This is a genomic window from Thalassococcus sp., assembly GCF_982780845.1.
In genome coordinates, this window is record NZ_CEYADA010000013.1 from 1 (window position 1) to 56,469 (window position 56,469).

At 59.8% G+C, this 56,469-nt stretch carries 55 protein-coding genes and 1 other RNA gene (1 of these 56 only partly in view); 40 read left to right on the forward strand and 16 right to left on the reverse strand.

Going from position 1 to position 56,469, the window contains the following annotated elements; all coding sequences use genetic code 11:
* The 5 genes from AC4FIA_RS13900 to AC4FIA_RS13920 form a co-directional block, all read left to right on the forward strand.
* Nucleotides 1-841, forward strand: an 841-nt coding sequence (locus AC4FIA_RS13900; RefSeq protein ID WP_490366354.1) for a branched-chain amino acid ABC transporter permease, incomplete at its 5' end; no start/stop codon positions are given.
* Nucleotides 842-844: 3 nt separating this feature from the next.
* Entirely contained in the window at nt 845-1,756 is a 912-nt protein-coding gene (locus AC4FIA_RS13905; RefSeq protein ID WP_490366355.1) for a branched-chain amino acid ABC transporter permease, read from the forward strand.
* Nucleotides 1,753-2,481 (forward strand): ABC transporter ATP-binding protein, encoded by a 729-nt coding sequence (locus AC4FIA_RS13910; protein WP_490366356.1) that lies wholly within the window; start codon nt 1,753-1,755, stop codon nt 2,479-2,481. The genes AC4FIA_RS13905 and AC4FIA_RS13910 overlap by 4 nt, the downstream gene beginning before the upstream one ends.
* Nucleotides 2,474-3,187, forward strand: a complete 714-nt coding sequence (locus AC4FIA_RS13915; RefSeq protein ID WP_490366357.1) for an ABC transporter ATP-binding protein — start codon at nt 2,474-2,476, stop codon at nt 3,185-3,187. The genes AC4FIA_RS13910 and AC4FIA_RS13915 overlap by 8 nt, the downstream gene beginning before the upstream one ends.
* A gap of 22 nt (nt 3,188-3,209) precedes the next feature.
* Nucleotides 3,210-4,658, forward strand: coding sequence for an aldehyde dehydrogenase (locus tag AC4FIA_RS13920; protein WP_490366358.1), 1,449 nt, complete (start codon nt 3,210-3,212; stop codon nt 4,656-4,658).
* 5 nt (nt 4,659-4,663) lie between these two features.
* Here the strand turns inward: AC4FIA_RS13920 and AC4FIA_RS13925 are convergent, their stop codons facing one another.
* On the reverse strand, nt 4,664-5,581 hold the full coding sequence (locus tag AC4FIA_RS13925; protein WP_490366359.1) for a LysR family transcriptional regulator: 918 nt from the start codon (nt 5,579-5,581) through the stop codon (nt 4,664-4,666).
* 195 nt (nt 5,582-5,776) lie between these two features.
* On the opposite strand from AC4FIA_RS13925, the gene chvE reads away from it, so the two are divergent.
* From chvE to AC4FIA_RS13970, 9 genes are all read left to right on the forward strand, one after another.
* Nucleotides 5,777-6,823, forward strand: coding sequence for a multiple monosaccharide ABC transporter substrate-binding protein (chvE, locus tag AC4FIA_RS13930; RefSeq protein ID WP_103909004.1), 1,047 nt, complete (start codon nt 5,777-5,779; stop codon nt 6,821-6,823).
* A gap of 81 nt (nt 6,824-6,904) precedes the next feature.
* Nucleotides 6,905-8,425, forward strand: coding sequence for a multiple monosaccharide ABC transporter ATP-binding protein (mmsA, locus tag AC4FIA_RS13935; protein WP_287475535.1), 1,521 nt, complete (start codon nt 6,905-6,907; stop codon nt 8,423-8,425).
* Between the two features lie 14 nt (nt 8,426-8,439).
* On the forward strand, nt 8,440-9,675 hold the full coding sequence (gene mmsB / locus AC4FIA_RS13940) for a multiple monosaccharide ABC transporter permease (protein WP_490366360.1): 1,236 nt from the start codon (nt 8,440-8,442) through the stop codon (nt 9,673-9,675).
* 1 nt (nt 9,676) lies between these two features.
* Entirely contained in the window at nt 9,677-11,419 is a 1,743-nt protein-coding gene (araD, locus tag AC4FIA_RS13945; protein WP_490366361.1) for an L-arabinonate dehydratase, read from the forward strand.
* Nucleotides 11,419-12,345, forward strand: coding sequence for a Gfo/Idh/MocA family protein (locus AC4FIA_RS13950; protein ID WP_490366432.1), 927 nt, complete (start codon nt 11,419-11,421; stop codon nt 12,343-12,345). The genes araD and AC4FIA_RS13950 overlap by 1 nt, the downstream gene beginning before the upstream one ends.
* 12 nt (nt 12,346-12,357) lie before the next feature.
* Complete coding sequence (locus AC4FIA_RS13955; protein ID WP_490366433.1) at nt 12,358-13,275, forward strand: dihydrodipicolinate synthase family protein; 918 nt, start codon at nt 12,358-12,360, stop codon at nt 13,273-13,275.
* Nucleotides 13,276-13,287: 12 nt separating this feature from the next.
* The gene (locus AC4FIA_RS13960) at nt 13,288-14,790 is read left to right on the forward strand and encodes an aldehyde dehydrogenase (NADP(+)) (RefSeq protein WP_490366362.1); all 1,503 of its coding nucleotides are present in this window, start codon (nt 13,288-13,290) and stop codon (nt 14,788-14,790) included.
* Nucleotides 14,791-14,814: 24 nt separating this feature from the next.
* A complete protein-coding gene (locus AC4FIA_RS13965; protein WP_490366363.1) occupies nt 14,815-15,438 on the forward strand; it encodes a hypothetical protein in 624 nt (207 codons plus the stop codon).
* 91 nt (nt 15,439-15,529) lie between these two features.
* Nucleotides 15,530-15,991 carry an NUDIX hydrolase gene (locus tag AC4FIA_RS13970; RefSeq protein WP_490366364.1) on the forward strand — a complete coding sequence of 154 codons (462 nt, stop codon included), beginning with the start codon at nt 15,530-15,532 and terminating at the stop codon, nt 15,989-15,991.
* 3 nt (nt 15,992-15,994) lie between these two features.
* Here the strand turns inward: AC4FIA_RS13970 and AC4FIA_RS13975 are convergent, their stop codons facing one another.
* The gene (locus tag AC4FIA_RS13975) at nt 15,995-16,504 is read right to left on the reverse strand and encodes a flavin reductase family protein (RefSeq protein ID WP_488048675.1); all 510 of its coding nucleotides are present in this window, start codon (nt 16,502-16,504) and stop codon (nt 15,995-15,997) included.
* 435 nt (nt 16,505-16,939) lie between these two features.
* On the opposite strand from AC4FIA_RS13975, the gene AC4FIA_RS13980 reads away from it, so the two are divergent.
* The 16 genes from AC4FIA_RS13980 (at nt 16,940) to AC4FIA_RS14055 (ending at nt 35,496) form a co-directional block, all read left to right on the forward strand.
* Nucleotides 16,940-20,431, forward strand: a complete 3,492-nt coding sequence (locus AC4FIA_RS13980) for an Ig-like domain-containing protein (protein WP_490366365.1) — start codon at nt 16,940-16,942, stop codon at nt 20,429-20,431.
* Between the two features lie 101 nt (nt 20,432-20,532).
* On the forward strand, nt 20,533-21,819 hold the full coding sequence (locus AC4FIA_RS13985; protein WP_490366366.1) for a TolC family protein: 1,287 nt from the start codon (nt 20,533-20,535) through the stop codon (nt 21,817-21,819).
* Nucleotides 21,820-21,872: 53 nt separating this feature from the next.
* Nucleotides 21,873-24,032 carry an ATP-binding cassette domain-containing protein gene (locus AC4FIA_RS13990; RefSeq protein ID WP_490366434.1) on the forward strand — a complete coding sequence of 720 codons (2,160 nt, stop codon included), beginning with the start codon at nt 21,873-21,875 and terminating at the stop codon, nt 24,030-24,032.
* Nucleotides 24,033-24,037: 5 nt separating this feature from the next.
* Nucleotides 24,038-25,219: an HlyD family type I secretion periplasmic adaptor subunit gene (locus tag AC4FIA_RS13995; RefSeq protein ID WP_490366367.1), complete on the forward strand. Its 1,182-nt coding sequence runs from the start codon at nt 24,038-24,040 to the stop codon at nt 25,217-25,219.
* A gap of 41 nt (nt 25,220-25,260) precedes the next feature.
* Nucleotides 25,261-26,172, forward strand: a complete 912-nt coding sequence (locus AC4FIA_RS14000; RefSeq protein WP_490366368.1) for a pseudouridine synthase — start codon at nt 25,261-25,263, stop codon at nt 26,170-26,172.
* A gap of 72 nt (nt 26,173-26,244) precedes the next feature.
* Nucleotides 26,245-26,439: a hypothetical protein gene (locus tag AC4FIA_RS14005; RefSeq protein WP_490366369.1), complete on the forward strand. Its 195-nt coding sequence runs from the start codon at nt 26,245-26,247 to the stop codon at nt 26,437-26,439.
* Nucleotides 26,440-26,447: 8 nt separating this feature from the next.
* The gene (locus tag AC4FIA_RS14010; protein WP_490366370.1) at nt 26,448-27,275 is read left to right on the forward strand and encodes a hypothetical protein; all 828 of its coding nucleotides are present in this window, start codon (nt 26,448-26,450) and stop codon (nt 27,273-27,275) included.
* A gap of 230 nt (nt 27,276-27,505) precedes the next feature.
* The gene (locus tag AC4FIA_RS14015; protein WP_490366371.1) at nt 27,506-28,402 is read left to right on the forward strand and encodes a 5-bromo-4-chloroindolyl phosphate hydrolysis family protein; all 897 of its coding nucleotides are present in this window, start codon (nt 27,506-27,508) and stop codon (nt 28,400-28,402) included.
* A 16-nt stretch (nt 28,403-28,418) separates the two neighbouring features.
* Nucleotides 28,419-29,618, forward strand: a complete 1,200-nt coding sequence (locus AC4FIA_RS14020) for a toxic anion resistance protein (protein WP_490366372.1) — start codon at nt 28,419-28,421, stop codon at nt 29,616-29,618.
* A gap of 5 nt (nt 29,619-29,623) precedes the next feature.
* Nucleotides 29,624-30,610 carry a DUF2927 domain-containing protein gene (locus tag AC4FIA_RS14025; protein ID WP_490366373.1) on the forward strand — a complete coding sequence of 329 codons (987 nt, stop codon included), beginning with the start codon at nt 29,624-29,626 and terminating at the stop codon, nt 30,608-30,610.
* An 18-nt stretch (nt 30,611-30,628) separates the two neighbouring features.
* Complete coding sequence (locus AC4FIA_RS14030; RefSeq protein ID WP_488048667.1) at nt 30,629-31,756, forward strand: SPFH domain-containing protein; 1,128 nt, start codon at nt 30,629-30,631, stop codon at nt 31,754-31,756.
* Nucleotides 31,757-31,803: 47 nt separating this feature from the next.
* On the forward strand, nt 31,804-32,937 hold the full coding sequence (locus tag AC4FIA_RS14035) for a TFIIB-type zinc ribbon-containing protein (protein ID WP_490366374.1): 1,134 nt from the start codon (nt 31,804-31,806) through the stop codon (nt 32,935-32,937).
* A gap of 62 nt (nt 32,938-32,999) precedes the next feature.
* The gene (locus tag AC4FIA_RS14040; protein WP_490366375.1) at nt 33,000-33,902 is read left to right on the forward strand and encodes a carbohydrate kinase family protein; all 903 of its coding nucleotides are present in this window, start codon (nt 33,000-33,002) and stop codon (nt 33,900-33,902) included.
* Nucleotides 33,899-34,342 carry a D-aminoacyl-tRNA deacylase gene (gene dtd, locus AC4FIA_RS14045; protein WP_490366376.1) on the forward strand — a complete coding sequence of 148 codons (444 nt, stop codon included), beginning with the start codon at nt 33,899-33,901 and terminating at the stop codon, nt 34,340-34,342. The genes AC4FIA_RS14040 and dtd overlap by 4 nt, the downstream gene beginning before the upstream one ends.
* Nucleotides 34,343-34,384: 42 nt before the next feature.
* Nucleotides 34,385-34,846, forward strand: coding sequence for a nucleoside deaminase (locus AC4FIA_RS14050; RefSeq protein ID WP_490366377.1), 462 nt, complete (start codon nt 34,385-34,387; stop codon nt 34,844-34,846).
* Nucleotides 34,843-35,496, forward strand: a complete 654-nt coding sequence (locus AC4FIA_RS14055; protein ID WP_490366378.1) for a pseudouridine synthase — start codon at nt 34,843-34,845, stop codon at nt 35,494-35,496. Before AC4FIA_RS14050 ends, AC4FIA_RS14055 begins: the two co-directional genes overlap by 4 nt.
* Nucleotides 35,497-35,499: 3 nt before the next feature.
* Here the strand turns inward: AC4FIA_RS14055 and hemF are convergent, their stop codons facing one another.
* From hemF to clpS, 4 genes are all read right to left on the reverse strand, one after another.
* On the reverse strand, nt 35,500-36,393 hold the full coding sequence (gene hemF / locus AC4FIA_RS14060) for an oxygen-dependent coproporphyrinogen oxidase (protein WP_490366379.1): 894 nt from the start codon (nt 36,391-36,393) through the stop codon (nt 35,500-35,502).
* Between the two features lie 81 nt (nt 36,394-36,474).
* The gene (locus AC4FIA_RS14065; RefSeq protein ID WP_490366380.1) at nt 36,475-37,275 is read right to left on the reverse strand and encodes an SDR family NAD(P)-dependent oxidoreductase; all 801 of its coding nucleotides are present in this window, start codon (nt 37,273-37,275) and stop codon (nt 36,475-36,477) included.
* 38 nt (nt 37,276-37,313) lie between these two features.
* Complete coding sequence (locus AC4FIA_RS14070; protein WP_490366381.1) at nt 37,314-38,306, reverse strand: class I SAM-dependent methyltransferase; 993 nt, start codon at nt 38,304-38,306, stop codon at nt 37,314-37,316.
* Nucleotides 38,307-38,333: 27 nt separating this feature from the next.
* Nucleotides 38,334-38,693, reverse strand: a complete 360-nt coding sequence (gene clpS, locus AC4FIA_RS14075) for an ATP-dependent Clp protease adapter ClpS (RefSeq protein WP_103908980.1) — start codon at nt 38,691-38,693, stop codon at nt 38,334-38,336.
* 100 nt (nt 38,694-38,793) lie between these two features.
* On the opposite strand from clpS, the gene AC4FIA_RS14080 reads away from it, so the two are divergent.
* A complete protein-coding gene (locus AC4FIA_RS14080) occupies nt 38,794-39,489 on the forward strand; it encodes an HAD family hydrolase (protein WP_287475577.1) in 696 nt (231 codons plus the stop codon).
* Between the two features lie 306 nt (nt 39,490-39,795).
* Nucleotides 39,796-41,202 carry a D-alanyl-D-alanine carboxypeptidase family protein gene (locus AC4FIA_RS14085; RefSeq protein ID WP_287475591.1) on the forward strand — a complete coding sequence of 469 codons (1,407 nt, stop codon included), beginning with the start codon at nt 39,796-39,798 and terminating at the stop codon, nt 41,200-41,202.
* A 39-nt stretch (nt 41,203-41,241) separates the two neighbouring features.
* Here AC4FIA_RS14085 and AC4FIA_RS14090 read toward each other — a convergent pair whose 3' ends face one another.
* Nucleotides 41,242-42,120, reverse strand: a complete 879-nt coding sequence (locus AC4FIA_RS14090) for a LysR family transcriptional regulator (RefSeq protein ID WP_490366382.1) — start codon at nt 42,118-42,120, stop codon at nt 41,242-41,244.
* Between the two features lie 98 nt (nt 42,121-42,218).
* On the opposite strand from AC4FIA_RS14090, the gene AC4FIA_RS14095 reads away from it, so the two are divergent.
* Nucleotides 42,219-42,371 carry a hypothetical protein gene (locus AC4FIA_RS14095; RefSeq protein WP_490366383.1) on the forward strand — a complete coding sequence of 51 codons (153 nt, stop codon included), beginning with the start codon at nt 42,219-42,221 and terminating at the stop codon, nt 42,369-42,371.
* Nucleotides 42,372-42,374: 3 nt separating this feature from the next.
* Here the strand turns inward: AC4FIA_RS14095 and AC4FIA_RS14100 are convergent, their stop codons facing one another.
* The 5 genes from AC4FIA_RS14100 to AC4FIA_RS14120 all read right to left on the reverse strand — a co-directional run bounded on the left by AC4FIA_RS14100 (nt 42,375) and on the right by AC4FIA_RS14120 (nt 48,909).
* Nucleotides 42,375-43,976 (reverse strand): ABC transporter ATP-binding protein, encoded by a 1,602-nt coding sequence (locus AC4FIA_RS14100; RefSeq protein WP_490366384.1) that lies wholly within the window; start codon nt 43,974-43,976, stop codon nt 42,375-42,377.
* A complete protein-coding gene (locus AC4FIA_RS14105) occupies nt 43,973-45,121 on the reverse strand; it encodes an ABC transporter permease (protein ID WP_490366435.1) in 1,149 nt (382 codons plus the stop codon). Before AC4FIA_RS14105 ends, AC4FIA_RS14100 begins: the two co-directional genes overlap by 4 nt.
* Before the next feature lie 43 nt (nt 45,122-45,164).
* The gene (locus AC4FIA_RS14110) at nt 45,165-46,247 is read right to left on the reverse strand and encodes a microcin C ABC transporter permease YejB (RefSeq protein WP_103908975.1); all 1,083 of its coding nucleotides are present in this window, start codon (nt 46,245-46,247) and stop codon (nt 45,165-45,167) included.
* Nucleotides 46,248-46,265: 18 nt separating this feature from the next.
* Nucleotides 46,266-48,221, reverse strand: a complete 1,956-nt coding sequence (locus AC4FIA_RS14115) for an extracellular solute-binding protein (protein WP_490366385.1) — start codon at nt 48,219-48,221, stop codon at nt 46,266-46,268.
* A gap of 163 nt (nt 48,222-48,384) precedes the next feature.
* The gene (locus AC4FIA_RS14120; RefSeq protein WP_103908973.1) at nt 48,385-48,909 is read right to left on the reverse strand and encodes a c-type cytochrome; all 525 of its coding nucleotides are present in this window, start codon (nt 48,907-48,909) and stop codon (nt 48,385-48,387) included.
* 119 nt (nt 48,910-49,028) lie between these two features.
* On the opposite strand from AC4FIA_RS14120, the gene AC4FIA_RS14125 reads away from it, so the two are divergent.
* The 3 genes from AC4FIA_RS14125 to AC4FIA_RS14135 all read left to right on the forward strand — a co-directional run bounded on the left by AC4FIA_RS14125 (nt 49,029) and on the right by AC4FIA_RS14135 (nt 51,337).
* Complete coding sequence (locus AC4FIA_RS14125) at nt 49,029-49,868, forward strand: prephenate dehydratase (protein ID WP_103908972.1); 840 nt, start codon at nt 49,029-49,031, stop codon at nt 49,866-49,868.
* Nucleotides 49,869-49,980: 112 nt separating this feature from the next.
* A complete protein-coding gene (gene ypfJ / locus AC4FIA_RS14130) occupies nt 49,981-50,817 on the forward strand; it encodes a KPN_02809 family neutral zinc metallopeptidase (protein WP_287476895.1) in 837 nt (278 codons plus the stop codon).
* A 7-nt stretch (nt 50,818-50,824) separates the two neighbouring features.
* Nucleotides 50,825-51,337, forward strand: a complete 513-nt coding sequence (locus AC4FIA_RS14135; RefSeq protein ID WP_287476896.1) for a phosphatase domain-containing protein — start codon at nt 50,825-50,827, stop codon at nt 51,335-51,337.
* Between the two features lie 18 nt (nt 51,338-51,355).
* Here the strand turns inward: AC4FIA_RS14135 and ffs are convergent.
* Nucleotides 51,356-51,452, reverse strand: an RNA gene (gene ffs / locus AC4FIA_RS14140) — signal recognition particle sRNA small type.
* Nucleotides 51,453-51,612: 160 nt separating this feature from the next.
* Between ffs and nudC the strand changes: the two genes are divergently transcribed.
* The 4 genes from nudC (at nt 51,613) to AC4FIA_RS14160 (ending at nt 54,826) form a co-directional block, all read left to right on the forward strand.
* Nucleotides 51,613-52,575: an NAD(+) diphosphatase gene (gene nudC, locus AC4FIA_RS14145; RefSeq protein ID WP_490366386.1), complete on the forward strand. Its 963-nt coding sequence runs from the start codon at nt 51,613-51,615 to the stop codon at nt 52,573-52,575.
* A 41-nt stretch (nt 52,576-52,616) separates the two neighbouring features.
* Nucleotides 52,617-53,081 (forward strand): SRPBCC family protein, encoded by a 465-nt coding sequence (locus AC4FIA_RS14150; RefSeq protein ID WP_490366387.1) that lies wholly within the window; start codon nt 52,617-52,619, stop codon nt 53,079-53,081.
* Nucleotides 53,082-53,171: 90 nt separating this feature from the next.
* Nucleotides 53,172-54,017, forward strand: coding sequence for a fumarylacetoacetate hydrolase family protein (locus AC4FIA_RS14155; RefSeq protein ID WP_490366388.1), 846 nt, complete (start codon nt 53,172-53,174; stop codon nt 54,015-54,017).
* Between the two features lie 23 nt (nt 54,018-54,040).
* Nucleotides 54,041-54,826 carry a DUF4198 domain-containing protein gene (locus AC4FIA_RS14160; RefSeq protein WP_490366389.1) on the forward strand — a complete coding sequence of 262 codons (786 nt, stop codon included), beginning with the start codon at nt 54,041-54,043 and terminating at the stop codon, nt 54,824-54,826.
* A gap of 81 nt (nt 54,827-54,907) precedes the next feature.
* Here AC4FIA_RS14160 and AC4FIA_RS14165 read toward each other — a convergent pair whose 3' ends face one another.
* The 3 genes in view from AC4FIA_RS14165 to AC4FIA_RS14175 are tightly spaced (at most 10 nt apart) and all read right to left on the reverse strand, a layout consistent with a single transcriptional unit that may run on beyond the window.
* Nucleotides 54,908-55,204: an EthD family reductase gene (locus tag AC4FIA_RS14165; protein WP_103908966.1), complete on the reverse strand. Its 297-nt coding sequence runs from the start codon at nt 55,202-55,204 to the stop codon at nt 54,908-54,910.
* Nucleotides 55,205-55,214: 10 nt separating this feature from the next.
* On the reverse strand, nt 55,215-56,234 hold the full coding sequence (locus AC4FIA_RS14170) for a 2Fe-2S iron-sulfur cluster-binding protein (RefSeq protein WP_490366390.1): 1,020 nt from the start codon (nt 56,232-56,234) through the stop codon (nt 55,215-55,217).
* Between the two features lie 5 nt (nt 56,235-56,239).
* Nucleotides 56,240-56,469: the 3' portion of a cytochrome P450 gene (locus tag AC4FIA_RS14175; protein WP_490366391.1), read on the reverse strand. 1,003 nt of this gene lie beyond the right edge of the window; 230 of the gene's 1,233 nt are visible here — the last part of the coding sequence; the start codon falls outside the window, past its right edge — the gene reads right to left on this strand; its stop codon occupies nt 56,240-56,242.

Consider the following 56,469-nt stretch of genomic DNA (forward strand, 5'->3'; position numbering starts at 1 on the left):
CGGGCTTGTGCTCGGCGGGACGTATGCGCTGCTGGCGCTGGGGCTGACGCTGCAATACGGCATCGCCCGCATCATGAACCTTGCTTACGGCGAACTGACGCTGGCGGCGGCTTTTATCCTTGTGGCGCTGATGCAGGGCTTTGGCATCTCGCCCTTGCTGACAGTCGCGCTGATCGGGCCGGTTGGCTATGTGGTGGGCAGCCTGCTGTACACTGTGATGATGAAGCCGCTGGTGGCGCGGTCCAGCGGGGGTAAGCTGGACGTGGACTCGATTCTTGCGACCTTCGGGTTGCTGTTCCTGATCCAGGGCGTGCTGCTGTTGGTCTTTGGTCCGAACTTCACGTCGATTTCCTATCTGGATAAGGGCGTGACGATCTTTGGCGTGACCGTCGCGCTGAACCGCCTGATCGCCTTGGGCATCTGCGTGGTTGTTGGCGGCGCGCTTGTGATCGCGTTGGCAACGACACGCTGGGGGCTGGCGCTGCGGGCCGTGGCGCAAACGCCGACATCCGCGCCTTTGGTGGGCTTGGACGTGAACAAGGTCGCCCGTCAGGGCTTTGCTTTGGGCACAGCTTTGGCCGCGACGGCAGGGGCGACCGTGGCGATGTACCAGACATTTTCGGCAAGCGGTGGCGTGGTGTTCACGATGAAGGCACTGGTGATCGTGATCATGGGCGGCGTAGGCAACGTTGGCGGTGCGCTGGCGGCGGGACTGCTGCTGGGACTGGTTGAAACCTTTGTGGCCACCGCGATTGATCCGGGTCTGACGCTGGCTGCGACATTCGCGATCTTCCTGTTGGTTCTGCTGTTCCGGCCCCAAGGCCTGTTCGGAAAGGCCTGAGCCATGAAATACGTGATTTATCCTGTTGCTCTGGCGCTTTTGGCGGCGGTTCCCTTTGTGGCCTCGGACTATGCGCTGGGTCTTTTGATCGGCATGGTGACCTATGTCACGCTGGCCTCGGCCTGGGCGCTGTTTTCGGGCCCGACCCACTATGTATCGCTGGCCACCGTCGCGTTTTACGGGGCAGGCGCCTATGTCGTCGCCATGCTGAATGAGGTGATGGCCTATCCGATGATCCTGCTGATCACGGCAGGTGTGGGGGCCGCCATGGCGTTGGTTGTGGGGCTGTCGACGCTACGGCTTGCTGGCGTTTACTTTGTTATCTTTTCCTTCGGTCTGGCCGAACTGATCCGCCAGTTGATCACATGGTACGAGATCAACATCTACGGCACGCTGGGGCGCTATATCTTTGTCGATATCACCGCGCGTGGCATCTATTGGCAGATGCTGGCCTTGGCCGCGATCACCATTGGTCTGACCGCCTATATCAATCGCAGCCGTCTGGGTCTGGCCCTGCGCGTGATTGGCGATGATGAGGTTGTGGCGGCCCATTCCGGTATTCCGCTGGCACGGATGAAGCTGATGGCCTTTGTGCTGTCGGCCACGATCCTGACACTGGCCGGTGCCATCGCTTCGCCCCGTTGGGTCTATGTGGAACCCGCGATTGTTTTCAATCCGACCGTCAGCTTCCTGACCGTGATCATGGCGTTGTTCGGGGGGGCGAACCGGCTTTGGGGGCCTGCACTGGGCGCGATCCCGCTGTTTCTGGCCTTTGAATACCTGTCGGCGCATTTCCCTGACGTCTATCCGATCTTCCTTGGCGCGTTGTTCATCGGGGTGGTGTTCCTGTTCCCGAATGGTGTTCTGGCCGGGATCGAAGGCCTGCGTCGTGGTAAGAAGGAGGAGACAGCATGAGCCTTCTGACAATCGACAAAGCGACCAAGAAATTCGGTGGTCTGACAGCGGTGGATGGCGTGTCGTTTTCGCTGGAGCAGGGGGAGATCCTCGGGCTGCTGGGACCGAATGGATCGGGCAAGACAACGCTGATCAACCTGATCTCGGGTGCGTTGCCCATGACATCCGGTGATATCCGTCTGAACGGTGTTTCGTTGGCCGGCAAACGGGCGGATCAGATCGCCCATGCAGGGGTGGCGCGGACGTTCCAGTTGGTGCGCATTCTGCCGTCACTGTCTTTGATGGAAAACGTGATGATCACCGCGGTCTTCGGCGCGAAATCCCACTGGGGGCAGGCGGCGAAGGACACGGCGATGACAGCATTGAACCGCGTGGGGCTGGCCGACCGTGCCACGGCCAGCGCAGGATCGCTGACCTACATCGACCAGAAGCGCCTTGAACTGGCCCGCGCTTTGGCAGCCGAGCCGGAAGTTCTGTTGCTGGATGAATGGCTGGCGGGTCTGAACCCAACGGAACTGGCCCAAGGCATCGCACTGATCCGCGAACTCAGCCAAAGCGGCCTGACCATCCTGATGGTCGAACACATCATGGAGGCCGTGCGTGCCCTGTGCCCACGCGTGGTCGTCATGAACTCGGGCAGTTTGATCGCCGATGAAGCGACGCAATCGGCCCTGAACGACCCGCGCGTGATCGCGGCTTATCTGGGTGACAGTGAAGATGCTTAATGTTCGAAATCTGACCGTCAGCTATGGCCGCCACGTCGCGCTGGATGGCGTGTCGATAGAGGTGGCCGATCATGAAATGGTCGCGATCCTTGGCGCCAACGGGGCGGGCAAGTCTTCGCTTCTGAATGCCATCGGGGGTCGTGTGCGCATCGGGTCTGGGACGATGGATTATCACGGTATGGACCTGACCAAATGTCCGCCGCATGAACTCGTGGAAAACGGAATTGCCTTGGTTCCCGAAGGACGTGGCATCTTTCCGGGCCTGTCTGTGGCGGAAAACCTGTTGCTGGGGGCGAACCCGAAACGGGCGCGGGCCAAGGTAGACCAGTTGCAGGACGAGGTCTTTGACCTGTTCCCCAAACTGGCCGAACGTCAAGCCCAGATCGCGGGCACAATGTCAGGCGGCGAACAGCAGATGGTCGCCATTGGTCGTGCGTTGATGTCGTCGCCGGACCTGCTGTTGCTGGACGAGCCATCGCTCGGGCTGGCCCCGATTGTGGTGCAAGAGGTCTTCGCCGCCCTGAAAGGCATCCGCGACAAGGGCCTGACGATTGTCATCGTCGAACAAAACGCGCGTGCCACGCTGGCCTTGGCGGATCGCGCTTATCTGATCGAATCCGGTCGCATCATCGGGTCCGGCAAAGCCGAAGACCTGAAAAACGACCCTCAAGTTGTCCGCGCCTTTTTGGGCGGGGCTGTTTCCTAATCCAACGAAAGAACTGGGTAAAATGACTGATCTGAACCTTTATATTAATGGTGAATTCGTCCCGTCCGAGACCGGAAGACAGTTCAAACGGTCGAACCCGATTACAGGGGATGTTGTGACCCACGCGGCGGCGGCCAGCCTGAGCGATGTGGACCGCGCGGTGGATGCCGCGGCGCAGGCCTTTCCGGAATGGTCTGCGACCTCGCCGGGTGTGCGCCGCGAAAAGTTGCTGGCAGCGGCAGAAAACCTGAAAGCCCGCGCGGGCGACATTATTGCCGCGATGAAAGAAGAGCTTGGCGCGACCGAGGCTTGGGCCGGTTTCAACGTCAAACTGGCATCCGACATGCTGGTCGAGGCAGCGGCCATGACCACCCAGATCAAGGGCGAGATCATCCCGTCGAACCGCCCCGGTTCTTTGGCGATGGCGATCCGCCAGCCTGCAGGCGTCGTGCTGGCGATGGCGCCTTGGAACGCGCCGGTGATCCTTGGGGTGCGTTCGATCGCAACGCCCTTGGCCTGCGGCAACACCGTGGTGATGAAAACGTCTGAACTGTGCCCCCGCGTTCACGCGCTGGTGGTCGAGGCCGTGGCCGAGGCGGGCTTCCCTGCCGGTGTGCTGAACGCGATTTCCAACGATCCGAACGACGCACCGCAGATCGTTGAGGCTCTGGTTAAGAACCCCGCGATCCGCCGTGTGAACTTCACCGGTTCGACACGAGTGGGCAAGATCATCGGTGAGCTCTGTGGTCGTTACCTGAAGCCTGCACTACTGGAACTGGGCGGTAAGGCCCCAATGATCATTCTGGATGATGCAGATATCGACGCGGCCGTCGCAGCGGCGGGCTTTGGCGGGTACATGAACCAAGGCCAGATTTGCATGTCGACCGAACGCATCATCACCGTGGGTGACATTGGCGACAAGTTTGTCGAGGCCTACACGAAAAAGGTGGAATCCCTGCGCGCGGGTGATCCCCGTGACGGGACCGAGCCGTTGGGATCGCTGGTGAACCAAGGGGCGGCGGACCGTGTGCGCGATCTGGTCAAGGATGCGGTCGATAAGGGCGCTGTCATGATCGGTGGAGGTGGCGATCAGACCATAATGAACGCGGTCGCGCTGGATCATGTGACACCGGAAATGCGGATCTATACCGAAGAAGCATTCGGCCCCGTAACCTCGGTCATTCGTGCAGGGTCCGTGGACGAAGCCGTAGGCATCGCCAACAGCAGCGAATACGGGCTATCGGCGGCGGTCTTTGGTCAGGATGTGATGCGGGCAATGGCTGTGGCCAAACGGATCGAATCCGGCATCTGCCACGTCAACGCGCCCACCGTGCACGACGAAGCGCAAATGCCGTTCGGTGGCATAAAGGCATCGGGCTATGGCCGTTTTGGCGGTGTTTGGGGCGTGGCCGAGTTTACCGAACTGCGCTGGATCACCTTGCAGGACGGTCCAGTTCACTACCCGATCTGATAGGGTTACATCCGCTTCAGAACCTCGTGCAGAACCCGCTCTGCGGCGCGGGACAGTTTTCGGCGTGAATCCTGAATGACGAAGTAGGGGGCCACCACCACCGGTGCGCTGGTCTTCAACTCGGTCAGGTTCGCGCCGATTTCCTGCGAGGTCAGGAGCGTCATCACCTCTTTCGTCTGGGGCGAAATGGCCTGACCTTCGGCGACTTGCGACAGGGCGATGATCAGGGACGAGGTGTTCAAAACGCGGCTGGGGCCAGAGACGCCCTTGTTGTGAAAGGCGTTTTCGATCGCTTCGCGGATGGGAAAGCCTTCTTCCTGGATCACCCACGGATAGGCCGCCAGTTCGGCCAGATCGACTGGGTCTTGCCCCGCCAGCGGATGGGATTTGTGCACCATGAGCGACACAATTTCGGTGCGTCCGGGATGAAAGCGGAACTCGGTCCGTTTGTAGCCGGGGGTGGTGCGGCCCATGATGAAATCATAATGCGCCTCTTCCAGCTTGCGGAACAGCGTGGCGGAGGGGGCGACGTCCACCGAGATGCGCAGATCGGGATAGTCCTGCTGGATGCTTTGTACGGCGGGCATCAGGCACCCAACAGCGGGGCCGGTGACAGCGCCCACACGCACATCCCCCAAAGACCCCGAGCGCAGGTGGTTCAGTTCATCCCACATGGTGCCCAGTTCCGATACAACCACGCGTGCGTGCCGCAGCAGGATACGGCCCGCGGGCGTCGGCTCCATCCCCGCGGGGTGGCGGATGAACAGGTCACTGCCCAGTTGCGCCTCGAGATCCGCCAGAATGCGGGATGCGGCAGGCTGCGAAATGGCGACGGCCCGCGCCGCAAGTTGCAGCTGCTGGGTTTCGTCGATCTTCAGCATCAGTTCGAGATGCTTGGGTTTGATGCGGTTAAGGTTCTGCATGGGACGTCCTGAATTCTGCATAACGTTTATGATATGCGAAATGCCCGTTAGTCAATTTTACAGGTATGCAGTGTGCGGCGTAAATTGCCCGCCATGACGCGCAGCATCGCTGAGGTGGGCCGAGTCGCCCGCAACCCGAGGGAGGGACCAGCGATGCGGACAAGGCGTGATCATGGACTTGGGAGGAGAAACCAAATGAATTTGAAACTATTGCTCACCAGCTCGGCTCTGGCTCTGACAGGCTTTGCGGCTATGGCTGACACCGTTGGCATCGCGATGCCGACCCAATCCTCGTCGCGCTGGATTTCGGACGGCAACTCGATGGTCGAACAGTTCGAAGCAGCTGGCTACGACACCATCCTGCAATATGCCGAAGATGATATCCCGAACCAGCTGGCGCAGATCGAAAACATGATCACCAATGGCGTCGACGTTCTGGTGATTGCGGCGATTGACGGCACGACACTGTCCAACGCGTTGGAAAACGCGCATTTCGCAGGCATCAAAACCATCGCTTATGACCGCCTGATCCGCGACAGCGAATATGTCGACTACTACGCGACATTCGATAACTTCAAAGTAGGCGTTCAGCAGGCAAGCAGCCTTGTCGACGGTCTGAAAGAACGCTTTGGCGACGGTCCGTATAACGTCGAACTGTTCGGCGGCTCGCCTGACGATAACAACGCGTATTTCTTCTATGATGGCGCGATGTCTGTGCTTCAGCCGCTGATCGACAGTGGTGAGATCAACATCGTATCCGGCCAGATGGGCATGGACACTGTTGGCACCCTGCGCTGGGACGGTGCGGTTGCACAGGCACGCATGGATAACCTGCTGTCTGCACATTACACCGATGCCGAAGTACACGGCGTACTGGCGCCTTATGACGGTCTGTCCATTGGCATCATCTCGTCCCTGAAGGGTGTGGGCTATGGCTCTGGCGATCTGAAAATGCCGATCGTCACCGGTCAGGACGCCGAAGTCCGTTCGATCAAATCCATGCTGGCGGGTGAACAGTATTCGACCGTCTTCAAAGACACCCGCGAACTGGCGCGTGTGACTGTGGGTATGGTCGAGGCGCTGCTGAAAGGCGGCGAGCCGGAAATTAACGACACCTCGACGTACAACAACGGCGTCAAGATCGTGCCGTCCTACCTGCTTGAGCCGGTGTCGGTGGACATGTCGAACTGGGAAGAGGTCATCCTCGGCTCCGGTTACTACACCGCTGACCAGCTGAAGTAATCAAAACAGGTTTCTCCCCATGGTGCGTCCGGCCCCAACACCGGTCGTGCCCTGGGGGGTGATTGAAGGAAGGACAGCACTATGGCTGCGCTGCTGGAAATGCGCGGGATCACCAAGGAATTCCCGGGTGTCAAAGCCTTGGACCAGGTGGATCTGACCGTAGAACAGGGACAAATCCTTGCCCTTGTCGGGGAAAATGGCGCAGGCAAGTCGACGTTGATGAAGGTCCTGTCGGGGGTTTATCCCGCAGGCAGTTATGACGGCGAAATCCATTACGATGGCGCGCTGGCGCAATTCGCGGGCATCGCCGATAGCGAAGAGCGCGGCATCATCATTATCCATCAGGAACTGGCGCTGGTGCCCCTGCTGTCGATTGCCGAGAACATCTTTCTGGGCAACGAGCGCGCCAAGGGTGGCGTCATCAACTGGCGCGAAACCGACCGCCGGACGATGGAGTTGCTAAAGAAGGTGGGGCTTAGCGAAGCCCCCGGTACGCTGATCGACAAACTGGGCGTCGGCAAACAGCAATTGGTCGAGATCGCCAAGGCCCTGTCGAAAGAAGTGCGTCTGCTGATTTTGGACGAACCCACAGCGGCCCTGTCAGAATCCGACAGTCAGGCGCTTTTGGACCTGATGCTGGAACTGAAGGCGCAGGGCGTCACGCAGATCATCATCAGTCACAAGCTGAACGAAGTGCGCCGCGTGGCCGACAAGATCACCGTGATCCGCGATGGTACGACTGTATCTGATATGATCGCCGGTCAGGACGAAATCACTGAAGACCGGATCGTGCGCCACATGGTGGGCCGCGACATGGCACAGCGCTATCCGACGCGCGAACGTCGGGCGGGCGATGTGTTGATGCAGGTGAAGGACTGGAACGTTTTCCACCCGCTGCATGCCGACCGTCAGGTGATCCGCGACGTGAACCTGACCGTCCGCGCGGGCGAGGTTGTGGGCGTGGCAGGCCTGATGGGCGCGGGGCGCACCGAACTGGCCATGAGCCTGTTTGGCAAATCCTACGGGCAGAAGATTTCCGGTCAGGTCGAAATGAACGGCACGCCGGTCGATACCGGCACCGTCAGCCGCGCGATTGATGCGGGGCTGGCCTATGTGACCGAGGACCGCAAGGCGCTGGGCCTGCTGCTGGATGAAACGATCCAGCGCAATATCTCGCTGGCTAATTTACAGGGTGTGGCCACGGGTCAAATCCTGAACGAGGCCGAAGAAACCCGCGTGGCCGAACGGTACCGCGAAGCGCTGAACATCCGCACACCGGGTGTGTTCCAGCGGGTTGTGAACCTGTCGGGCGGCAACCAGCAGAAGGTCGTGCTGTCGAAATGGCTTTTTGCCCAGCCCGAGGTTCTGTTTCTGGACGAACCGACGCGCGGCATCGATGTGGGCGCGAAATTCGAAATTTACGGGATCATCAACGAACTGTCCGCGCAGGGCAAAGGCGTGCTGATGATTTCCTCTGAAATGCCCGAGCTCTTGGGCATGTGTGACAGAATTTACGTGATGAACGAAGGCGCATTCGTGGGCGAACTGACAGCCGAAGAGGCCAGTCAGGAAGCCATCATGTCGCTGATCGTAACGGACTAGGGAAGGGATCGGGGATGGAACTTGCGGATAGCAAAGCACAAGGATCAGAGGCGTCGGGGATCGGTGCCTATCTGGTGCGGCACCTTCGGGAATACGGGCTGTTGTTCGCGCTGATCGCGATCATGGCGTTCTTCCAGATCGTGACCAACGGCACCCTGTTGAAGCCGGTGAATGTGACGAACCTGCTGCTGCAGAACAGCTATATCGTCATCATGGCGCTGGGCATGCTGATCGTCATTGTGGCGGGGCATATCGACCTGTCTGTCGGATCTGTCATGGGGTTTGTCGGCGCTTTGGCGGCTGTGATGATCGTTCAATTCGAACAGTCCACGGGCGTGACGATGATCGTCTGTATCATCGCCGGTGGCTTGATCGGCGCGGCGCAAGGATATTGGGTCGCTTATTGGGGGATTCCGTCTTTCATCGTGACCTTGGCGGGGATGCTGGTGTTTCGCGGCGCGTCGCTGTGGTTGCTGGAAGGTCAGTCTTTGGGCCCGTTCCCGCGTGAATTCCAGATGATCGCGAACGGCTTTGTGCCCGATATCTTCCCTGCTGGGCTGGGCGAAACTGTCGCTGGCTTCCTGGGCGAACGCCGTGTGAATATGCTGGCGCTTGCGTCGGGTATTATCGCCGCTGCGCTGGTCGTGTACCTTGAGATGAAGAAGCGCGCACAGAACCGTGCCTACGGGATGGAGACCGAACCCAAGGCCTTCTTCTGGGCGCGTGTCGGCATCATCGCCTTTGCGCTGGTCTTTATCCTGTTCAAACTGTCGACCTTCCGTGGCCTGCCGAACGTGCTGCTGACCATGGGTGTTCTGACAATCGTTTATGCGTTCTTCACCGAACGCACCGTCACAGGCCGCCGCATCTATGCGCTGGGTGGCAATGTGAAGGCAGCCAAGCTGTCAGGTGTGAAAACCGAACGCCTGACGTTCCTTGCCTTTGTGAACATGGGCGTTCTGGCTGCGATTGCGGGCATGGTCTTTGCCGCGCGTCTGAACTCGGCCACGCCCAAGGCGGGCTTTGCGCTGGAACTCGACGTGATCGCGGCGGTGTTCATTGGTGGTGCGTCCATGTCCGGCGGTGTCGGTAAGATCGTCGGCGCGGTTGTGGGGGCCTTCCTGATGGGGGTTCTGAACAACGGTATGTCCATCCTCGGGATCGGTATCGACTATCAGCAGATGATCAAGGGTCTGGTGCTGTTGGCCGCTGTGATCTTCGACGTCTACAATAAATCCAAGCAGGCATAATATGGCATTTACACCAGCAAAATGGCCCCGTCGTCTGCGCAGTCAGGAATGGTACGGAGGCACGTCGCGGGACAGCATCTATCACCGTGGATGGATGCGGAACCAGGGCTACCCCGAGGACCTGTTCGACGGTCGCCCGATCATCGGCATCCTGAACACATGGTCCGAACTGACGCCCTGCAACGGCCACCTGAATGAATTGGCCGAAAAGGTGAAGGCAGGCATCTGGGAGGCCGGCGGCTTTCCCGTCGAGGTGCCGGTGTTCTCCGCCAGCGAAAACACCTTCCGCCCCACGGCGATGATGTTCCGCAATCTGGCCGCGATGAGCATCGAGGAACAGATCCGCGGACAGCCTATGGACGGCTGTGTGTTGATGGTGGGTTGTGACAAGACCACGCCAAGCCTGTTGATGGCTGCCGCGTCTGTCGATCTGCCGTCGATCGTGGTCACCGGTGGCCCGATGCTGAACGGTTGGTTCCAAGGCGAACGCGTTGGAGCGGGCACGCATCTTTGGCGGTTCTCCGAGGCCGTGAAGGCAGGCGAGATGACGCAGGAAGATTTCCTTGAGGCCGAGGCCGCCGTCACACGTTCCACAGGTACCTGCAACACTATGGGCACGGCATCGTCGATGGCGTCGATGACCGAAGCCTTGGGCATGGCGCTTTCGGGCAATGCCGCGATCCCTGCTGTCGACAGCCGCCGCCGCGTGATGGCGCAGATGTCGGGGCGGCGAATTGTGCAGATGGTGAAGGACGATCTGAAGCCGTCCGATATTTTGACGAAAGAGGCTTTTGAAAACGCCGTGCGCGTCAATGGCGCGATTGGCGGATCGACCAATGCGGTGGTGCACCTTCTGGCCATCGCAGGCCGGATCGAGGTGGATTTCACGCTTGACGATTGGGACCGCTGTGGGCGCAATGTGCCGACGATTGTAAACCTTCAGCCGTCGGGCGAATACCTGATGGAAGAGTTCTTTTATGCCGGTGGCCTGCCCGTGGTCCTGCGCCAGTTGGGTCAGGACGGATTGCTGCACAAAGATGCGCTGACCGTGTCTGGTGGTGCCATCTGGGAAGAGGTTAAAGACGCCAAGAACTGGAACGAAGACGTTATTCGCCCTGTTGAACGCGCGTTGACCGCGCAGGGGGGCATTGCGGTTCTGAAGGGCAACCTTGCGCCCAAAGGATCGATCCTGAAACCGTCTGCTGCGTCCGAACATCTGCTGGTCCATCGCGGCCCCGCTGTCGTGTTCGAAGATATCGACGACTACAAGGCGCGGATCAATGACGATGCTCTGGACGTGGATGAAAACAGCATTCTGGTGCTGAAGAACTGCGGGCCCAAGGGCTATCCCGGCATGGCTGAGGTCGGAAACATGGGCCTGCCGCCCAAGGTTCTGAAAAAGGGCGTGACGGATATGATCCGTATTTCGGATGCGCGGATGTCGGGCACGGCCTATGGCACCGTGATCCTGCACACCGCCCCCGAAGCCGCCGCAGGTGGCCCGTTGGCCGTAGTCAAAACCGGCGACATGATCGAGGTGGATGTACCCGCCCGCCGCCTGCATCTGGATATCCCTGATGGCGAACTGGCTGCACGTCTGGCCGATTGGGCACCGCACCATGAACGCGCGACGTCCGGCTATGCGTGGCTGCATCAGGAACATGTAGAAGGGGCCGATACCGGTGCCGATCTGACGTTCCTCAAGGGATGCCGCGGAAACGCCGTAGGAAAGGACAGCCATTGATCGATATCGCCCTTGTCGGGATCGGGAAGATCGCGCTGGACCAGCACGTGCCCGCCCTGAAATCGTCGGATGCGTGGAACCTTGCCGCCACCGTGTCGCGCAGTGGCAAAGTCGCGGGCGTGGAAAGCCATGCGGATTTCGATGCCTTCCTGAAGGCACGTCCCGATATCCGCGTCATCTCGCTCTGCCTGCCGCCGGTGCCGCGATTTGACTATGCCGAAGCCGCGTTGCGCGCTGGTCGTCATGTCATGCTTGAAAAGCCACCCGGCGCGACGCTGTCGGAATGCGAAAAGCTGGCGGAACTGGCGCAATCGCAACGCCTGACGCTCTACGCAACATGGCATTCCCGCGCAGCGGCCATGGTGCCTGCGGCCAAGGAATGGCTGGCAGACAAATCGCTGAAACGTTTGCAAGTGACGTGGAAAGAAGACGTGCGCCGCTGGCACCCCGGTCAGGACTGGATTTGGGAGCCGGGTGGTCTGGGCGTCTTTGATCCCGGTATCAACGCGCTGTCGATCCTGACGGAAATCCTGCCGGACAAGTTGCACCTGAAGAACGCGACGCTTGAGGTGCCGGAAAACAAACAAGGCCCGATCGCCGCTGCGCTGGACTTTGTGCATCCGAAAGGGGCCAAGGTCAGCGCCGATTTCGACTGGCGTCAGGAAGGCGGCCAGATCTGGCAGATTGAGGCTGTGACCGACGCGGGCACCTTGCTGCTGGACGAAGGCGGCGGCAGGATGTTCATTGACGGGCAGGAACACAGCGCCAGTGCTGCGGCGCTATCCGGTGAATACCCGCGCCTCTACGCCCGCATGGCTGAACTGTTGGCGACCGGCGCCTGCGACACCGATTTCGAACCGATGCGCCATGTGGCTGATGCCTTTCTGTTGGGCCACCGCAAAATCGTCGACCCATTTTACGACTAGGACCAAGACATGATCACTTCCCCCCTGACAGGCATCCTTCCCGTCGCGCCCACGCCGTTTCATGACGATGGCACCGTGGATCAGGACGGTATGCGCCGCGTTCTGGATTGCATCATCGATCAGGGCGTCGATGCGATCTGTATCCTTGCGAATTATTCCGAACAGTTCGTGCTGTCCGACGAAGAACGCGCGCTGCTGATGAGGATCAGTTTGGAACATGTCGCGGGGCGTGTTCCTGTGATCGTCACCATCAGCCATTTCCACACCGGCATCGTGGTCGAACGCGCGAAACAGGCGCAGGCGCTGGGGGCGTCGATGGTCATGATGATGCCCCCCTATCACGGCGTTGGTCTGGTTCCGGCCGAGGCGGGGATTTACGAGCATTTCCAAGCGGTCTCCGACGCCATCGACATCCCGATCATGGTGCAGGACGCGCCCCTGTCCGGTTGCCAGCTTTCGGTACCGTTGCTGACGCGCATGGCGAAAGAGCTTGAGCAGGTGCGGTACTTCAAAATGGAGATGCCCTTTGCCGCCGACAAACTTGCCGCATTGATCGAAGCGGGCGGCGATGCCATCGAAGGCCCGTTCGACGGGGAAGAGGCCGCGACGTTGCTGGCTGATCTGGATGCGGGCTGTACCGGCACCATGACATCGGGCCTGCAATGCGAACACATCGGCCAGATCATCCGCAGCTATCTTGCGGGCGACAAGGACGCAGCTTTGGCCCATTGGACGCGCTGTCTGCCGCTGATCAACCATGAAAACCGCCAGTGCGGGCTGCGTGCTTGCAAGGTGGTGATGAAAGAGGGTGGCGTGATCGGGTCTGACTACGTGCGCCATCCGTTGAAACCCATGTCCGCCCGCACGCGCGCACGTCTGCTGCAACTGGCCGGTGATATGGATCTGATTGCCCTGAAATGGGGAAAGTAAGGAGAGCGTCACATGACATTCACACCCCATGGCAAACATCTGATCGCGGGCAACTGGATTGCGGGCGAGGCGACCTTTACCTCGACGCCGGTCACAGGCGATGGGTTCACGTTTTTTGATGGCACGCCTGCGCTGGTCGATCATGCCTGTCAGGCCGCCGAAGACGCGTTCTGGAGCTATGGCGCGACCACCGCGCAGGAACGCGCTGATTTTCTGAACGCCATCGCGGATGAAATCGAAGCGCGGGCCGAGCAGATCACCGAAATCGGTTGCGCTGAAACGGGCCTGCCCGAGGGGCGTTTGCAAGGCGAACGGGGCCGCACCACAGGTCAGCTTCGTCTGTTTGCCGATCACATCCTGAAGGGCGACTATCTGGATCGCCGCCATGATGTGGCTTTGCCGGATCGTCAGCCACTGCCGCGCCCCGATCTGAAGATGGTGCAGCGTCCGATTGGACCCGTGGCTGTGTTCGGCGCGTCGAACTTCCCCTTGGCCTTTTCCACGGCAGGGGGCGACACGGCGGCGGCGCTTGCGGCTGGCTGCCCCGTGGTGGTCAAAGGCCATCCTGCACATCCCGGCACGACCGAGATTGTCGTCGAGGCGATCCATGCCGCGATCCAGAAAACCGGCCAGCATCCGGGCGTGTTCAGTTGTGTGCATGGTGTTGGCGCCGACGTCGGTACCGCGCTGGTGCAACATCCGTTGATTCAGGCTGTTGGCTTTACCGGATCGCTGAAGGTCGGGCGCATCCTGTTTGATCTGTGCGCCGCGCGTCCTGTGCCGATCCCGTTCTTTGGTGAGCTTGGCTCGATCAACCCGATCTTTGCTTTGCCCAACGCCTTGGCCGCGCGTGGTCAGGCGATGGCCGAAGGTTGGGCGGCATCGCTGACCATGGGGGCAGGGCAGTTCTGCACCAACCCCGGTGTAGTCGTGATGGTGGATGGCGCGGATGCGGACATCTTTGTCGCCACGGCCAAAGGGGCCTTGGGCGATGTGGGCCCGCAGGTCATGCTGACAGAAGGCATGGCGACGGCCTTCTGTGCAGGACGTGATCATATGATGGCGGCGGCGGGGGTGACCACGCATTTGTCGTCAGACGCGGATGCGCGCCAAGGCACGCCTGCGCTGTTGGAAACGACAGGCGAGACATGGTTGGCGAACCCTGATCTGGATGAAGAGGTTTTCGGCCCGCTGGGCATGGTCGTGCGGGTCAAAGATGCCGATGAAATGGCCCAAGTGGCACGTGCGCTTAAGGGCCAGCTGACAGCAACGCTTCAGATGGATGATGCTGATATGGATTTGGCCGGATGCCTTATGCCGGTTCTGGAGCGCAAGGCGGGGCGCGTGTTGGCGAACGGCTTCCCCACGGGGGTCGAGGTGGCCGATGCGATGGTTCACGGTGGGCCGTACCCCGCATCGACCAATTTCGGCGCGACGTCGGTTGGCACGTTGGCCATCCGCCGGTTCCTGCGGCCCGTGTGCTATCAGAACCTGCCAGACGCCTTGGTGCCTTGATGAAACCCGTCTAGGCTGGCCGCTATGTGCCAGCCTAGACAAAACCGCGTCACGCCCTTTGGCGATATCGTTGCGATCCCGCAGCGCGGCGCGTACATGGGCAATCGCGGTATTCTGCACGATGACCAAGGCAACCTTGGCCACAGAAGCTGGGCGCACAAGGCGTGGATCACCTGTGTCTTGCAGTTCAAAAACCGGCAGCGCCAGATTATGGCGCCGCGGTCCTACACCGAACTGTTCTTTCTGGACGAAGCCACGGCCTATGCCGCCGGTCATCGCCCCTGCGCGGAATGCAGGCGCGCCGACTATCTGGCGTTCAAGCAGGCGATGATCAAGGTCTGCCCCGAACTTGGCTCCAACCCCAAAGCGGGCGAGATTGACGCGCTTTTGCACAGGTATCGGCGTGACGCGAACGGGCGGCAGAATTCCTTCGACGCACGTTTTGCGGAAGTGCCGGACACTGTGTTTTTCACCGACACCACAGGACGTGCATTCGTCCGGCGCGATGACACCGTGAAGATGTGGACTAACGACGGCTATGTCAGTGCCCGATGCAACCCTGCTGACATGGTGTCTGTCCTGACCCCACGGCCCGTTTTCGACGCCATCCAAGAGGGCCTGCTAAAGGTCCAGATGCCACCGAAATAGGCGCATTTTGTCACTGGGCATGGAAATTATGCTTGATTTGGCATATAAACGGGATCACAGGCACAAAATCATAATCAAAAAAGTTCGTCAGATGGCACGCACAATCGGCATGCAAATCGCAGCCCTTCCCCTTCGTTGGGACAGTTCCGGTACCCTGAAGGTGTTGATGGTCACATCGCGCGATACGGGTCGTTGGGTCATGCCCAAAGGTTGGGAAATGAGCGACGAAAAGCCGTGGTCCGCCGCCGAGATCGAAGCGCTTGAAGAAGCAGGCGCCGTGGGCTGTATCTCGAAGGAGATGATTGGCACCTACCGCTATGATAAAATCCTGAAGGATCAGACTCCGCTGCCTTGCGTGGTGCGTGTGTACCCGATGATCGTGGAAAAGCTGAAGCGGAACTGGAAAGAGCGTCATCAACGCAAACGCCGCTGGTTCAGCCTGAAAGCCGCGGCCAAGCGCGTCCATGAACCCGAACTGGCGGAATTGTTGATGTCCTTGCGGGACAAGCCCAAGAAGCAGCCCGTTATCCGCAAGCTTTTGAACGCATCCTGACGGTTAGTCCGCGCTGAACTGCCCGTAGCGCCCCGCATGGAACATCAGCGGCGCGCCGGTTCCCATGCTGACACGCTGAACACGGCCGACCATAATGGTATGGTCGCCGCCGTCATGGCAGGCTTCGGTTTTGCACTCAAAGCGCGCAAGGCAGCCGTTGATCAAAGGCACATTGTCCGCATTCCGCACCCAGTCGGCTTGTGCAAAGGCATCGCCATTCCGGGCAAATCCGGTGCACAGGTCTGCCTGATCATGTGCCAGCACATGGATGGCAAAATGCGAGGCCGCAGCAAAGAACGGATAGCGCGACGACTGTTTCGCCGGTGACCACAGCACCAGCGGTGGATCCAGCGACAGGGATGAAAAGCTGTTCGCGGTGATCCCCAAAGGTCCGTCGCCTGCATCACAGGTCACGATGGTGACACCTGTCGCAAACTGCCCGAGAGCATTGCGGAACAGGCGGCCATCTTCCTCGGACGGATCAAAACTTTGGGTCATCGTCGGTCGTGTCATCTGCATATTGTTGCGCGCCCTCGGTTACCTGCGTTTCGCGGCAAAGCCAATGATTTGTCGAAACCTAGGGTGCGAATGGCCGTCGCCAAGGCGATTTTTTCGCGCGGTGATGCGAAAACGCGGCGCATTCGGCAAAGACCCTAACTTTTGAGTGTGGGTTGGGGGTAACGGCAGGGCGCAATGGGGTAAAAGATCAGGAAAATAAAGGCCTTGAAAATATCGTTCAGAAAATTTTTGTTTTTTTCCAGTTGGTTAGAAATTCCAAAGCTGTGATGCGTGTGTTGGATTTTGACAACAACTTTCGATGCGATTTGTCACTATTGATAATTCCTGACGCATTTTCCCTTGGAGAATGAGGCGAAATTAAGGTACGGATGAAATCATAAAAGAATATGACGGCGAAAAGTCGTCGATTGAGGCAACGGCGGTGTTATAATGAACGCGATCGATTATGCGATCCGTACCCCTGCGGGTGCGGTGCAGATGGGTACCGTGGGTAGTGATGGTGATGGTTTTGTAATCCCTGTCGACCGTGGCGACCAAATTTCTATCAATATCAAACAAGAAAACCTGCGTGGCTATGACCGTGCGGGCGACGATCTTCTGATCACTCTGGCCGATGGCCGGGTGATCGTTCTGGACGGCTATTTCGGCAACGGCGCGCCTGTGTCGCTGTATCTGAGCGCCGAAGGCCAATTGAATTCGGTCCAGTTCGTCGAAGCCGAGGGCGGCATTCTGCTGGCCCAGTATGGCCCCACAGAAACTTGGGGTAAATGGTCCCCTGAAGATGATCTGATCTTTGTCGAAGAGCCGGCGGTCGTATCGCCGTCCGACTACGCGATGATCGCGAACGACGTGCAGCCCGAAGAAGAGGTCAGCATGTTGGCGACCGGTCTGCTGGGCGCTGGTTTGGTCGGCGGCGGCGGTGCTGCGGCGGCTGCGGCTGCGGGTGGTGCGGCCCTATTGGGCGCGTCGCTTCTGGATGATGACAGCTCGGGCGGTGGTTCGGGCGGCGGCAGCTCGATGATCACGCCGACCGTCGATGACGTCGACGTTCCGCGCGAAGTTTACGGCGATGACACACAGACAGTTGTCATTACAGGTACGGCTGAACCGGGTTCCGAAGTGATCGTCACAATTGGCGAGGAAACCGTCACAACGACAGCCACGGACGAAGGCACGTGGGAAGCCGAATTTACCGGCGACGCATTCCCTGCCGATGGCAACTATGACGTTGAAGTCACGGTCAACCAGCCCGACGGTTCTTCTGTCGATCTGGATGGGCCTAGCGTCAGCATCGATGTCACCGCTCCCGCGGTCGAGGTCGAAAGCGGCACGGTTTCCGTCAGCGAAATCATCAACGGCGACGGCCACGCAGGTGGCGTTGTCCTGAGCGGTCAGGTTGAACCGGGTTCGACCGTGGTTGTTACGGTTGGTGGCACAGATTTCCCCGCGACAGTGGATGCGAATGGCGGCTGGACTGTCACCATCGACGAAAACACACTGCCGGGTGGTGAATACGACGCAGATATCATCATCACCGCGACGGACGCGGCGGGCAACAGCACCGTTATCACCGACACAATCCGCATCGACACCGAAACATCGCTGTCGTTCTCGTCGACTGCGGTTGAAGGTGACGACATCGTCAACGCATCCGAGCGTGCCGATGGCGTGTCTTTCTCGGGCACCGGCGAAGCGGGCGCGACCGTTGTTGTCAGCATTCTGGGTGTCGAGCATACAACAACAGTTGGTTCGAATGGCGCATGGAGCGTGACATTCGCGGCCTCTGATCTGCCCGAAGGCACGCAGGACATCACTGTCACCGCGACTTCGACAGATCTGGCGGGCAACTCGGCCACGGCGACAGACACATTCCATCTGGACACAACCACCGGCCTGACGGTTTCGACCACTGGCGTCGAAGGCGACGGTGTGATCAACAACACCGAACGCACCGACGGCGTGACCCTGACAGGCACAGCCGAGCCGGGATCGTCCGTTATGGTCACCTTCGGGTCCGCGACACGCCCGGCAGTCGTGGGCGCGAACGGTAGCTGGTCGGTCGACTTCCCCGCGTCGGAAATTCCGCAAGGCGAACAGACGGTTGCAGTCACAGCAGTGTCCACCGATGCGGCTGGCAACACGGCCACAGCATCCGGCACAGTCGATGTCGACACACTGGTCCGCAACTTTGCGATCAACGGCGCACCGGGTGGTGCGGACGGTGTGATCAACGCGGCTGAGGCTTCTCAAGGCATGTCGCTGTCGGGCACAACAGAGCCGGGCAGCACCGTTATGGTCAGCTTCAACGGCGTCAACCGTGCGGCGACCGTGGCTTCGAACGGCACATGGACGGTCAACTTTGGCGCAGGCGAAATGCCCGCAGGCGAAGGCAGCTACACGCTGACCGCTGTGGCAACCGACGCCGCCGGCAACGTATCGACGCTGACCCAGCAGGTTGCTGTGGATACCGACGCAGGCCGCCTGACCATCAGCGCGGCACCGGTTGAGGGCGACGATGTCGTCAACTTCGCCGAGGCGCAGGATGGCGTGGTTCTTACCGGTACATCCGATCCGAACCAGATGGTCACTGTCACATTGGGTGGCGTCAGCCGCAACGTGATGACCAATGCGCAAGGCATCTGGACGGCGAACTTCCTGTCTTCGGAAATTCCGCAAGGCACGTATGAGGCACAGATCACCGCGACCATCACAGACGCGGCAGGCAACACTCTGACCCGTACCGACAGCGTCAGCATCGATACCGAGGTCCAGAACTTCAGCGTTTCGACCGATCCGGTGGAAGGCGACGGCATCGTGAACGGTGCCGAGGCGTCCAACGGTATCGTCCTGACCGGTTCCACCGAACCGGGTGCGGCTGTGACCGTGACGTTCGAAGGTGTGACACGCGCGGCCAACGTTGATGCGAACGGCAACTGGTCCGTGGCCTTTGCGGCGGGCGAGGTTCCGGCAGGCACCTACACCACCACGGCTGTGATCAACACAACCGACATGGCGGGCAACAGCACGCAGACCACGCAGACCTTCCAGGTTGATACGCTGGTCGACACGCTGACAGGCACCAACGAATTCATCGCCGGTGACGGCGTGGTCAACGCAGCAGAAGCGTCGGAGGGTCTGACCCTGACCGGCACCGTAGAACGCGGGTCCACCGTGCAGGTGACGATCAACGGCGTGACACATACCGCGACTGTCGATGCAAACGGCAACTGGAGCGTCGATCTGGCGTCTGCGGACATCCCGCGCGGCACCTTCGATCTGCCGGTTCTGATCGAGGCGACGGATGCGGCGGGCAATACCCGTTCCATCACGGAAACCCTGTCGATCGACACCGACGCGCCGAATTCGCCGCTGGTCGAAAGCTACACCCGTGACCACACAGGTCTACGCGGTGTGACGATCGAAACCACCGAAGACGATGTTGTGGTCAGCCACGTGACTGACGCGGGCACCGTGGAAGAGGTCGCGAACATGTCGTTCGACCTTGGCGAGCCGCTGAATGAAACCAGCTATGCTTTCACCCAGAACGTACCGGACGGATCGCACCTTGTGATCACCGGCACGGATGATGCGGGCAACACATCGGGTACCTATCTGGTGCTGGACGACACAACCACGTCCGAAGTCACCATGACCGATGCGCTGGCGAACACGCTGGGCGACTACCAGATCGAAACCATCGATCTGCAGTTTGCCGAAGACAGCGAACTGACCATCACCGAGGCACAAATCCTTGCTCTGAACTCTGACACAGACACGCTGACCATCACAGGCGGTGTTGACGATCAGATCACCATTACCGGTGCAACTGCGCACGGCAATGACGGAGAAGGGTTCAACATCTTCACCCTGGGCGAAGCAACGATCCGTATCGAGGACGATATCTCTCAGGTTGTCATCTGATCCCCAAACTAAGACCTCCCGGCGCACGGGCAATGCGCCGGGAATGATCATAAAAAAACTGGGACAGACCAATGAGGCAGGCGGCAATACGCAGAGGCATCGTGCTTCTGTCGAGTACAATTCTATTAAGTGGATGTCTGAAATCCACGGCCCCCGAAACCGCATCGCGTTTCGCATCGGGACCGAACGACCAACTGGTGGGCCAGGCGTCTGTGCAGGCAGACGTCGAAACATCCCCGATCATTCAAAATTTGAAAGCGCGTCACAGCATCCTTCAGGCAGGTAGCCCATACGCCACGGTGGCGTCTGGTGTTCTGGCCTCTGATGCCCGCGTGGCCGAAGCCGAGCTTCGCGTTGCGATCCTGCGCAAAAAGGCCGCTGACCGGAACTGGCTTCCGACGCTGGGTCCGCGCGTGTCGCTGACATCACTGGGTGATCTGGTGGCCGAAATCGTCGTCAATCAGGTGTTGTTCGACAATGGCCGCAAGCGCGCCGAACGTGATCTGGCGCAGGCCGAGGTCGAAGCCGCCGCTGTCGCCATGTCCACCGACGGCAACAAACGCGTGGCTGATGCCATCGGGCTTTATCTGAAAGCTGCGGAAGGCCGCGAAGCCACCGCGCAGTATGATGCGGCGCTTAGCGATCTGAACCATTTCGAATGGATCATGGATCAGCGCGTCAAAGGCGGCGTGTCCAACATGTCCGACCTGAACGTGATTCAGCAGAAACTTGCGGACCTGAAAGCCAAGCGCAGCGCCGCACGGGAAGACGCGGAAACCGCGCTGGCCGAGCTGAACGCCATGTCGGCCAGCCCGATGGACGATGTCCGTGGTATCGGGCAACTGGGTGCCGCGCCCGTGGCCATTGATCCGCTTTCGGTGCTTGAGGCCGAAACCGCCCGCGACATCGCACTGGCCAACGCCCGCATCGCCCGCGCCAGCCATCTGCCCGGACTGGGTGCGCAGGCCAGCATTGATCAGAACGGCAACACAGGTGGCGGTCTGAACGTACAGGCTGATCAGGGCTTCGGCTTTGGCACCATGGCCACGCTGGAATCCATCGAATTGACCAAAGACACCGCAGAACGCCGTGTGTCCGAGGCACGCGAGGATGCAAACCGTGAAATGGCGTCGCTGGCCCGCAAATACGAGGCCTACAAACGCCAAAGCGCAGAGGCGTCATCGCTTGTGACGCAGGCGAAATCCAACCTTGATCTGTTCCAGAAGCAATATGACGGCGGACAGCGCAAGGTGATGGAGGTTGTCGGCGTCTACGAGACATATATCCGCGCACTCGAAACCGCGCTTGAGGTCAAATACAAAGCCGCACGGGCCGAGCTTCGGATCGCCGAGCTTCAAGGTGTGCTTGCTTCGGGGGATCGGATTTGAACTCGCAGCAGGTCATCGCCATGGCCGGTAAGGCCCGAGAGCATCTGAACACCATGTCAGAGGCTGTGGCCAACAAACCCGGTCGTGCGCCCCTGCACAGTGACAAGGCACGCGCCCGTGCCGAAGTGATCCGGCTGTTTGCCCGTCAAAAGGGCATCGAAGGCCGTATTCCCGATATTCTGGACGCGCTGACCAAACATCGCGGAAAAGATGACAGCTATGGCCCCGAGGCGCTGCTGGCGGGCATGAAAGCCGCCGGTCTGGTGGCCGAGGCGCAGAAATCCACCCGCCTGACCAAGGCGCATTTCCCTGCGCTGGCGTTGATGACATCGGGCCAGATCGTTCTGGTTCTGTCGCAAAGCGGATCGATGCTGACCGTCTATGACGACAGCGTCAAAGACCGCCGCAGCGAAGTGCCGGTGGCCGAGTTCGCCCCTGTGTTCAGCGGCATCATCCTGCGTGGCGATGCGCCGATCGAAGGGCTTAGCGAAATCCACGCTGGTCTGAACGAAAAGAAACATTGGTTCTGGGGCCAGTTCGGCCGCTTTTCCCGCCATTTCGGCGAGGTGGCGATTGGGTCTTTCGTGGCGAACATGCTGGCCGTCGCGGTCGCGCTGTTTTCGCTGCAGGTCTATGACCGCGTGATCCCGCATCAGTCTGAGGCGACGCTTTGGGTGCTTGCCGCCGGTGCCGCGATGGCGCTGTTGCTGGAAGGCTTTCTGAAAGCGGCCCGTGCGCAATTGCTGGACGGGGCAGGGCGGCAGATCGAGATGGGCGTGCAGCAGTTGCTGATGGATCGCCTGTTAGGGATGCGGTCGGAAATCGCCGCGCGTTCGCCGTCGCAGCTATTCTCGGCCATGCGCGAATTCGGGTCTGTGCGCGAATTCTTTACCGCCTCGACCGTGGGGGCTGTGGCTGATCTTCCGTTTATCTTTCTGTTCCTGTTTATGGTCTGGTCGATTGCAGGCAGCGTTGTCTGGGTTCTGATCGCGGGTGGTATCCTGATGGTCGTGCCGGGCCTGCTGTTGCAACGCCGGATGATGCGACTGACCCGCGAAATGCAGGGCGCCAGCACCAAACAGGCGCGTCTGTTGCAAGAGGTTGTGGCAGAGCTCGACACCATCAAAGCCGCCCGTGGCGAAGACCGCTTCCGTCGTCTCTGGACAGAAATGTCGGCTGTGCAATCGGTCAAGACATCGGAACAGCGCAAACTGTCGGCCAACCTGACCTTCTGGGCGCAGGCCATTCAGCAGGGCACCTATGTGGGCGCGGTGATCACCGGCACCTATCTGGTGTTCGCGGGCGATTTTACCGTCGGCGCGATCATCGCGACGGGTATCCTGACCTCGCGCACGCTTGCGCCGTTGACCCAGCTGTCCGGCATCATGTCGCGTTGGGGCAATGTCAAAACCGCTTTGGATGGCTTGGATGCCATCGCCGAGGCCGAACAGGACCGCAGCGAGACGCGCAAATACCTGCGCCGCGAACGTCTGCGCGGCCAGTATGAGCTGACCAACGTCACCTACGCCTATGGCGAAGGCAACGCCGCGCTGGATATTCCCGCGCTTGGCATCCAGCCGGGTCAGTCGCTGGCCATTCTGGGCACCAATGGTGCGGGCAAGTCGACCTTCCTGCGGCTGCTGTCGGGTCTTTATGGCGCGACCGAGGGGCGTATTCTGCTGGACGGGGTTGAGATCAGCCAGATCGACCCGACCGACCTGCGCCGCTCCATCGGTTATCTCGGCCAGGACGTGCGTCTGTTTGCGGGTACCCTGCGCGATAACCTGAACCTGTCGATGCTCGAAGCGGACGACGACCGCCTGTACCACGCGCTGGATTTTGCGGGGCTGGGCCAATACGTCAAAGCGCATCCCGAAGGTCTGGATATGCCCATCGGCGACGGCGGTTCGGGCCTGTCTGTCGGGCAGCGCCAAAGCATCGGCTGGGCACGTCTGTGGCTGCAGGATCCTGAAATCGTGCTGCTGGACGAACCGACCGCCGCGCTGGATCAGACGCTTGAGAAAACGCTGATCTCGCGTCTTGCGAAATGGTTGCCGGGCCGGACGGCTGTGATTGCCACGCACCGCGTGCCGATCCTGTCGCTGGCGACGCGCACACTTATTCTGAACGGCGGTCGCATGACCGTAGACGGCCCCCGCGATCAGGTGCTTGACCACCTGCAACGCGCCGCCGCTGGCGGGAAAAAGGGGTAACGACCATGACAATGGGCATGACCGACCTGAACGCGCAGATTGAAACCAAGATGAAGGGCCCGTCCCTGACCATCTGGCTGTCGGCGATCTCTGTCTGGGCGTTTATCCTGTGGGCGTCCTTTGCGTGGGTCGATGAAATTGTGCGGGCCGATGGCGAATTCGTGTCCTCGTCACGCCCGCAAATCATCCAGAACCTCGAGGGCGGCATTCTGTCGGCCCTGTTGGTGAAGGAAGGCGAAGAAGTCATGCAGGGCGATGTACTGGCCCGTTTGCATGGCACGATGTTCCAGTCCTCGGTGGACGACATCGAAGATCAGATCACCGCCCTCGAGATACGCCGCTTGCGACTCGAGGCCGAACTGGCGGGGGCGTCAGACTTTGACGTCCCCGCAATTTTCGCCGAATCCAATCCCGCGATCCTTGCGTCCGAACGGTCGCTTCTGCGGGCGCGTCAGCAGGATTTCGTATCGCGCCGTGACGGAGCGAAACGCATCCTGGATCAGGCCGCGACCGAGCTTAAGCTGATGGAGAACCTCTATTCCAACAAGGTTGTCGCGCTGACCGAGGTCACGCAGGCCCGCAAAACCTATGCCGATGCCAAGCTGAAACACGACGAAATCGTCACCCAGACCGAACTGGCCCGCGCCGAGGAATTTTCCGAAACGCTGAAAGAACTGGCGACGCTGAAGCAGAACCTGAAGGCATCGACCGACCAGTTGCAACGGACCGTTCTGGTCAGCCCCGTGCGTGGCGTGGTGAACAAACTGTCGATCACCACCATCGGCGGCGTTGTGCGCCCCGGTGAGGAAATCCTGCAGATCATCCCGATCGAAGAAGAATTGCTGGTCGAGGCCAAGGTCGCGCCGGAAAACATCGCCAACATCCGTCCGGGCCAGGAAGCGACGATCAAGCTGTCGGCTTATGATTACACCATCTATGGCACGATCAAGGGCCGCGTTGATGTGATCTCGGCCGATACGTTCAAGGACGAACGCGATCCTGATGGCGAGTCCCACTATAAGGTCACCGTTCGCGTTGATCCGATGTCTTTGTCCGACCGTCAGTCGATGATCGATTTGCGTCCGGGCATGCAGGCGCAGGTCGAGCTGATGACCGGTGAAAAGACGGTACTGCAGTATCTGCTCAAGCCGCTTTATAAAACACGCGATGCGCTGCGCGAACCCTAAGGCCCCTTCCGCGCAGCCCTGATCCGCTGTAAGGCGGGCGTATGAGCACATCCACACCCCCCGGCGATAGAATCGCCAAAGTTCTGGCCCGCGCGGGCGTTGCATCGCGCCGTGAAGCGGAACGTATGATCGAAGAAGGCCGCGTTGCGGTGAACGGCAAGGTCATCGACCGCGCCGCTTTGAACGTGACCGATGCCGATAAGATCACCGTCGACGGTAACCCCATCGGCGCGCCGGAAAAACCGCGGCTGTGGCTCTATCACAAACCGACGGGTCTGGTGACAACGACCAAGGATGAACAGGGACGTCCCACCATCTTTGATGACCTGCCCGAAGAATTGCCCCGCGTGATGACCGTCGGACGGCTGGATTTGAACTCCGAGGGGCTTTTGCTGCTGACCAACGATGGCGGCATCAAACGCAAGCTTGAACTGCCGTCGACCGGCTGGCTGCGCCGCTACCGCGTGCGTGTGAATGGCCGCCCCACCGATGATATGCTGACGCCCCTGCGCAAAGGCATTACGGTTGATGGCCAGAATTTCCAGCCGATGATTGTGTCGCTGGACCGCCAGCAGGGCGCGAACGCGTGGCTGACGGTTGCGCTTCGCGAAGGCAAGAACCGCGAAATCCGTCGCGCGATGGCCGATATCGGCCTTCAGGTGAATCGCCTGATCCGCGTTTCCTACGGCCCCTTCCAATTGGGTCAGTTGAAATCGGGCGCGGTCGAGGAAGTGCGTTCAAAAATTGTCCGCGATCAGCTGGGTCTGGATGGCGATGCGCCGGAAAAACCCAAGGTCCAGCGCCGTAGCCGGAATGATGATGGCGGCAAAAAACCTTTCGCACGAAAGAGTTGCGCTGGTGCAAAGGGGCGTTCGGATGGTCCGGCCACTGGCGGGCCCAAGCCGAAACGCGGACCGAAATCGGACAGCCGGTCGCCTAAAAAGCGCGGATAACGTCGCAAAGCTTTCCCGCTTTTTCCAAGCAGATGCCCCGATTTCGCCGCCTTTGGCCGTGAATCTGGGGGCATGATTACACTGCTTTCATATACCATCGTTCTGATCACGATCCTTCTGGTGGCATCCCACCTGCGCGTCTTCGCTCAAGACGCCTATGCGATGCTGCGAAACGAATTCCAGGCGTCGCTGGAACGCGGCCGGTTGCTGTCCGGTCTGGCGTTTGGTGGCCTGTGGTTCCTGATCTTCGGTCTTGCGTACATCTGAGGTGGCCCATGGCTGATATCGGTTTTCATCGTCACACATCCAAAGGCACGAATGATCGCTATGATCTGATCATTCTGTTGCTCATGGCTGCTGGTCCGCTGATGTTCGGACTGCTGCAAGCCACGCTGATGTCGCTGGTGATTACCCTTATCCAGTTTGCCATTCTGGGCGTTGCGGTTCTGTGTCTGGTCAAAGGTGCTGCCGCCAAGGCGCGCTATCAGGAACGACGTGCCGCACGTGCCCCGCGCATTCCGAGCCTGATCCTTGGATCGCTTCTGGTGGGTCTGTTCGTTGCTGTCGTCGCGATGGGCGAGATGACGGACATCAAAATGCCAATGCTTCTTGGTGGGTTGGCGGCGGTTCTGTCGCTGTTTGCCTTTGGCATCGACCCGCTGCGCAGCAAAGGGCTGGATGATCCGCAACTGATGGCCGAACGCGCGGCCCGCCACCTGCTGGTGTCGACGGATGACCGTCTGCGTGCCATGTCTGACCGTGTCTCGGCCTTCAACGAACCCGATTTGTCCGTCAAAATCGAAGCGCTGCACGGTGCGATCCTGCGGGTACTGCGCGCCTTCGGTCAATCCGGTCAGGACATCACCAAAATCCAGCAGCCGCTGGAGAAAATCCTGACGCTGATCGGTGCCGAGGTTGACGCCCTTGAAAGCGGCTGGACCGCTGATAGCCATTCGACAGCAAAACGGTTCACCAAACGCATGCAGGCGCTGGGTGATGCGTTCGAAAACCACGTCCGCAAACTGCGCATGAAAAGCGACGAGGGTGCGATCGACTTTGATGCGGACCTGTTGATTGATCGCATGAAAGGTCACGGCGTTTGATCGGGCAGCACCTTTGGCGCGGTCTGTGAACTTTCTGCAAATCGTCTAAGAATGCCGCGTTCTCAAAAGTATTCCCCCTAGCAAGCCCGTAACGGATCACCTAAGTTTAATGCGTGATACGACGATTGGGGGCTATGTTGTCGGGCGCTACGATCCAGAAGATTTCTTTTGTTTTGCTTATTGTGCTTCTTTTTGGGGCCGCCACCGGTTCGATCGGGGGATTTTAAGGCATGGCAAAGCGGTATGGCGGCAAATACAGCCCCGATGGATCATCCTCGACCTCCGGTTCTGAAAACAGCGGTTTTCAAGGCGCACGGGTAACACCTGTAGGCGCGCGGTCGAACGTGATGTTCGTGCCTGCCATCGTTCTGGCCTTTACGTCGCTGCGCGGTGGCGCGACGGATTTCGCTTTGGGTCTTGGCGCGGCGGCCATCTGGGTCTTTGGCGCGTTTTTGCTGCGCGAAGGTCTGAAGGCGCAGGCGGCCTATAACGAACGCAAAATCGCCCGCCCGCCGGTTCCGCGCAAAATCGGTGCGGCCATCCTGTGTGGTCTGGGCACCGTGGGCGCGATGATGACTCATGATGCCGGCCTGATCGGATCGTTGATCTATGGTGTTGGCGCGTTTGCCTTGCATATCGCGGCCTTTGGGATCGATCCGTTGAAAGCCAAGGGTGCCGAACATATCGACGAATTCCAGCAGGATCGCGTCGCCCGCGTTGTGGATGAGGCCGAGGCCTATCTGACCTCGATGCTTGAGGCTGCCCGTCGTTCTGGCGACCGTCAGGTCGAAGGCCGCGTCGAACGTTTCCAAATCTCTGCCCGCAAATTGATCCGCACGGTCGAGGACGATCCCCGCGATCTGACCGCCGCGCGCAAGTACCTTGGCGTCTATCTGATGGGGGCCCGCGATGCGGCGGTAAAGTTCGCCGATATCTACACGCGGTCCCGCGATACCAGTGCGCGAAGCGATTTTATGATGCTTTTGACCGATCTTGAGGAAAGTTTCGGCAAGAAAACGCAAGCTTTGCTGTTGGACACCAACAGTGACTTGACCGTGGAAATTGATGTGTTGCGTGATCGTTTGCAGCGCGAAGGTGTCAGGCTCGACCGGGGGCCGAATTCTTGATGGGAAGGAATTATTGATGTCCGAAACAGTCCGAGCCAAGGCCGAAGCTGCCCTAGCCGAAGTTAAAGAAGTCTCGGAGGCACTGCTGCCCGAGCCAAAGAAAGCCGATGAATTGGTCGCACTGGAAACGGCCGACGCGCCTGTTGCGGAAGAAATTCGCAGCCGTATGGACGAGTTGGACATGTCCGACACGCAATCCATCGTGTCCTTCGGCTCTGCTGCGCAGGCCGAATTGCAGGAAATCAGTCAGGCGATGCTGACAGGCGTCCGCAACAAAGATGTTGGTCCGGCAGGTGACAGCCTGCGCGGTATCGTAACAACGATCCGCGGCTTTTCGGTGTCCGAACTGGACGTGCGCAAGAAACGCACATGGTGGGAAAAACTGCTGGGTCGCGCTGCGCCCTTCGCCAAGTTCACCGCCCGCTTTGAAGAAGTGCAGGGCCAGATCGACAAGGTGACAGACGACCTTCTGAAGCACGAACATACGCTGCTGAAAGACATCAAGTCGCTTGATATGCTGTATGAAAAGACGCTGCAGTTCTATGATGAACTGGCGCTTTATATTGCCGCCGGTGAAGCGAAACTTGCTGAACTGGACACAACCGTCATCCCCGCGAAAGAGGCCGAAGTTCAGGCTGCCGCCGAGAATGATCAGGTGATGAAAGCGCAGGAACTGCGTGACATCCGCGCTGCGCGTGACGATCTGGAACGCCGCGTTCACGACCTGAAACTGACCCGTCAGGTGACAATGCAGTCGCTGCCGTCGATCCGCATGGTTCAGGAAAACGACAAGAGCCTTGTCACCAAGATCAACTCGACCTTGGTCAACACAGTGCCGCTGTGGGAAACGCAACTGGCGCAAGCGGTCACCATCCAGCGTTCTGCCGAAGCTGCAGAAGCTGTGCGTTCGGCCAATGATCTGACCAACGAACTGCTGACGTCCAACGCGAAAAACCTGCGCGACAGCAACAAGATGATCCGCGAAGAAATGGAACGCGGTGTCTTCGATATCGAAGCGGTCAAGCAAGCGAACGCAGACCTGATCGGTACTATCGAAGAAAGCCTGCAGATCGCGGACGAAGGCAAGCGCCGACGTTCCGAGGCCGAGGCAGAGCTGAAAAAGATGGAAGCGGAACTGCGCGATACTCTGGCCTCTGCCAAAGCGCGCCGCACAGGCACAGGCGACAACGCCGGAACATCCGTTCCCGGAGCCTGACCTGTATGAAGATGGAACGGATTGGTAAGTGGCTTGCGGCAGGGTCTTTGTTGGCCTTGTCTGCCTGTACCGATCCGCTTCTGTCCCCCGAACCAGAAGCACCGGCGCCCGCCAAGGTCGCGCCGGTCGCACCCAAGCCCGTGGTCGTGGCACCGAAAGAACCCTCAGCCAGAAGCCTTGAACTGGCGGCCTACTACAGCAAGGTCGAAACCTCGCTTGTGGGGCAGGGGCTGATGCGCACCGATGGCGGTGGGCCGGATACGCCGATCACCGACACAAACCTGGTCCAGAACTTCGAGGCCATCGCCATCCGCGAAGAATACGAACGCGGTGCGGGCCTTCGCCCGTCGTCCAGTTCGACGGGCCGGATCAAGAAATGGGTCAAGCCTGTGCGCGTGTCCGTGGAATTCGGGGCCTCGGTCTCGGATGACCAGAAGACGCGCGAAAAGGGCACCGTTTCGCGCTATGTCTCGCGTCTGGCACGTGTGACCGGCCATTCGATTTCGATGTCCGATGCGAATGCGAACTTCCATGTGCTGGTCATGAGCGAAGACGACCGCGACCAGATGCTGCCGCGCATTCAGGAACTGGTGCCGGATATCGACCGTGCGTCGCTGTCTGTGTTCCAAACCCTGCCTCGTTCAATCCATTGTCTTGTGATCGCGTTTTCGGACCAGCCGGGTGGCTATGCCTACGGGCAGGCCATTGCGCTGATCCGTGCGGAACATCCGCCGTTGCTGATGAAATCCTGCATTCACGAAGAGATCGCGCAAGGTTTGGGCCTTGCCAACGACAGCCCCCGCGCGCGGCCGTCGATCTTTAACGATGACGACGAATTTGCGTTACTCACCACACATGACGAATATCTGTTGAAGATATTGTATGATCCGGCGCTGACGCCGGGCATGACACCCGAACAGGCGATGCCCATTGTGCGCCGCCTTGCCCCGCGACTGACCGGCGACCAGATCGCCAGCGTTGGCCCGAGCTAAAAACAGGAGTTTTTGACCATGCCGATTTTCGATTTTCTGAGCGGTCAGTTCATCGACGTTATTCACTGGACCGATGACACCCGCGACACGATGGTCTGGCGGTTCGAACGGGACAATCACGAAATCAAGTACGGCGCCAAGCTGACAGTCCGCGAAGGGCAGGCGGCGGTGTTTGTGCACGAAGGCCAACTGGCCGATGTGTTCACCCCCGGCCTGTATATGCTTGAAACCAACAACATGCCGGTGATGACATCGCTTCAGCACTGGGATCACGGGTTCAAATCGCCCTTCAAGTCCGAGATCTACTTTGTCTCGACCAACCGCTTTACCGATCTGAAGTGGGGCACCAAGAACCCGATCATGCTGCGCGATCCGGAGTTCGGCCCGATCCGCCTGCGTGCCTATGGCACTTACACGATCAAGGTCACCGATCCCGGTCGTTTCCTGACGGAAATCGTGGGCACCGACGGCGAATTCACGATGGATGAGATCAGCTATCAGATCCGCAATATCATCGTACAAGAGGCCAGCCGTGTTCTGGCGTCCTCCGGCATTCCGGTGCTCGATATGGCGGCCAACACTGCCGATCTGGGCAAGCTCGTTGCAGCGCAGGTATCGCAGGTTCTGGCGGTTTACGGCCTCAGCATGCCCGAGATGTATATCGAGAATATATCGCTGCCTTCAGCCGTTGAGGCGGCGTTGGACAAGCGCAGTTCGATGGGTATTGCGGGCGATCTGAACACCTTCACGCAGTATTCCGCAGCCGAGGCGATGACCTCTGCCGCGCAAAACACTGGCGGTGCCGGTGCAGGAATGGGCGCAGGTATCGGCGCTGGATTGGGCATGGCCATGGGCGCGCAGACGATGCGTCAGGGTCCGTGGGGTCCTGTCCCTGTTCAGCAGGCCGCCCCTGCCGCCGTTGCCCCGCCTCCGCCGCCGGTTGAACACGTCTGGCACATTGCAGAAAACGGCGAAACATCGGGGCCGTTCTCCAAGGCGCGTCTGGGTCGCATGGCGACCGAGGGCGGCCTGACCCGTGACACCTATGTCTGGACCGCCGGTCAGGACGGCTGGAAACGGGCCGAGGATGTGGCCGAACTTGCGCAGCTTTTTACCGTTATGCCGCCGCCGCCTCCGGGTGCATAATCCCCGCAGGACGACGACCAGACTGACGACCGCACCAAAGGCGCGATATGACCCAACCACCCCCGCCGCCCCCGTTCCCCGAGGCGCAGGCAGCCCCCGTGGAAGAGCACCGCTTTCCCTGTGAAAATTGCGGCGCGGACTATCGCTATGCGCCGGACAAGGGTGCGCTGCATTGCGATCACTGCGGTCATGAAGAACCCATCGCCCATTCCGGCCCGTGGGAAGGCGGCATTCGCGAGTTGGATTTCCAGCAAGCGGTGCGCGATCAACTTCCCGCGCAGGAAATGGAAATCACCCGCGTGTCCAACTGCCCGAACTGCGGGGCATCGGTCGAGGTGGCCTCGGACGAGCAGGCCAAGGAATGTCCGTTCTGCGCGACGCCGTTCGTCACCGACACAGGCGAGGACAGGCATATCAAGCCAAAGGCGGTGATGCCGTTTGTCCTGACAGAAGACGCTGCACGTGGCGCGATGACCGACTGGCTGGGTGGTCTGTGGTTCGCGCCCAATGGCCTTGCTGAATATGCCCGTAAGGGGCGCAAGATGCAGGGCATCTATGTGCCCTACTGGACGTTCGATGCGGATACCAAGTCGTCCTATCGCGGCCAGCGCGGCACGGTCTATTACGAAAACCGCACCGTGAGGCGGAACGGCAAATCCGAAACCGTGCGTGTTCAGAAAATCCGCTGGCGGCCTGTGTCGGGTCGTGTGGCGCGGTTCTTTGACGATGTGCTGGTGTTGGCCTCGCGGTCCTTGCCCAAGAAATACACCGACGCGCTTCAGCCATGGGATATGACCGCGCTTGAGCCCTACCGACCCGAGTTTCTGGCCGGTTTCAGGGCCGAGGCCTATACCGTCGAACTGGACGACGGCTTTGTTGAGGCGCGGCAGATTATGGACCGTCAGATCGAACGGGACATCAAGTTCGACATCGGTGGCGACCGGCAGCGCATCAGCAGTGTGGACACCACTGTGCGGGATGTGACCTTCAAACACGTCCTGCTGCCCGTGTGGCTGGCGGCCTACAAATACCGCGGCCAGACCTACCGCTTTGTTGTGAATGGTCAGACGGGCCGTGTTCAGGGCGAACGCCCGTGGTCGGCATGGAAAATCGCCTTTGCTGTGATCCTCGGACTGATCGTGGCGGCGGGAGTCGGCTATTTCTATGCAATGAACCAGTAGACTCGGGCAGGGCGCTCATTTAAGGAATGTTGGCGCTAACATCCGACGAAAAGAGGCCCCAGATGATCCTGTGTTGCGGCGAAGCCCTGATTGACATGTTGCCCCGCGAAAGCACCGGCGGCGAACCGTCCTTTGCCCCTTACGCTGGCGGCGCAGTCTACAACACGGCGATTGCTTTGGGGCGTCTGGGCACCAAGGTCGGTTTCTTTGGCGGCCTGTCGAACGATCTGTTTGGTGAACAACTGGTGTCAGTTCTGGAAGCGTCCCACGTGGACGCAAGCTTTGCCGCGCGCAGCGACCGGCCCACGACGCTGGCCTTTGTCACGCTGACCGATGGCCACGCGAAATATGCGTTCTACGATGAAAACACCGCTGGCCGGATGCTGACCGAAGGCGATCTGCCGACGCTCAGCGACAATGTAAACGCCGTGTTCTTTGGCGGGATCAGCCTTGTGTCCGAACCTGCCGCTGACACCTACGCCGCGCTTTGCGCGCGCGAGGCGGGCAAGCGTATCATCATGATCGACCCGAATATTCGCCCCAGCTTCATCACCGATGAACCCCGCTACCGCGCGCGTCTGGACAAGATGCTGGCGCAGGCGGACATCATCAAAGTGTCGGACGAGGATATGGAATGGATCGGCGTCACTGCCGAACAGTTGATCGACGGCGGCGCTGTGCTGGTTCTGGTCACGCGCGGGTCGGAAGGCGTGGATGCGGTCACGGCGAATGGAACGTTCCGCGTGGCGGCGCAAAAGGCAGAGGTCGTCGATACCGTGGGCGCTGGTGACACGTTCAACGCGGGTCTTCTGGCCGGTCTGGACGAAGCGGGCCTGTTGACCCGTGACGCGCTGAAAGCCGCCGATCAGGATGCGCTGACACCGGCGCTGCGTCTGGGTACGTTTGCTGCGGCGATCACCGTGTCGCGCGCTGGTGCCAACCCGCCGTGGCGGAGCGAGCTGTGAGGGTCCTTCTTCAACGCGTATCCGAGGCGTCGGTCACCGTCGATGGCGACGTGATCGGGGAAATCGGTGCGGGCCTGTTGATCCTTGTCTGTGCGATGCAGGGCGATACCGAGGCCGAGGCGGACCGCCTTGCTGCCAAAATCGGCAAGCTGCGGGTTTTCAAGGATGACGCGGGCAAGATGAACCTGTCGGTGAAGGACAGCGGCAATGCGGCGTTGGTCGTCAGTCAGTTCACCTTATCTGCCGATACATCGCGCGGCAACCGCCCGGGCTTTTCGCAGGCGGCCCCACCGGCCGAGGGCGAACGCCTGTACGAATATTTCGCTGATCGCCTTCGCCAAGAAGGGCTGGACGTGGCAACCGGCCAGTTCGGCGCGGATATGAAAGTGCGGCTGTTGAACGATGGCCCCGTCACGATCTGGATGGACAGCGCGGACTAAGCCCCCTCGTCACCGGATGCGAAACCCGTTATCTGCGTGTCCATGAACCGCAAGCCCACCCATATGGACCGCGCCCTTGCGCAGGCCCGCGCCGCCGCTGAACGCGGAGAGGTGCCCGTGGGTGCCGTCATCGTCGCGCCCGATGGGGCTGTGGTGGCTGAGGCGGGCAATCGCACGCGGGAACTGAACGATCCCACCGCTCACGCCGAGGTGCTGGCCATTCGCGCCGCCTGTGACGCGCTGGGGCAGGAACGGTTGGTGGATCACGATCTCTATGTGACGCTGGAACCCTGCCCGATGTGTGCAGGCGCGATTTCCTTCGCGCGCATTCGCAGGCTGTATTACGGCGCGAGCGATCCGAAATCGGGCGGCGTGGCCCAAGGTGCGCGGGTCTATGCGCACCCGCAATGCCACCACGTGCCCGAGGTTTATGACGGGCTTGCCGCCGCCGATAGCGAGGATCTTTTGAAAACGTTTTTCGCAAGCAAACGGGGTGAGGCATGAGCCAGCGCCCCCGTTCCAATTCGCGCCCTCAGGCCCGATCTCAAGGAAGTCCGCAAGGGCGCGATCAGAAGCGCCCGCAAGGCAAGCAGCACGTTCAGCCCAAGAACCGCCGGATTGTGCTGTTCAACAAACCCTATGGGGTGCTGTCGCAGTTCACCGACAAAGGCACCGAAGGGTCCGAGCGTGAAACGCTGTCGAACTACATCGACCTGCCCGGGGTGTATCCGGCAGGGCGGCTGGATCGGGACAGCGAAGGGTTGATGGTTCTGACTGACGATGGCGCGCTACAGGCGCGGATTTCGAACCCTAAATATAAGCGGCCCAAGACCTATCTGGTGATGGTCGAAGGCACGCCCACGCAGGAACAACTGGATGAGCTGCAGAACGGAGTCACGCTGAAAGACGGCAAGACGCGTCCCGCCAAGGCACGCCTGATCGACACGCCGGACCTGTGGGAACGGGACCCGCCCGTGCGCTATCGCAAATCTGTGCCTGATGCTTGGCTTGAGATTACCATCACCGAAGGCCGCAACCGCCAGGTGCGCCGCATGTGTGCGCATGTGGGCCTGCCGTGCCTGCGTCTGGTGCGGGCACGGGTGGGGGATTGGGACCTTGGGGCGTTGAAGCCGGGGGAATGGCGTCTGGTCTAGGGATCAGACCCACTTGGCCAAAGGCGGCAGCGACATCAGGACCGCGTTGGCATCATGGCCGGTTTCCAGACCGAACTTGGTGCCACGGTCATAGACCAGATTGTACTCTGCATAGAGCCCGCGATGGACCAGCTGAGCGTCTTTGTCGGCATCCGTCCACTCCTGCACGCGGCGCTTTTCGACCAGCGGCAGGTAAGCGGGCAGGAAAGCCTTGCCGATGTCTTGGGTCAGGGCAAAGTCCGCCTCCCAATCATCGGTGCAGCGATCATCCATAAAGATGCCGCCAACGCCACGGGCGCGGCCACGGTGGGGGACGAAGAAATACTCATCCGCCCATGCCTTCAGCTCGGGGTAGAGCGCATCGCCATGGGGATCGAGGTGCTGTTTCTGCGTCGCGTGGAAGTGTGCGGTGTCTTCGTCATATTCAATGCAGGGGTTCAGGTCGGACCCGCCGCCGAACCACCATGCGTGCGGTGTCCAGAACATACGGGTGTTCATGTGAACAGCGGGGGCATGGGGGTTCTGCATGTGGGCCACCAGTGAAATGCCGGACGCCCAGAACCGCGGGTCGTCCTTCATACCGGGAATCCCCTTGCGCGCGGCCATAGCCATCTGCGCCCGTTCCCCGAGGGTGCCATAAACGGTCGAGACATTGACGCCGACCTTTTCGAACACACGACCGCCGCGCATGACGCTCATCAAGCCGCCGCCTGCGTCTGATCCGTCATCGGATTTACGCTTGGTTTCCGTAACCTCGAACGTCGCGGGGGCCTGATCGGACAGGGGGCCTGTGGCGTGCGTTTTTTCCAGATCCTCGAAGGCAGCAACAATCTGGTCGCGCAACGTGCGGAACCATGCGCTTGCGCGGTCGCGTTCTTGGATCAGGTCATTGGTCATCGGGCGCTCCTTCTGCTTGGGTCTTGTCTAGCCAAGGTCACAGCAGGTGGAAAGCCCGAAGGGTGTGGATCGGCCCGCGACTTAGTGCGCAGGGGCGCCCACGGCATCAACCAGCGTGCGGCCACCATCCACGGTGACAATCTGGCCGGTCATGAAGCGCGAGGCATCTGAGGACAGGAATTGCACCGCTTCGACCAGTTCGTCAGGCGACGCGATCCGGCCCATGGGCGTGTGTTCCTGAATGGTTTCGCGGTATTCCGAATGTTCTTTCAACGCGTCTTTCAGGCTGGCGGACATGAGCGAGCCGAAGGCGACCGCGTTCACGCGGATGTCGTGCGGGGCAAAGGCCACGGCCAAAGAACGCGTCATCTGGTCCATCGCGGCGGCGGAAATCGAATAGCCCAGAAGATCGGGGTGCGTGCGGCGGGCTGCAATCGACGACAGGTTCACGATCGCGCCGGCTGTGTCCACCTCGCGTCCGTCGGCCTGTTTGATCATGCGTTTCGCAACCATCTGCGACAGACGCAGTGCGGTTGTCATGTTTTGCGACAACAGGCGTTCAACGGATTCGTCGTCCATATCCAGCGGATCGGTCGGCAGAATCTGGCGGCTGCCGTTCACAAGGATGTCGACGCGATCGAACTGGTCCAGCGTGGCAGACAGCAGGTTGGCCAGCGTCAGACGTTCGCGCAGGTCGCCTGCGAAATAGCGGATGTTGTCGGCTTCTTCGCGTTCGCCCACTTCGTCACACAGGCGCGCTTCGTCCATATCGGCGAACATGACATTTGCGCCTTTGCGGGCGAAATGGCGGGCGATGGCCAAACCGACGCCGTTCGCTGCGCCTGTCACGATGGCTGTCTTGCCCTCGATCGAAAAACTCATGCATCAACTCCGATGATTTTGGCGCAGGTTAGCGATGGTTATCGCCGTTGGCGAGTGGGATGGCTGGCTTCGACAATTTTAAAGCTACGGTCACCCGCAATTTCGGCAACGTTTTTAAAACGCGCTTCAAGGGTTTGTTCGTAGGGCAGGTGACGGTTCGCCACCAGATACAGCCTGCCTGTCGGCTTCAGCACCCGCGCGGCGGTGTCGATAAAGGCCTGACCCAACGACGGATCGCCTTTGCGGCCCGTGTGGAACGGCGGGTTCATGACCACGCTGTCAAAGTATTCCTTGTTTTCCCACTGGGTCGCGTCGGCCCAGTCAAAGCTGGCGCGATCATCGGTGATGTTCAGCTTCGCACAGTCCAGCGCGGCGTGATCGGCCTCGACCAGCGTGACACCGGTCACGCCTTCGTGGTTCAGGATCGCTTGCGCCAGATAGCCCCAGCCTGCGCCCAGATCGGCCACGCGGCCCCCCAGTTTCGCAGGCAGTGCAGCGGCCAGTGCGACTGACGCCGGATCGGCGCCATCGGCCGAGAAGACGCCAGGCAGTGTAAAAAAGCCGTCCTTGTTCTTGCGCGGTTCGGTGTCGATCCAATCGCTCAGGCGGTCATCGGCGGTAAAGGCAATGACCCGGCCGTGGTTTTTAGACACTTGCGTAACGTCCAGCCCCTGTTTTTTCAGCGCCTTCAGCATCGTATCGACGCCGTCGGTTTTCGCCCCGTCCACGTAGACTGTACCGCCCTTGGTCAGGGCCGCGGCCTCGGCCACCAGCGATTGGGCATAGGCCTTGGCGCGGGGTAGGGTGACGATGGCGGCGGCGAAGGGTCCTTTGGCGGTGACGCCGCAATCAAAACCCCGACGGGCCAAGGCAGCATGATCGGGATAGTTCCGCTGGATGACCTGCGCGCGGTCTTTGGGAGCAAAGGACAGGTCGCTGTCCGCAGTCGCACCGAACAGGCCGATAGCGCCATCATCCGGAAGCGACAAAAGGCCGGTATCGGCCGCAAAAGCTAAGCGTGAGGTTGCCATATCAGAGGATCCGGCCGGTCAGGCGGATCATTCCTTTTCCATGGTGCACTGCAGCGGGTGCTGGTGCCGGCGGGCAAAGTCCATGACCTGGCCGACCTTGGTTTCGGCGATCTCGTGGCTGAAGACACCAACCACGGCGACGCCCTTTTTATGAACGGTCAGCATGATTTCGAACGATTGCGCGTGCGTCATGCCAAAGAACCGTTCCAGAACCTGCACGACGAATTCCATCGGCGTGTAATCGTCGTTCAGCAACAGAACTTTGTACAAAGGCGGACGTTTGGTCTTGGGTTTGACGTCGACCACAACGGACGAGTCGCCATCGCCGTCCTGCGGTTGGCGTGGGCCCGAGGCCATGCATGTCGCTAGATTGGAGATATCGGTCATTCGGTGTGGGGAGCTGTGTTGCTGCTTATCAATTGAGGTGACTATATAACCCTGTTCACGCCCGAGAAAAGGGGCCTGTCCCAAGGGAAGATGCTTGAAGATGGTGAATCTATCCACAATTGCCTTCGATGCCGACGATACGCTTTGGCATAACGAGCGGTTTTTCAAGCTGACCGAGGAACGATTCGCCGAATTACTACGTGACCATACCGATGCAAAAGGTTTGCCAAAACGCCTTTATGAGGCTGAAAAACGCAACCTTGGGCACTATGGGTTCGGGGTAAAGGGCTTTGTTCTGTCGATGATCGAAACAGCGTTGGACGTGACCGATCACAAAGTCCCGGGCGAGGTCATCCGAGAGCTGATCGATGTGGGCCGCGACATGCTGGCGCATCCGATCGAATTGTTGCCACATGCCCAAGAAACGGTCGAAGCTTTGGCCGGACGCCATCGGATTTTGCTGATCACCAAGGGCGACTTGCTGCATCAGGAACGCAAGCTGGCGCAATCGGGCTTGGGTGATTTCTTTGATGCGGTCGAGATTGTGTCCGACAAAACGCCTGATGTTTATGCCCGCATTTTCGCGGGTCATGACGGTGGGGCCGAGGGCGCGATGATGGTCGGGAATTCGATGAAAAGCGACGTGCGACCGGCCATCGAGGCAGGCAGCCACGGCGTTTTTGTGCCCCATGATCTGGCGTGGGACTTCGAACATGCCGACGCGCCCGAACACCCGAAGTATCACGAAATCGCCGATTTGGGCGCGTTGCCCGATCTGATCAAGGCGATCGGCTGATCGCCGCCGGCCCTTGCGCCCAGATTTTGCCACAATCGCGCTTTTAGTGGTGGGGCAGGGACTTAGCCGCTAGATGTCGTATTTTTGACGGCCTCGGGTGTCAAAAAAACTATAAAAATGAAGGCTTTATTAGATCACTTTCGTGTGCTATCATTTTGATAATCAATAAAACGCTCACCGGAAAAATTCGGGGGCATCGAGGCAGAAGAGAGTAGAACCGTGACGGGACGGCGCAGGCGCACGGGCCACTATGGCCTATTCGTATTTACCGCATTCTGGTTTTTGGTGGTCTTGCCACTAAGCGTGATGGCTGCGCCCTACGCGGGCATGGTCATGGATGCGCGAACGGGCAAGGTCTACTACAGCGAAAACGCCGACACGCGGTTGCACCCTGCTTCCCTCACCAAAATGATGACGCTTTATATTGCGTTCGAAGCGGTCGAAAACGGCGAACTGTCGATGGACACGCTGGTGACCATTTCCCAAAAAGCCGCGTCCGAGCCGCCCTCGAAACTGGGTCTGCGCGCCGGTCAGAAGATCAAGCTGCGCTATCTGGTGCGGGCCGCGGCGGTGAAATCCGCCAACGACGCCGCAACCGCGATTGGCGAAGCCATTTCCGGTTCCGAGGCGGCCTTTGCCCGTCGTATGAACCGCACGGCCAAAGAAATGGGCATGACGCGCACAACGTTTAAAAACGCCCATGGTCTGACCGAATCCGGCCACCTATCGACCGCGCGTGATATGTCCATTCTGGGGCGTCACGTGCTGTACGACTATCCCGAATACTATAACCTGTTCGGCCGCAAGACGGCAGACGCGGGCGTGCGCACAGTATCGCACACCAACCGCCGCCTGCTGGATAGCTACAAAGGCGCTGATGGCATCAAAACGGGCTACACCCGTGCTGCCGGTTTCAACCTTGTGGCCTCTGCCGAACGGGGCAGCGAACGGATCATCGCAACCGTGTTTGGTGGCAAATCCACCGCGACACGTAACGCGCAGGTCGAAAAGCTGCTGGATCTTGGTTTCCGCAAAGCGCCCAGCCGCATCGCGCTGCACCGTCCGGGCAAGCCGCGCTACTACGGTAATGCAGGCACCGGTGGCGGCACACAGATCGCGTCGGCCAGCCAGACCGATTCTCGCGCGCGTGGCAAAACCATTCGTGTGGTCACACCGTCGGTGAAAACAAGCCTGCGCCCGCAGATGCGCCCTGTCCCCGATGCGCCGCTACTGGTGGCCGAGGTCAAGGACGACATCAATTCGCTGCTGCAAGAGGCGCAGAAGGTCGAAGTCACCGAAATCCAGCAGGTCGCAGCCGCATCCATTCCGGCGACAGCCACAGCGCCTGCTGCATCGGTAAAACCCGTTTCGCGTCCGAAAAACGTTGTTCTGGCTGCAGCCACGACCAAGCCCACGCCGAAACCCAAGGTGGCCCAAAAAGATGCCGAGGTTGTCAGCCGTATTTCCACATCCGGCGGACGGCACTGGGGGATCAACGTGGGACGTTTCACCACCAAATATGCCGCCGAAAAGATGTTGCTGAAAACGGCTCTGGCCGAGATGGCGACACTGGACGGAAGCCTGCGCAAGGTTGTCAGCCGCACGCAGGGGCATGATGCGAATTTCATGGGCATGACCCGTGAACAGGCGGACCTTGCGTGCCGCCGACTGCAAGCTCGTCAGGTCACGTGCTTTATGATAGGGCCCAGCTAATAAAACCAATAATGGGGACAGTAGGGCTGGCGTCGGGGGTTACTCCGACGCCATTTTTCCTTCTTGACGCAGCCATTTCAGAAAGGCCTTCAACGCGGGCCTGTGCGCGGTCGGGCGCGTGACGATGTGATAGCCCGCATTCGGGCGCTCTTCGTGCAGCAGGCGCAGGCGTCCGCTTTCCAGATCATCCTTGATGGCGACATAGGTGGTTACCGCCACGCCCTGGCCATTCCGCAGCCCGTCCAGCATCAGGTTGCCGGGAACCACGATGCCTTTGATGCGCGCATTCTGGATGCCATGACTGGCCAGCCATTGGGTGGCTTCCGTCGTGCCCAGTTCCTGAATCCATGGCAATTTGGCCAGGTCTTCCAGACTTGGGGGCGGGCCGCTTCCAACCAGTGACGGGGCCGCAACAACAGTGATGGGCGATCTGATCAGCGGTTCACTGTCGACGCCCTTCCAACCCCCTTCGCCATAGCGGACGGCCACATCCACGCCGCCCGGTTCAAGCGTCACAAGGTCCGGGCTGGGCGAGATCATCACGTCGAATTCCGGATGCTCGGCGGTGAAGTTGCCCATGCGGGGCATCAGCCAGTTGGCGGCAAAGCTGGGCGAGGTGGCGATGTGCAAAGGCCGTGCATCATCCGCGCCGGTCAGGGCGGTGATGGTCTGGCTGATCTGGTCAAAACTTTCGGCCAGTGTGCGGGCCAGTTGATGGCCGTCAGGCGTCAACGTCATGCTGCGCCCGTTGCGTTCCAAAAGGCGCAGGCCAAGGTGCGTTTCCAAGGCGCGCAGTTGCTGGCTGATGGCCGCATGGCTGACGTTCAGCGCATCGCCGGCACGATTGACCGAACCGGTTTCGGCATAGGCGCTGAAGGCCCGTAATGCGGCCAGAGGGGGCAGGGAGGACCAGTCCATATGAAATCCTAGCTTACATATAACTAAAATTCCTGATTCGATTGGTTTCGTCAAATGTGGGAAGAAATCTGCATCACCACATTTGAACGGAGTTTCCCATGTTAGGTATTCTTGCAAAAAGCATTCACGTCGCCACACGTCTGCGCCAAGACCCGTGGATCGCCCCCCACGATGTGTCCCACCCCACGCCCGAGACACAGGAAAAGCGGCGCAGGTTCACCGCGCCGGTCCGTTTGTTCAAAGCAAAGTAAGGGCTATTCCGCCGCGACGGCAGGGCCGAAGGCCGCGGAAATCAGTTCCTGCGTATAGGCGGTTTGGGGGCGGTCAAAGATGTCTTCGGTCGTGCCCATTTCCACCACATCGCCCTGCTTCATCACCAGCACCTTATGTGACATCGCGCGAACAACGCGCAGGTCGTGGCTGATGAACAGATAGGCCAGATCGTATTTGCGCTGCAGGTCGCGCAGCAGGTTTACGATCTGCACCTGAACGGTCATGTCCAAGGCCGATGTCGGTTCGTCCAGCACCACCAGACGGGGGCGCAGAACCATGGCGCGGGCGATGGCGATACGCTGTCTCTGACCGCCGGAAAATTCATGCGGGTAGCGGTGCATCGTGGCGGGGTCCAACCCGACCTCGGTCATCACCTCGATCACATGCTCGCGTTTGGAGCGTCCATCAGGCGAGCCGTGTACGCCCAACCCCTCGGCGATGATCTGTTCGCAGGTCATGCGCGGCGACAGCGATCCGAAGGGGTCCTGAAACACGATCTGCATATCCGAGCGTAACCGGCGCAGTTCCTTGGTCGACCAGTCGCGCACGTTCTGGCCGCGATAGGTGATGCCGCCCTCGGACTGGATCAACCGCATGATGGCCAGTGCCAGCGTCGTTTTGCCCGATCCGGATTCGCCCACGATCCCGACGGTTTCGCCCGCACGGACAGAAATCGACGCATCGTTGACAGCCTTCACGTGGCCCACAGTGCGTTTCAGCAGGCCCTTGTGGATGGGGAACCAGATTTTCAGGTTCTTGGTTTCGGCCACGACCTCGGCGTTGGGTTCGACGGGTTCGGGCGATCCGCTGCTTTCGGCAGACAGCAACATCTGGGTGTAGGGGTGCTGCGGGTTGTCGAAAATCTCGGACGTGGGACCCATTTCGACGATCTCGCCCGCCTTCATCACGCAGACGCGGTCGGCGATTTTGCGGACGATGCCCAGATCGTGGGTGATGAACAAAAGGCTCATGCCTTCTTGGCGCTGCAGCTCGGCCAGAAGTTCAAGGATCTGCGCCTGAATGGTGACATCCAGCGCGGTGGTGGGTTCGTCCGCGATCAACAGATCGGGCCGGTTCGCCAGCGCCATCGCGATCATCACACGCTGACGCTGCCCGCCGGACAGTTCGTGCGGATAGGCCCCCAGACGGCTTTCCGGATTGCGGATGCCGACGCGGTTCAGCAGGTCCAGAATGCGCGCGCGTGCCTCATCGCCGATCAGACCCTGATGCAGCGCAAGGCTTTCGCCCAGCTGGCGTTCCAGCGTGTGCAGCGGGTTGAGCGATGTCATCGGCTCTTGGAAGATAAAGCTGATGTCGTTGCCGCGCACCTTGCGCAGCATCTTTTCATCGGCCCCGATCATTTCCTGATTGTTGTATTTCACCGACCCCGACACCTCGGCTGCGGGGCCAAGCAGCGACACGGTGGACAGCGCCGATACGGATTTGCCCGAACCGGATTCACCGACGATGGCCAGTGTTTCGCCCTTGCGGATGTCAAAGGACACGCCTTTGACCGCTTGGGTCAGGGCGCCATCCTGACGGAAGCTGACCTTCAGATCGCGGACTTCCAGAATATTGGTCATGAGAACGTCTTTCTGGGGTCAAAGGCATCGCGCACGCCTTCAAAGATGAAGACCAGAAGCGACAGCATGATCGCGAACACGAAGAAGGCGGTAAAGCCCAGCCACGGCGCTTGAAGGTTCTGTTTTGCCTGCAGCGTCAACTCGCCCAGCGACGGGGCCGAGGACGGCAGGCCGAAGCCGAGGAAATCAAGCCCCGCAAGGGTCGAGATCGTGCCGGTGACGATGAAGGGCAGCATGGTGACGGTGGCGACCATCGCGTTGGGCAGCATGTGCCGGAACATAATGGTGCGGTTCGACACCCCGAGCGCCTTGGCCGCGCGGACGTATTCAAGGTTCCGTGCGCGCAGGAATTCGGCGCGCACAACGCCCACCAAGGCGACCCAGCCGAACAAGACGGTCAGGAAGACCAAGAGCCAGAAACTTCGCCCCAAGATCGCGAACAGGATGATGATGATATAAAGCGACGGCGTCGCGCTCCAAATCTCGATCACGCGCTGGAAGATCAGATCGACCCAGCCGCCGAAATAGCCCTGTACCGCGCCCGCAATGATGCCGATGACGGACGACAGGACCGTCACGATCAGCGTGAACAGGATCGACAGGCGGAAGCCATAGATTACGCGTGCGACAACATCACGCTTGGTGTCATCGGTGCCCAGCCAGTTCTGGCTGTTGGGCGGCAGAGGGGCCGCACCGGGGCGGTCCACTGGGGTTTTGTAGCTGTAGGGGATGGGCGGCCAGAGCATCCAACCCTTCTGGAAGTCAGCGTCCGTGATCGTGCCGTCCTTTGCCGAGGCGATCAGTTCGTCGGGTTCGTCGAAACAGTCGACCAAACCACCGGTCAGGATCAGGCACTGAACTTCGGGGTCGCGGTAGGCGGCTTCGGTTTTGAAATCGCCGCCATAGTCGGTTTCGGCGTAAAAGCTGAATACAGGCATGCGGATTTCGCCGCGATAGCTGACCATGATCGGTTTGTCGTTTGCCAGAAACTCGGCAAAGAGCGACAGGCCGAACAGGATCGCGAAAATCCACAGCGACCAGTAGGCGCGGCGGTTTTTCTTGAAGTTGTTCCAGCGGCGTTGGTTCAGCGGCGACAGCGCGAACCGGCCACGGGGCGGTTCGGGGGCAACGGGTGTGCCGGGCATCGGTTCGGGAACCACGTTCGCGGGGTTCGGGTCAATGCTCATATCAGCCCTCCCGCCGTTCGAAATCGATGCGCGGATCGACCAGCACATACATCAGGTCCGACAGGATGCCGACGACAAGGCCGATGATGCCAAAGATAAACAGCGTGCCGAAGATCACCGGATAGTCGCGGGCCACGGCGGCCTCGAACCCCAAACGGCCCAGACCATCGAGCGAAAAGATCGTTTCAATGATCAGGCTGCCCGAGAAGAACACACCGATGAAAACCGCTGGGAAACCGGCGATCACAATCAGCATCGCGTTGCGGAAAACGTGGCCATAAAGAACCTGCTTTTCCGCCAGACCCTTGGCACGGGCGGTGATGACGTATTGCTTTTTGATCTCGTCCAGAAACGAGTTCTTGGTCAGCAGTGTCAGGGTCGCAAAGGCCGAGATGGTCGAGGCGATAACAGGCAGCGCGATGTGCCAGAAGTAATCGGCTACCTTGCCCAGCAAGGACAGGTCTTCCCAGTTGTCCGACGTCAGGCCGCGCAGCGGGAAGATTTGCAGGTACGATCCGCCAGCGAACAGAACCAACAACAGAATGGCGAACAGAAAGCCCGGGATCGCGTAGGCCACGATGATTGCTGCCGACGTCCATGTATCAAACGACGACCCGTCGCTGACGGCCTTCCGGATGCCCAACGGGATCGACACCATATAGGCGATCAGCGTGGACCACAGGCCAAGCGAGATCGACACAGGCATCTTTTCCAGCACCAGATCGATCACGCTGATCGACCGGAAGTAACTTTCACCAAAATCGAAGCGCATGTAGTTCCACAGCATATCGAGGAACCGTTCCACGGGCGGTTTGTCAAAGCCGAACTCTTTTTCCAGCTCGGCGATGAACTCGGGCGGCAATCCACGGGCACCGGCGTATTCGTCGTTGCCTGAATTGCCCATCGACGCCTCGCCCCCGCCTCCTGCGAAACCGGCAAAGGCATCGCCTTCGCCTTCCAGCGTCGCGATGATCTGTTCGATCGGCCCGCCGGGGACGAATTGGACCAAGGCAAAGTTGATGATCATGATCCCCAACAGGGTGGGGATCACCAGCAACAGCCGTCGTAGGATATATGCGCCCATGGTGCGTTTACTGCCCGCTTAGAATGCGCCAGCTTCTTTCAGAGCCTGCGCTTTTTCTTTGTCGTACCACCAGATCGAACTTGTGCCCATCCCAAATGGCGGAGGCGTGTCAGTGTAGGGGCGCGCGAACATGTCCAGATAGGCGATGTTGTGCGAACCTTTGTACCACTGCGGAATCCAGACGTGCATCGAACGCAGTGCCCGGTCCAGTGCGCGGGTGGCGACGGTCAGTTCCTCGCGGGATTCGGCTGTGGCGATCTTTTCGATCAGCGCATCGACCGCTGGGTTCGCGATGCCCGCCATATTGGCCGATCCCGGCGTGTTGGCGGTTTCCGAGCCGAAGATCGTGCGCAGCTCGTCACCCGGTGTGGAAGACATGGAAAAACGCTGTGTGACGATGTCGAAGTCAAAGTTCTTTTCGCGTTCCTGCGATTCAGCGGCGTCGACGCGTGTGGCATCGGCTTCGATCCCCAGACGGCGCAGGTTTTCGATCATCGGGTTGATGATGCGGTCGAAGGACGCGCTGTCGTTCAGCACCTGAATGGTCAGCTTTTGACCGTCCTTTTCGCGGATGCCGTCGGCGCCCACTTCCCAACCGGCGTCATCCAGCAGTTTGCCCGCTTTGCGCAATGCGCGGCGGTCGGCCAGATCTTCGGCCTTTTGAACGTCAGGGACAAAGGCAGGTTCGGTGAATACGGTTTCCGGCAGATCGGCGCGAAGGGGTTCCAGAAGCGCCAGTTCGGCCTCGGAGGGCATGCCTTCGGCCTGCAAGGTGCCCGAGTTTTCCCAGAAGCTGTCTGTGCGGTCATAGAGACCGTAGAACAGCGATTCATTGGACCATTCAAAGTTGAACGCCAGACCGATCGCTTCGCGGACGCGCGGATCGCTGAATTTGTCGCGGCGCAGGTTGAACCAGAAGCCTTGCGTGCCGGACGGGCGGCCATCGGGCAGCGTTTCGACCTTGACCCAGCCTTTGTCGATGGCGGGGAAGTCATAGGATGTGGCCCAGAGCTTCGACAGGAATTCTTCGCGATAGGAATAGGCGCCCGCTTTGAACGCCTCGAACGCGGTTGTGTAATCGGCGAAGTATTCGAACTTGATGACGTCGAAGTTGTTTTGACCGACGTTCACCGGCAGGTCCTTGCCCCAATAATCGTCGCGGCGTTTGTAGGCCACGGATTGACCGGGATCGACGCTTAGCAGTTCATACTGGCCCGACCCCATGGGCGGTTCCAGCGAGGATTCGGTGAAATCGCGGGTTTCGTAATATGCCTTCGAGAAGATGGGTAGACCGGCGGCTGTCATCAGCAATTCGCGCAGCGGGCCTTCGGGGTTGAAGGTGTATTTGACGCGGAAATCATCCAGCGCCTCGACCTTTTCGAAGTCTTTCAAGGCCACGCGGTAGGATGGCTGGCCTTCGTTAAACAGTTTCTCAAAGGAAAAGACCACGTCATGGGCCGTGACCTGCGATCCGTCGCGGAACTTGGCTTCGGGGCGCAGGTTGAAAATCGCCCATTCACGGTTTTCGGGGTATTCGACACTTTCGGCGACCAGACCGTACATCGAATCCGGTTCATCCAGATTTCCGGTCATCAGCGTGTCGTAAAAGACGGTGGCGCCAGCGGCTGCGTTGCCTTTCAGGATGTAGGGCGTAAGGCTGTCAAAGGTGCCGAAGGCCCAAGTGGAATATTCGCCGCCCTTCGGCGCATCGGGGTTTACATAGTCCCAGTGTTTGAAATCCGCTGGGTATTTCAGTTCACCGAACGACGAAATGCCGTGGGATGTGATGACACCGTCCTGCGCCTCTTGCGCCCAAAGCCGCTCTGCCGCGAAAACCGACGCGATGGCAAAGGCGCTGGCGAACAGCCAGCGGCGGCTGATGGCTAAGGTCGGGATGGCGATCGCTTTGGCGCGCGGTGCAGACTGCTCCCGCGATTTGGCGGGGATGAGGTGGCGTGCGCTTTTAAGCGTCATCTAGTGTCCTCCGGGTAAGACTGATCCTGTTATGAATGTATGTTATGGGCATGGAATAGCCACTATCAAGTTGCGTATCTGTGATCTTCTTGTCATCGGCGCACAAGAAAAAGGCCGTGGAGCGGGTCCACGGCCTTTCTAAAAATTTTAGCTGACTGGCTGATTAGCCGTCTGTGCCGTCCAGATACGCGATCAGGTTTGCGCGATCTTCGACATCGGGCAGGCCGCGGAAGGACATTGTTGTGCCCGGTGCGTAACCGGCAGGATTTTCTAGGAATGCGTTCAGAGCTTCGGGTGTCCATGCGTCTGTCGCAGCGGCGAGAGCACCGGAGTAGTTGAAGCCGGAAGCAGCGCCAGTTGCGCGGCCGACAACACCGTACAGGTACGGGCCAACTGCGTTTTCACCTTCAACCAGCTTGTGGCAAGCACGGCATTTGCCGAAAACTTTCTCGCCTGCGCCAGCATCTGCGGATGCAAAGACAGTTGCGAAATCAGCGGGTGCTTCTTCTTCAGCGCCTTCGCCTGCTTCTGCGACTTCAATCGGGTAACCGGCAGCAGCATGCTCTTCACCGTGACCGTCGTCACCGACGTGGTACAGGATTTCCGCGCCCCAGTTGCCAAGAAGGAAGATCAAGAGCGCTCCGCAGAAGCCGCCAATCACCTTTGTGAACGTCATTGTGTCAAGCATGGGTCGCAATTCCCTCGTGGTAAGCGTTTCGGCGCGGTATCTATTGGTTCCATTCGCCGCTGGCAAGGTGTAAGAGCCGCGACCAATCGCCCATTTACGGCAGTTAGACGGAAAAAAGCATGGCTGACAGACCCCTCATCGCATTTCAGGGCGAACTTGGTGCCTATTCACATCAGGCGTGCCGTCAGGCCCGACCCGATTTTGACGTGTTGCCCTGCCGCACGTTCGAGGACGCAATCGAAGCCTGCCGCAGCGGTGAAGCCGAGCTTGCCATGCTGCCTGTCGAAAACTCGACCTACGGTCGCGTGGCCGACATCCATTCGCTGTTGCCGCAGTCCGGTCTGCACATCATCGAAGAAGATTTTGTCCGTGTTCACATCAACTTGCTGGCTTTGCCCGGTACAAAACTGACCGACGTGAAAGAGGCGATGAGCCACACGGTTCTGTTGGGTCAGTGCCGGAATTTCCTGAAAGAACACGGCATCGCGCGGATCACAGGCGCCGATACTGCCGGCTCTGCCAAGATCGTGTCCGAGCGTGGAAACCCCGAGATGGCCGCGCTTGCGGGTGAATTGGCCGGTGAAATCTACGGTCTGGACGTGCTGGCGCGCCACATCGAGGACGAAGGCAACAACACGACCCGATTCCTTGTCATGTCGCGCGAAGCCGATATGAAACGTCGTGGCGAACACGGCATGATGACGACTTTCGTCTTCCAGGTACGTAACATTCCCGCTGCTTTGTACAAAGCGATGGGGGGATTCGCGACGAACGGCGTGAACATGACCAAGCTGGAAAGCTACATGGTCGGCGGGTCCTTCACGGCGACTCAGTTCTATGCCGATATCGAAGGCCATCCGGACGATCCGCACGTCGCACTTGCGCTTGAAGAGCTGGATTACTTCACCGACATGCTGGAAATTCTGGGCACCTACCCCCGCGCATCGCGTCGCGATTAAGGTTCACAGGCAGACTAAAGTGGGCAGTGATAGTCGAATTGGTTAATTCCCACTTAACCAATGCCCCACAGCGTGTATCATCGCTCGAACGAGTTTAGTTTCGAGGGTCCGTATGCGTCTTAAAAATGTGCGCCGTAGCCAGAACATCGAAGACCGCCGCCGCAGTGGGGCAGGTGGTAAGGCCGGTGTTGGTGGTGTCGGCCTGTTGGTCATTCTGGCTATCGGCTATTTTGCGGGCATCGACGTGTCGCCCTTCCTTGAACAGGCCGCTGCGCCGCAATCGTCCGAGCCGCGCGAACTGACCGCCGCGGAGCAGCGGGCAGGTGATTTCAGCGCTAAGGTGTTGGGAACGACCGAACAGGTCTGGGACGTTCTTTTGCCTGAACAGGCAGGATTAGAATACACGCCACCCAAGCTGGTTCTGTATTCCGGCGTCACCCAGTCGCCCTGTGGCGGTGCAAGCGGCGCGACCGGCCCGTTCTACTGCCCTGCCGATGAAAAGGCTTATCTGGACACGGATTTCTTCGCGACTATGGCGCAGCAACTGGGCGCTGGCGGCGATTTCGCTGCGGCCTATGTGGTGGCGCACGAAGTGGCGCATCACATCCAGAACGAGCTTGGGATTTTGAACGAAGTGCACGGTCTAAGACAGCAATCCGACGAGGTCACCGCAAACGCGTTGACTGTGCGTCTGGAACTGCAGGCGGATTGCCTGTCGGGCGTCTGGGCGCATTACGTTGATGGCCTGCTAGAACCGGGTGATATCGACGAGGCATTGAACGCCGCCCGCCAGATCGGGGACGATACGCTTCAACGCAACGCAGGGCGTGTGCCCCAGCCGCACACGTTTACACATGGCACCAGCGAACAGCGCTCGCGCTGGTTTGCGACGGGCTACAAATCCGGTGACATGCGCAGTTGCGACACCTTTAACGCTGACCGCTTATGAGCTGAAGATGAGCACCATACACGCCATACCCGTCGGTGGAGGTATCCTGACCACAAGCTCTTTGCCTGGTCGGAATGGTGTGTATGAGGCCGACATCGAACACCTGCGCGACCTACAGCCGTCTTACGCGATATCGCTAACGACGCTGGCCGAAATGGTGGCCGCAGGGGCTGAACATATCGGCGCTGATTTTCAGGAAAGCGGCACGCGGTGGGAACACCTGCCTATCCTTGATTACGGCGTGCCGGACGAGGCGTTCATGCGCGAATGGCCGCGCGTGTCCCAAACCGCGCGGCAGGCGCTGACTGGCAAGGGGCGCGTGGTGGTTCATTGCAAGGGCGGCTGCGGTCGGTCCGGTATGGTGGCGCTGCGTTTGATGATTGAATCCGGCATTGCGCCCGACGATGCGCTGGCCCAGTTACGTGCGATCCACCCGCAAGCGGTCGAGACCGACGAACAGATGGAATGGGCCATGTCAGCACCGCGCGCGCCTGCACAGTTTGTGCGGCACGAGGACTGATCCGAAAAGCGGGGATAAGGTGAGAGGCTGGACAACGACCCAAGCGGGGCTCGTTACGGCTGCTTCCTTCCGGACCTGACCGGGTTGGCGAGGCGCTCGCCCGCGCCAACCTCTCGCTGATGCACATAGTAAAGCCGCACCGGATTCGCAAGGTCCTGTCGTCATTCCGTGCGTTGTGACGGGCGGGCGCTTTGGTCAATAACCCCAAAGCCCTTGATTTTACCCCCTGCGCTGTCATGTCTGTCCCTACCAAAAAAACCGACGGAGGCAGGGCGATGCAGATTTCAGAAGAGGTGACTTTCGGCGCAGGTCAATTGGAACGCGCGGCCGAGCTTCGTGGCAAGCCCGAGTTGCTGGACCCGCTGCGTGCCTCTGGAAATGCCCGTGCGGTGATCATCTGGCGTGGCAAGTTGCTGGTGACTGGCGAGGACGACATCATGCTGATGCGGCTTCCGACCGACCATCCGGCCATTCAGGCAGATTGGCCCGAGACGTTTTTGGGTCGCGACGGAGAGTCAGCCTTGTTCGGCTACGACGCCTCGACGTGGGAGCCTGAAGACCTCGACGCTTCGGCGATGGGCAGCTTTATTGATGCGACCGAACAGGTACATCCCGATATCGACGGTGGGCGCTTTGCCGAGTTGCGCCGGATCATGACCCGCCTGACGCCGCTTGAAGCCGAGGTTGGCGCAACGCTGAAGGCTTTGCGCGAATGGCACCGGACGCATAAATTCTGCAGCCGCTGCGGCGAACCGTCGGATATCAGCATGTCGGGTTGGCAGCGCAACTGCGGCACCTGCGGCGCCCCGCATTTCCCCCGCACCGATCCCGTTGCGATCATGCTGGTCACACATGGGAACAAGACATTGCTGGGCCGCTCGCCCGGTTGGCCCGAGGGTATGTATTCTTGCCTCGCGGGCTTTGTCGAACCCGGGGAAACCATCGAAGGTGCGACCCGCCGCGAGGTGTTCGAGGAATCCGGCGTCAAAGTGGGCGCGGTGCGCTATGTTGCCTCGCAACCGTGGGCTTTCCCGAATTCGCTGATGTTCGGCACCCACGCCGAGGCTTTGACGACCGAAATCCATCTGGACCCGAACGAATTGGAAGACGCTAAGTGGGTCACGAAAGAGGAACTTGTCGCCTCGTTCGCTGGCGAAAACCCCATGCTTTTGCCCGCGCGACGTGGCGCTATTGCCCAGTTCCTGTTGCGCAATTGGCTTGCGGATCGCATGGATTGATGCACAATATCGCGCAAAAATAACGAGTTGGAGCAGGCATCGTGGAGATCACCGCACAAGAGGATATCGAAGGCTCTCTGGAGCAGGTTTTCGACGGCCTGAGCAACTTTGAGCAATTCGAACGCGTTATCCTGCGCCGCGGCGTCGATGTGCGCCGGATTGACGAGGTTGATGAACCCACTGTCGGCATGCGCTGGGCGTCGGAATTCCGCTATCGTGGTAAACCGCGTCAGGCCGAAATCACGCTGACCCGCTTTGACCGCCCGAACGCGATGCAGTTCGAAAGCACCTCGGCCGGTTTGACGGTGATCACCGATCTGGAATGCCTGTCCCTGTCGCGGTCCCGTACCCGCGTCAGCATTACGTGCACGCTAAAGCCCAAGACACTGTCGGCGCGTATTCTTGTTCAGTCGATCAAGCTGGCCCGCAGTTCCGTCCAACGGAAATTCCGCGCACGCGCCAGCGATTTCGCCCGCGAGTTCGAGAAGAAGCTGAAGACCGGTTAAGCCTTTCTTTCCGGACAACGTATCGGGTGGATTGTATCTTTCCGACAGGTCGCTACCTTGCCCCAAAGTTCATACGGGAGGGCAAGAGCCATGAAACTTGTACGCTATGGGGAAAGTGGCGCGGAAAAGCCGGGTTTGTTGGATGCGGACGGCGCGATCCGTGATCTGAGCGGTGTTGTCGATGACATTGCAGGCGACGTGCTGACAGAGGACGGTCTGGCGAAACTGGCCGCGGTCGACCCCGCCAGCCTGCCTGTGGTCGATGGCAACCCGCGCTTTGGCCCCTGTGTCGGTCAGGTCGGCAAGTTTCTGGCGATTGGTCTGAACTATGTGGATCACGCGGCCGAGGTTGGCGCGAAACTGCCCGAAGAGCCCATCGTGTTTTCCAAGGCCATCACCTGCATCACCGGCCCGAATGACACCGTCGAAATCCCGCGCGGCTCGGTTCAGTCCGACTGGGAGGTCGAGCTGGGGTTTGTTATCGGCAAGAAGGCGAAATACGTGTCCGAAGCGGACGCGATGAATTATGTCGCGGGCTTCTGCATTGTGAATGATGTCAGCGAACGTGACTTCCAGATGCGCCGGTCGGGTCAGTGGCTTAAGGGCAAATCGCACGACACATTCGGCCCCATCGGCCCGTGGCTGGTGACCAAGGACGAGGTCGCTGATCCCCATGATTTGAAGATGACCTGTTCGGTGAATGGTGAAATCCAGCAGGATGGATCGACCAACACGATGCACTTCAAAGTGCCGCAGATCATCGCGCACTTGACCCAGTTCATGACGCTGATGCCCGGCGATGTGATTGCCACAGGCACACCGCCCGGGGTGGGCATGGGGAAAAACCCGCCTATGTTCCTGAAAGACGGTGATGTGATGGAACTGACCGTCGAAGGTCTGGGACATCAACGGCAGGTTTGCCGTTCAGCGGAGTAAGCAAAATGGCGCGATGGCGGGGAATGTTACTGGGGATGGCTTTGGCCTTGCCGCAGTCTTTGTGGGCGCATGAGTTCTGGATTTCGCCCGAAACCTACCGCGTCGCGCCAGATGAACCGATCCTTGTCCATCTACGGGTGGGCGATAATTTCAAAGGCTCGTCCTACGCCTATATCCCGCCGAACTTTACCCGCTTTGACGTGGTCATGGGAGACGAAGTGATGGCAGTCGACGGGCGCGCTGGTGATCGGCCTGCGATGAATATGGCGGTCGGGCAGGAAGGGCTGGCTGTCATCGTACACCAGACCCGCGCCTATGATCTGACCTACAACGAATTCGAGAAATTCGTGAATTTCACCAAGCACAAGGATTTCACCTGGGCTTTGGACCGTCTGGAAGAGCGTGGCCTGTCAGGCCAGAAGGTGCGCGAAAGCTATACGCGCTTTGGCAAATCGCTGGTGGCAGTTGGAAACGGGCAGGGCGCGGACCGCGAGGTCGGGCTCGAGATCGAGATCGTGGCAGAAGCCAATCCTTATACCGATGATCTGAGTGCCGGATTTCCCGTGCGCGTTCTGTATCAGGGCGCGCCGCGCGCGAACGAACAGGTCGAACTGTTTGCACGGTCCGGCGATGAGGTGGTTGTGAGCCAGTACCGCACGGATGCCGAGGGCCGCGTTGTCCTGCCGGTTGAGGCAGGCGTCGAGTATCTGGTGGATTCCGTGCTGCTGCGCGAACTTGAGGTTCAGGCAGAAGGCGATGCTGCTTGGGAATCGATCTGGGCCAGCCTGACGTTCCGCGTCCCTGAGTAAAGCTGTCGGATCGGGGCTGCCGATCCGACCTTTGTTATTTTGCGCATATGTTCGGTCGCGCGCCGTCCTTCTCGGGCCGGATCACGACGCGTAGTGCAGGATTTCCAAACCACCTGTGGCGAAATTCGCGGTGTCGGCTTTGGCGGCCTCCCCCTCGGGCGAGGCCAAAGCAGCGCCCATCGCCTCCGCGCTGTCGAAATCGGCTTCGAACTTGGCAATGAAGGGGGCGGCACCCTCTGGTCCCTGAAGGTTCAGGGTATATCGCAGGTTCTTTGCCCCGGGCAGTGCCTGCGCAATCGGCAGGTGCGTGTCGGTATAGTAGCGGCGGAAGGCCTCGGGATCTGTCGGCTGGCCGTAAAGCACCATCAATGTATGCATGTTGTTCTCCTCATTCCGCCGCGATCTTGGCGGCCTCTGTAAATTCTTCCTTGAAGGTCCGGCGGGGCGGCAGGCGGCGGCGTTTCAGCGCTTTGCCAGCGGCCTCGACCATGGCGGGCGGGCCGCACAGATAGGCCGACATGCCTTTGCAACTGCTGAAGTCTTCCAGCACGCAATCAGTCACCATGCCCGACCGTTCCTGCCACGCTTTCTCGGACAGGCAGGGTCGATAATGGAAGCGGGGGTGTTCGGCATCCAACGCGCGGAAAAAGTCGACGTCATACAGGTCCGCCTGAGCGCGCCCGCCGTGGTACAGGAAAATCTCGGGGATCAGATCATGCGCAAGCGCATGGAGCACGATGGATTTCATCGGTGCCAGACCCGTTCCGCCCGCAATCAGGATGGCGGGGTCGTCTTGTGCTTCGAACAGGCCGAAGTTGCCCAAAGGGCCCTTCATATCGACTTGGTCGCCAACGGACGCAGATTTGAACAGCCATCCATCCGTTGCCAGACCGCCGGGGGTGCGTTTGATATGGAATTCTAGGCCTCGCGTTTCGGATGGCGCGTTGGCCATGGAATACTGCCGCCAAACATCGGTGCCGGGCACGTTCAGTTCGGCATATTGCCCCGCAAGAAACGGCATCTCGGCGTCCAGTTCGATCACCAGACGGCGGGTGTCGCGGGCGATATCCTCTAGCACCGCAATCCGGCCTGACACGTCGCGCATCGGGTGATGGGTGACGCTGTCGTCGATCTCGGCCAGCGGTTCGATCAGCATGTCGGATTGTGCGCGTGCCTGACAGGCCAGAACAATGCCCGCGTCGCGTTCTTCCTGTGTCAGCGTGTCAAAGGGCGCACCGCCATGATCGAACGATCCGGCGTCAACACGGCACTTGCAGCTGCCACAAGTGCCTTGGGTGCAGTTGTGTGGCAACCAGATGCCTTCCCGCAGAAAGGCATCCAGCAGGGATTGGTCCGCGCATGCAAGCGCGGACCTTTCGCCATCGTTCAAAGAAATCTTGAACGCCATAGGGCTTAGACCTCCCACTTTGCGTGCAGCTCTTTCGGGCCGCGGAAGCCCCAACCCCAGAAGTCGATTTCCTTGGTTTCGTCCCGTTCCAGATTGGGAATGGTTTCGAACAGTTCTTCCAGCCCGATCCGGCAGACTTCAGAGGCAAAGTAGGTGCCCGCACAGGCGTGTGAACCCGCACCGAAGGCGATATGCGGCACCGGTTTGCGATCCATGTCGAACTTGGACGGCGCGT

What these genes read in the sequence shown, in the direction of transcription:
- AC4FIA_RS13905 (WP_490366355.1), top strand. Translation starts at nt 845, where the DNA reads ATGAAATACGTGATTTATCCTGTTGCTCTGGCGCTTTTGGCGGCGGTT.
- AC4FIA_RS13910 (WP_490366356.1), top strand. Translation starts at nt 1,753, where the DNA reads ATGAGCCTTCTGACAATCGACAAAGCGACCAAGAAATTCGGTGGTCTG.
- AC4FIA_RS13915 (WP_490366357.1), top strand. Translation starts at nt 2,474, where the DNA reads ATGCTTAATGTTCGAAATCTGACCGTCAGCTATGGCCGCCACGTCGCG.
- AC4FIA_RS13920 (WP_490366358.1), top strand. Translation starts at nt 3,210, where the DNA reads ATGACTGATCTGAACCTTTATATTAATGGTGAATTCGTCCCGTCCGAG.
- AC4FIA_RS13925 (WP_490366359.1), bottom strand. Translation starts at nt 5,581, where the DNA reads ATGCAGAACCTTAACCGCATCAAACCCAAGCATCTCGAACTGATGCTG.
- chvE (WP_103909004.1), top strand. Translation starts at nt 5,777, where the DNA reads ATGAATTTGAAACTATTGCTCACCAGCTCGGCTCTGGCTCTGACAGGC.
- mmsA (WP_287475535.1), top strand. Translation starts at nt 6,905, where the DNA reads ATGGCTGCGCTGCTGGAAATGCGCGGGATCACCAAGGAATTCCCGGGT.
- mmsB (WP_490366360.1), top strand. Translation starts at nt 8,440, where the DNA reads ATGGAACTTGCGGATAGCAAAGCACAAGGATCAGAGGCGTCGGGGATC.
- araD (WP_490366361.1), top strand. Translation starts at nt 9,677, where the DNA reads ATGGCATTTACACCAGCAAAATGGCCCCGTCGTCTGCGCAGTCAGGAA.
- AC4FIA_RS13960 (WP_490366362.1), top strand. Translation starts at nt 13,288, where the DNA reads ATGACATTCACACCCCATGGCAAACATCTGATCGCGGGCAACTGGATT.
- AC4FIA_RS13965 (WP_490366363.1), top strand. Translation starts at nt 14,815, where the DNA reads ATGTGCCAGCCTAGACAAAACCGCGTCACGCCCTTTGGCGATATCGTT.
- AC4FIA_RS13970 (WP_490366364.1), top strand. Translation starts at nt 15,530, where the DNA reads ATGGCACGCACAATCGGCATGCAAATCGCAGCCCTTCCCCTTCGTTGG.
- AC4FIA_RS13975 (WP_488048675.1), bottom strand. Translation starts at nt 16,504, where the DNA reads ATGACACGACCGACGATGACCCAAAGTTTTGATCCGTCCGAGGAAGAT.
- AC4FIA_RS13980 (WP_490366365.1), top strand. Translation starts at nt 16,940, where the DNA reads ATGAACGCGATCGATTATGCGATCCGTACCCCTGCGGGTGCGGTGCAG.
- AC4FIA_RS13990 (WP_490366434.1), top strand. Translation starts at nt 21,873, where the DNA reads ATGTCAGAGGCTGTGGCCAACAAACCCGGTCGTGCGCCCCTGCACAGT.
- AC4FIA_RS13995 (WP_490366367.1), top strand. Translation starts at nt 24,038, where the DNA reads ATGACAATGGGCATGACCGACCTGAACGCGCAGATTGAAACCAAGATG.
- AC4FIA_RS14000 (WP_490366368.1), top strand. Translation starts at nt 25,261, where the DNA reads ATGAGCACATCCACACCCCCCGGCGATAGAATCGCCAAAGTTCTGGCC.
- AC4FIA_RS14005 (WP_490366369.1), top strand. Translation starts at nt 26,245, where the DNA reads ATGATTACACTGCTTTCATATACCATCGTTCTGATCACGATCCTTCTG.
- AC4FIA_RS14010 (WP_490366370.1), top strand. Translation starts at nt 26,448, where the DNA reads ATGGCTGATATCGGTTTTCATCGTCACACATCCAAAGGCACGAATGAT.
- AC4FIA_RS14015 (WP_490366371.1), top strand. Translation starts at nt 27,506, where the DNA reads ATGGCAAAGCGGTATGGCGGCAAATACAGCCCCGATGGATCATCCTCG.
- AC4FIA_RS14020 (WP_490366372.1), top strand. Translation starts at nt 28,419, where the DNA reads ATGTCCGAAACAGTCCGAGCCAAGGCCGAAGCTGCCCTAGCCGAAGTT.
- AC4FIA_RS14025 (WP_490366373.1), top strand. Translation starts at nt 29,624, where the DNA reads ATGAAGATGGAACGGATTGGTAAGTGGCTTGCGGCAGGGTCTTTGTTG.
- AC4FIA_RS14030 (WP_488048667.1), top strand. Translation starts at nt 30,629, where the DNA reads ATGCCGATTTTCGATTTTCTGAGCGGTCAGTTCATCGACGTTATTCAC.
- AC4FIA_RS14035 (WP_490366374.1), top strand. Translation starts at nt 31,804, where the DNA reads ATGACCCAACCACCCCCGCCGCCCCCGTTCCCCGAGGCGCAGGCAGCC.
- AC4FIA_RS14040 (WP_490366375.1), top strand. Translation starts at nt 33,000, where the DNA reads ATGATCCTGTGTTGCGGCGAAGCCCTGATTGACATGTTGCCCCGCGAA.
- AC4FIA_RS14050 (WP_490366377.1), top strand. Translation starts at nt 34,385, where the DNA reads ATGAACCGCAAGCCCACCCATATGGACCGCGCCCTTGCGCAGGCCCGC.
- AC4FIA_RS14055 (WP_490366378.1), top strand. Translation starts at nt 34,843, where the DNA reads ATGAGCCAGCGCCCCCGTTCCAATTCGCGCCCTCAGGCCCGATCTCAA.
- hemF (WP_490366379.1), bottom strand. Translation starts at nt 36,393, where the DNA reads ATGACCAATGACCTGATCCAAGAACGCGACCGCGCAAGCGCATGGTTC.
- AC4FIA_RS14065 (WP_490366380.1), bottom strand. Translation starts at nt 37,275, where the DNA reads ATGAGTTTTTCGATCGAGGGCAAGACAGCCATCGTGACAGGCGCAGCG.
- AC4FIA_RS14070 (WP_490366381.1), bottom strand. Translation starts at nt 38,306, where the DNA reads ATGGCAACCTCACGCTTAGCTTTTGCGGCCGATACCGGCCTTTTGTCG.
- clpS (WP_103908980.1), bottom strand. Translation starts at nt 38,693, where the DNA reads ATGACCGATATCTCCAATCTAGCGACATGCATGGCCTCGGGCCCACGC.
- AC4FIA_RS14080 (WP_287475577.1), top strand. Translation starts at nt 38,794, where the DNA reads ATGGTGAATCTATCCACAATTGCCTTCGATGCCGACGATACGCTTTGG.
- AC4FIA_RS14085 (WP_287475591.1), top strand. Translation starts at nt 39,796, where the DNA reads ATGGCTGCGCCCTACGCGGGCATGGTCATGGATGCGCGAACGGGCAAG.
- AC4FIA_RS14090 (WP_490366382.1), bottom strand. Translation starts at nt 42,120, where the DNA reads ATGGACTGGTCCTCCCTGCCCCCTCTGGCCGCATTACGGGCCTTCAGC.
- AC4FIA_RS14095 (WP_490366383.1), top strand. Translation starts at nt 42,219, where the DNA reads ATGTTAGGTATTCTTGCAAAAAGCATTCACGTCGCCACACGTCTGCGC.
- AC4FIA_RS14100 (WP_490366384.1), bottom strand. Translation starts at nt 43,976, where the DNA reads ATGACCAATATTCTGGAAGTCCGCGATCTGAAGGTCAGCTTCCGTCAG.
- AC4FIA_RS14105 (WP_490366435.1), bottom strand. Translation starts at nt 45,121, where the DNA reads ATGCCCGGCACACCCGTTGCCCCCGAACCGCCCCGTGGCCGGTTCGCG.
- AC4FIA_RS14110 (WP_103908975.1), bottom strand. Translation starts at nt 46,247, where the DNA reads ATGGGCGCATATATCCTACGACGGCTGTTGCTGGTGATCCCCACCCTG.
- AC4FIA_RS14115 (WP_490366385.1), bottom strand. Translation starts at nt 48,221, where the DNA reads ATGACGCTTAAAAGCGCACGCCACCTCATCCCCGCCAAATCGCGGGAG.
- AC4FIA_RS14120 (WP_103908973.1), bottom strand. Translation starts at nt 48,909, where the DNA reads ATGCTTGACACAATGACGTTCACAAAGGTGATTGGCGGCTTCTGCGGA.
- AC4FIA_RS14125 (WP_103908972.1), top strand. Translation starts at nt 49,029, where the DNA reads ATGGCTGACAGACCCCTCATCGCATTTCAGGGCGAACTTGGTGCCTAT.
- ypfJ (WP_287476895.1), top strand. Translation starts at nt 49,981, where the DNA reads ATGCGTCTTAAAAATGTGCGCCGTAGCCAGAACATCGAAGACCGCCGC.
- AC4FIA_RS14135 (WP_287476896.1), top strand. Translation starts at nt 50,825, where the DNA reads ATGAGCACCATACACGCCATACCCGTCGGTGGAGGTATCCTGACCACA.
- nudC (WP_490366386.1), top strand. Translation starts at nt 51,613, where the DNA reads ATGCAGATTTCAGAAGAGGTGACTTTCGGCGCAGGTCAATTGGAACGC.
- AC4FIA_RS14155 (WP_490366388.1), top strand. Translation starts at nt 53,172, where the DNA reads ATGAAACTTGTACGCTATGGGGAAAGTGGCGCGGAAAAGCCGGGTTTG.
- AC4FIA_RS14160 (WP_490366389.1), top strand. Translation starts at nt 54,041, where the DNA reads ATGTTACTGGGGATGGCTTTGGCCTTGCCGCAGTCTTTGTGGGCGCAT.
- AC4FIA_RS14165 (WP_103908966.1), bottom strand. Translation starts at nt 55,204, where the DNA reads ATGCATACATTGATGGTGCTTTACGGCCAGCCGACAGATCCCGAGGCC.
- AC4FIA_RS14170 (WP_490366390.1), bottom strand. Translation starts at nt 56,234, where the DNA reads ATGGCGTTCAAGATTTCTTTGAACGATGGCGAAAGGTCCGCGCTTGCA.